Raw genomic sequence first — 57,671 nt, 5'->3', positions numbered from 1 at the left:
GATATACGAAAGGGAATCAGAAAAAAATTCGCAAAGTTGCCGTATGCGGCGGTTCCGGCTCGGAACTGCTCGGCAGAGCCGTCGCTTCCGGCGCCGATGCGTTTGTAACGGCCGATATAAAATATCATACTTTTCACGACGCTCTCGACAAAATCCATCTTATCGACGCAGGACACTACGAAACCGAGGTTGTCGTTCTCGACGAAGTTAAAAAGAGAATCGAAAAATTTATTAACGACAAAAAAATTAAAGTCTATAAATACTCGCGCAGTACAAACCCGGTAAAGTTTTATAAACATAAAGGAGATAAATAAATTGTTAGAACGATTAACAGTACTCTACGAATTACAGTTAATTGACGACCAACTCGACCAACTCGAAGAGTTGAGGGGGGATTTGCCCGCAGCCGTCAACGAACTTACTTCCCAAATCGATGCAATCCAGGAACAAATTCGTACTAAGGAGACCGAAAAAGAGGATTCCCTCAAAAAAAGAAGGGACAACGACGAGGAGATAGAGCGTCTCCAGACAAATCTGAAAAAATTCAAAAGCCAGCTTTATCAGGTGCGCAACAACAAAGAATACGACGCGCTAACAAAAGAGATCGATCACGCGGAGGAATTGATTAAAAAGCTCGAAGAAGAAAATACCGAGCTTGAAAATCTGATCGAAAAACTGAAGGGAGAAATAGAAGAAATTAGACCTCAGCTCGACACTCTAAACGAGGAACTCAAAGTTAAAGAAGCCGAATTAAAACAAATCATAAAAGCCAACGAAAGGGAAGAAGTTAAATTAAAGGAAATTCGGGAAAAGACAGCCGCCAAAGTCAGAAAACCCGACTACAACACGTACATGAGAATCCGAAAAGCTCTCGGCGGAAAAGCGATCGCGACGATCAACAGAGCGGCTTGCTCGGGGTGCCATAATATTGTTCCTCCCCAAAGGCAATTGGAAATAAAACAGAACAAACGACTCTATTCTTGCGAATCGTGCGGCAGGATTATTGTTTCGGCTGAAGTGGCTGAAGAAGCGCTGAAGAGAGTAAAAATATAAAAAGCTTAACGCCCCGCCTTTTAACGGCGGGGTCTCTTCTTAATTATTTATCAAATACGATTCGATGGCTTTGTAGATTTCGTCCTTTGGCATTTCTTCGCCCGTCCATAGTTCAAAAGATTTAGCTCCCTGCTCCACAAACATCCTCAATCCGGTAATTATACGGGCTCCCCTCGATTCGGCTAATTTTAACAACTTTGTTTTAATCGGCGTATAGACAACGTCGAATACAATTTGTTCTTTATTAAAAGATTCAGGAATCGTAGTCGCCGCGTCGTCGATATCGGGAAACATTCCCATCGATGTGGTATTAACAATCAGCTTGGAAGAATTGAAAGTATTGACCAAATCCGGCGGCATAAGCGGATAAGCTTTGATATTATTGAAGAGCATTTTAGTCGAGAAATATTCTTTCAACGACTCGGCTATTTGTTCAGTCCGGTTAACTATATTAATCCGCTCCACTTTGAAATGTCTAATCAAAGCGTAAATAACGCTGCGCGCCGCTCCGCCGGCGCCAATGACAGTAACCGCGGAATTTTGCAATTCTTCTTTATAAGGATTCAAAGATTCAATTACGCCAAGAACATCCGTATTGTATCCCCTGAGAACGCCTTCGTCGTTCACTATCGTATTAACGGCTCCGATAATATTAGCCTCTTCCGAAATATCCTTCAGCAGAGGAATAACTTTTTCTTTGAGCGGAATTGTAACGTTAAAACCTTTTATGCCGAGAGCAATCATGCCTTTGAGCGAATCTTTCAGAAGAGTGGGCGGCACGTCGAAAGGCAGATATATATAATTAAGTTTTGTCAATTCGAATGCGAGATTGTGCATCAAAGGCGAAAACGAATGTTTAATCGGGTGTCCGATAATTCCGATAATCTTTGTATTATGATTGAACTTATTTTGAGTTTGCATGTCGGAAGAAACTATTTATTGTCGTCGATCAGTTTATTGAACAATTTGGAAGATTTGATTTCGGGATAATCGTTCGTAAATTCGGTTTTGATATTCGGATCGAGCTCAAAAGCTTTTTTGAGGTATTCGATTCCCTCCTGAGTATGGCTGAGCAGAAAATTTATTTTGGCGATCGAATAATACGCGCGCGCATAATTTTTGTCGATTCTAATGCACTCTTTATAAGCTTTGAGCGACTCGAGCCAGTTTCCCACTTCGAAAAAAGCCTCTGCAAGTTTCAACCAGCCGTTAAAATTATCCGGGTCGATTTCGACCGCATTTTTGTAACTTTCGATCGATTCGTTCAATTTGCCGAGCGAATACTCGAGGTCTGCTTTTGCATACCAGGCGTCGACCGGCTCCGAGGCAATTGTAATTGCCTTATTGAAATCTCTCAGCGCCAGCTGGAATTTTCCGGAGGCGTCGTAACAATTTCCTCTGGCAAGATATGCCTCGTAATAATCGGGATCGAGATTGATGGCTTCCGTATAACATTTAATTGCGTTTGCAATCGAGCCCATCTCCTCGTAAGTCTGCCCGAGATTGTAATAAATGGTTTCGTCGTCGGGATCGATTTTAAGGGCTTTTTTGTAAGCCGTCATCGCCTGTTTGTATTTGCCGGTTTTATAGTAAGCGTAGCCGCAATTGAACCACGAACTCGAAAAATCGTCTTTAAGAGCGATCGAAAGTTCGAATGCATTGATTGCTTTTTCGAATTCTTCCAGACGGAGATGAACAATTCCTTTATTATACCAGCCGGCGTAATTTTCGGGATCGCCGTTTAGATACATTTCATAAGCGGCAAGGGCATCTTTGAGTTCGCCCATCGATTCATAACAATATCCCAATTCGTACCAGGCTTCCAGATAGTCGGGCGCTTTTTCAACCGCCATTCGGAAATACTCGACGGCTTCGTTATATTTTTCTTTCTTTTCGTAAAGCGCGCCGAGATTATAGAGAATTTCCTCGTTATGAGGTTCTATGGCGAGAGCCTTTTCGAGCGACTCCACCGCTTCTTCGAACATGCCGAGATTATCTTCCGCAATGGCAATATTGATATGAGTATCCACGTCGTTGGGATTGAGCGACAGCGCTTTACGGAAACAATTATAGGCTTCGGCAAATCTGAACATATTATTCAGAAAAATGCCCTTAAAATGCCAGATTTCATAATTATAAGGCGTTATCTGCAGCAATGCATTTGTGAGATATAATCCGTCTTCCACGAGATCGTAATCGATGCACAGTTGAATCGTATCTTCTATCAAATCGATACTGGTTAGAATTCGACCTTCGTTAATAATGTTTTTGCAGGCTTCAATCTTTTCTTTCAATTCTTCGTCGCTGTATTCGGATCCGAAACCGTCAAAGAAGTTATAATCCATTTACTCTCCATAAAATTCACGGGAAAATGTATAATTAAGGTTTATTAAAATCAAGTTGAATTTGTCGCCGAAATTTTGTTACCGGCGAGCGTCACACTTCAGATTTTTTCCAGATCTTTCGAAGTGTATTCCCTCATGCCTTCGGCCGGTTGAAACCGATAAGCAATCAACTCTTTTTTGAATTTTTCATAATATAGTTTTGTAATATGGTCGATATAATCGGCGGCGCATTCCTTTCTAACAAGTTGGAATGTACTTCTGTATTGAGAACAGCTAATCATTTTGGAGCCGTAAACGCAATCGATATTTTCGGAATTGCGCACTATAAAATCGCATGTGTCGTCGCTCAGCTCGTAATCAGCCGACAAACTCCAGTGCGATTGCGATACGATTTTGCCGAATGCTCTGTAATCTTTCTTTTTCAGAGCGTCAATCGCTTCCTCGACTCTTATTCTTTCCCTGACGTTGTAGAGAATTCTGTTGAATATTCTGCGCGGGAGCATATGAATATGTCTCAGTAAGAATTCCAAATTTACGTCCCGTAAATTTTTAATGCCCCAGATATAAAGTCTCAATCCTTTAACGCCGATTTCGCATTCTTCAATTCTTTCGTTGCAAATCGAGAGAGAATCGATAATTTTATTCCGCGTATCGAGTATAACCACGTCGTACTCGGAATTGTAGTTGTATTGTTTCTCCTGCAGCGTTCTCAAATCGATAAAATAGAATTTATTCTTTTTAGAATTACGGATGGTATAGTGTTGAGCTACATTGGAAATTTTGCCCAGCAATTCGAGTTCGTTTTTATGGACGTAATTCAATAATCCGTCGGTATTAAGGCGAAACGCCTTCCTGAACGCGCAGAGGAACGCTATTTGTATAGAAGAAAATTTGCCCAGACCGATACAATCGGGCGCGTCGTTTACAAAAAGCGCCTCGAAACCTCTGTTGATCAGATTGTCTGCCTTCAGAAGCCGCGTAATGCCAATCACGTATTTGAAATAGACGTCGGTCTCCGAGGGCATATCAAAAAAATTAAATTCTCTCGACGTCTCGTTAATCGCATTGTAAATTTTGATCTCGTAATCTTTTCTTTTTCGTAAAATTACCGTCGTATAAGAATTCAAAGTCGCCGACAATAATATACCGTCGTTATAATGAGTATGGTCGCCGAGGATCATCAATCCCGTAGGAGCGGTTATTCCGATTGCATTCCGGGAATCGCCGAATATTTCTTCAAACTTTTGTTTCGCTTTTTTCAACGATTCCAGAGTCTTCGGTTCGATATCTTTTTTTATCAGCACGTCCTCGGTCGTATTTCTCATAACTTCACCATCTTAGAGAAAAGAATATTATTGTCTTATTAAAAATACAAAATTATCTCTTTATTTCGCTTACCGAATTTAATAAAAATTTTTTCTCCATGAAGATATATTGTCCTGATAACTTATTATATTTGCATTTAAAATAAACAGCGGCAAAATATGAGCGGAAAGACAATACTTATTACGGGTTCAACCGACGGAATCGGAAAACAAACCGCCGACGAGTTGGCAAAAAGAGGTCATCATATAATTATTCACGGTCGCAACCGGAACCGTATCGACGCGACTGTCGGAGAACTTACGAGGAAATATTCAAAAGTTAATATCGACGGTATTGGAGCGGATTTCTCTTCCCTCCGTAACGTTGTAAAACTGAGCGACGAAATCAAACAAAACTATCCGCATATAAACGTATTGATCAATAATGCAGGGGTTTATTCTCAGAAAAAAACATTGACAGAGGACGGCTACGAATTAACTTTTGCGGTGAATCATCTGGCTCATATGTTATTGACCTGGCTGCTATTGGACGCCATCGCGGAACCGGGCAGAATAATCAACGTCAGTTCAATCGCTCATCAAAACGGAAAGCTCGATTGGAACAATCTCAATGCGGAAATCCTTTACGATCCGTACGGCGCTTACGCCCTGTCGAAGCTGGCGAATATCATTTTTACAATCGAACTTGCCAATCGCTTAAAGAACAAGAAACAAATTACGGTAAACGCGCTGCACCCCGGCGTAATCGACACCAAACTGTTGCGCGCTGGTTTCAGTATTAAAGGAGATACTCTCGAAAAAGGAGCTGAAACTTCGGTTTATCTTGCAGATTCTGAAGAAGTAGCAAATATATCCGGCGCTTATTTTATCGATAAAAAACAAGCGCGTCCCTCGTCGGTCTGCTACGACGAAAGCTTGAGAAAAAAATTATGGGACGTCAGCTGCGAGATGATTGAAAAGGCTACGGGCATTAAAATAGTCGTTTAATTCCAGGCTGTTTTCTCGGCTTTGAATTTGATTTCGTACTTTTTCGTATATGTATTATTAAACATGCTCAGTTCCATCCGGATACCTTTGCCCGTAATTTTATAATCCGCAGCGCTCAAAGTGTCGACCTCCAGGCTTTTCGTAGCGCACATGTCGAGGAATTCGCCGAGAGCCTTATCTGCCTGGGCTTTGTTGTTGTACATAAAATCGACCTGGATTTGAAATACTCCATCCTTATCGGAAATAAACGCCATCCGCGCTTTATTGTTCTGGTAGAAAATGCACTCCATTGCCGGATTGCTTTTGTCGTGGAATTTTGGTTTGCCGAATTTTTTAATGACTTCGCCGCTGCTCTTACCGATAAATTCGCAGAGCGAGAGATCCTGAGAATAGAAATTTGCCCCGAGCGGAAGAAGGAAAATCAACAGAAACCCGATTGACTTCCTCATATCCACCCCTTTCTTATTTATATATCGAAATTAATTTTCGATTTTCAGAAAGAGGTATTTACGCCACTAATATATCGTATAATAAATAACCGATAATATAAACTACGCTTACGCTCAGAATTCCCATCAGGAAATAGAATGCTACGTCGTTTAGTTTCTGATTATTTGCTTCCATTTGCCCTTTATCAATTTTATTTGCCATTACTAATTACGATTTTTTTCTTAAAAATTCAAACCTAACAATAATTTCTCCGAAGTTATTCAGGACATATTATCGTTTTATATTTATATCTATATTATTACTTTTTATTCAACGCCGTTAGTTCGATTTATTTTTTCTCGCCGTTTTTCAGAAATTCGTTAATTGCTTTCAGATTGTCGAGAATGTCTTCCGTCTTAAAAATAATATTAAGGAACAGAAGGTTTGTTCTTGCTTTCAATTTTCCCTGCTTGATGTATTTAATCTGATTTTTGTCGAGTTTGCGTATCAAATCCTTCGCTTTTTCATATCTGTCGTTAAAATTCTTCTTCTTTTCCAGGTCGAATGCTTTGACAACCGATTCGAGCGCGTCCTTTAACTCTTTCAAATCGTCTATTTGTTCTTTAATAAGACCCGAGTGATTGTTATCGATATGCTCGAAAGCTTCCTTGGCGATATCCCGCAAATTCTGGGCTGCGTCGCCAATTGCAGTTACTGTTTTTCCGAACTCGACATTATCTTCCAGCCCGTCGACAAACTGAGCGCTGTATAACAGTTTATTAATCAAAACCGCGCTTTCTTCTTCCAGCTCCTTGGTCTGCTTTTTCGATTTTTTCAATTTATTCCTTTTTTCAGCCGAGAGACCTGAGCAGATGTTGGAGTATATTTTATCGACATTTTTCAGATAGTTGCCGAGATCTTCTTTGAAGGAATTCGACAGGAAAGCCTTCTCTTCTTCGAGCAGCGATTCTTCAACTTTTTTGACTTTCTTTTCTCTCTTGCGATGGAGCAGATTTGTGCGCACAATCGAAACGGCTACAAGCGCAAAGATTATAATTACCGCCGCAACTCCGCCGTAATAAATCAATGTCGCAAGAGTGGCGCTTATTGCAACCGCAATAAATGCCGTAAAAATCCAGCCTGCAATAACGGTTAAAACGCCGTTAACGCGATAGACGGCGCTGTCGCGTCCCCAAGCTTTATCGGCAAAGGAAGTAGCCATTGCAACCATAAAAGTTACATAAGTGGTCGAAAGGGGAAGTTTATAAGAAGTGGCCACGGAAATAAGACTGCTAGCGACCATCAGATTTACGGTAGCGCGGATATAATCGAATGCGGGTCGCTCCTTCTTCTTCAACTTCATGTATTCGGCTTTGTTGACGTCGAACCGTTTATCCAGTGTTTTAAGGTATTTCTTCGGTATTATTTTTTTAATTGTATAACTCGCATTCAAACCGATCCTCACAATGTTTCTGGCGAGAGCCGACGATTCGAATTTTTCGTATCCTTCGAACTGTCTGCCCAGGTTAATCTCCGTTTTCGTAACAGAGCGGGCTTTTTTATTGAGCCACAACGTTCCAATCATAATAAAACCGGAAAGAATAAGAATGACCGTATTTGCTTTGACCGGCTCTTTCAAAGCTTCCATCGTCATACTCAAAGGGTTTTCGCTCATCGAAGCTATCTGATACGAATTCAAACCCGCCAGCGGCACGCCGATAAAATTAACAAGATCGTTTGCCGCAAACGCCAACGCCAGCGAAAATGTTCCGATTAACACAATCGGTTTGAGAATGTTAATCTTCGTAAACCAGAGAAGCAATTGAAAAACGACCGTCCAGAATATTACGCTTGTCAGCAATACGGTTTTGGTGTGGGATAAAATCCAATCGACGTCTTCTTTTGAGAGAAACGCTGTGCCTTTGGCTCCTTTGATAAAGATAAAATAAGTAATTGCGGTCAAAGCCAGAGCGCCCCAGATGGCGCCGTATTTTCTGAATCTTTCTTTATAGTCGAAAGTGAAAATCAAACGCGATATAAATTGTATTACGGAGCCGGCGATAAACGAAATTAGCACCGATAAAAATATTGCCGAAAAGATACCCGACACGCGCGCTGTATTTATATAATTTCCGATTTCATTTATGCTCTGTCCCGCCTCCGAAATTTTTATAAACGAGACGGCAAGACTTCCGCCCAAGAGACCCGATATGAGAGATACGGTTGTGGAAGTCGGTATTCCGAAAGTATTGTACATATCGAGCAAAATGACGTCGGTAAACATAACGGCTACGAAGATAGTCATAACGTCGCTGAAGTAGAACATTTCGGGGTGAAAGATAGCCTTACGGGCTACTTCCATCATGCCGCTGGAAAACAAAGTTCCCACTACGACGCCGAAACCCGCCACGATCAATATAATATGCCTGGGAGCGACTTTGGAACCGATGGCCGAATTAAGAAAATTAACGGCGTCGTTTGCTACGCCGACGATTAAATCGGATATTGCCAGCACAAAAAGTATTATTATAAATATCAGGTATGTTTCCACAGTAAATCTCCGTTTTGGTCTGTTTTCTCAAATATTTCGAGGATAATATCGGATTTTGAAAATTTTGGAGAGTAATCTAATAAATTATATCGATTAATCGAAAAGTTTTTCCTTTTGGATTTGAACTCTTATTTTATTTTTTTGAGTAATCAAAATTGGGAAAAATAGCATAGAATGAAACAGACCCGAACCGAGCTGATACGCGGACTTTCTCTAACTGCCGCCGTTATGATTGTAGCAGGCTCGATGATCGGTTCGGGAATTTTCCGAAAACCCTCCACAATGGCTCAGCAATTAGGCTCGCCCGAACTCCTGATTCTGGTCTGGATAGCTGCCGGATTGATAACTCTGATCGGAGCTTTTATCAATGCCGAGATGGCGGGAATGTTCGACGACACCGGCGGTCAGTATATTTATTTTAAAAAGATGTACGGCGATTTTACGTCGTATCTCTACGGCTGGTCGATTCTTTCCGTAATTCAAACCGGCAGCCAGGCTGCAATTGCTTACGTGTTTGCCGAGTATGTCGGATATTTCGTAAACTATTTCGAACTGCCGGCGGCATGGCAGCAATTTTATTTTACGATTCCGCTTGCCGGAAAAATTTATCCTTTTTTCGACTTCGGCACAAAATCGGTCGCCATTGCGGCAATTATATTTTTAACCGGAATCAACTACATCGGAGTTATAACCGGCGGCTCGTTGCAAACGGTCGTTACCTACATTAAAATCGGCATAATCGTCATATTCTCGCTCCTTTTAATTTTACTCGGAAACGGAAGCATATCGAATGTTTATTCGGGATTTCAGTTGCCGGAATCCACATCGCGCAATTTATTCAGCTTGATCGGTTTGTCTTTTGCCGGCGCTTTCTGGGCATACGACGCATGGAACAACATTACATTTGTTTCCGGCGAAGTAAAAAATGCAAACCGTAATGTGCCGCTCGGTTTGTTGTTCGGAGTGTTGATTGTAATAGGAGTTTACGTATTGATCAACATAGCATACCTCTATGTGATGCCGATATCGGAGATGGCAAATTCGCCTCTTGTAGCCGCGTCCGCAGCGGAAAAAGTGTTCGGTAATTTCGGAGGCAATTTGATTTCTCTTATCGTAATCATATCCACTTTCGGCGCTCTGAACGGCAGCATCCTCGCAACAGCGCGCGTGCCGTTTGCAATGTCGAAATCGAAACTTTTTTTCGACTCGCTCGGTAAAGTTCATCCCAGATTCGGCACGCCTCACGTATCTCTGATTGTTCAGGGAATCTGGTCGTGCGTTCTTGTTTTATCCGGAACTTTCGATACGATTACCGACTATGTTATGTTTGCCTCCTGGCTTTTCTATCTGCTGGGCGCCTACGGCGTCTTCGTAATGAGGAAAAAATTTCCCTACGTCAAAAGACCTTATAAAGTGTGGGGATATCCGTATACGCCGATAATCTTTCTACTTTTTGCCTCGTATTATCTTATTGCAACGCTGACTTCCGACACCGAGAATGCAATGCTCGGACTAATTCTAGTGTTCAGCGGGCTCCCCTTTTACTTCTATTCGAAATACAGAAGCAAAAAATTATAATTCGAATTCTTTCTTGTATTTTTTAATCGACTGTCTGATAATCTTATAGGCTTCCGATTTTCCGTAAAATCTTTCGACTACTACGTGTTTGTGTTCCAGCTTTTTGTAATCTTCGAAAAACCTCCTCAATTGAATAGTAGTATGGGGAGGCAGGTGTTTAATGTCGGTAATATGATTGAATGAAATATCGTTATTGGCAACGGCAATAATCTTATCGTCGATTTCATCCTCGTCGACCATTCGCATCATGCCGATAACTTTCGATTCGATTATACACATCGGGTCGACGTCGATCGAAGAGAGCACCAAAATATCGAGCGGGTCGCCGTCGTCGCTCAGTGTCTGAGGCAAAAAACCGTAATTTGCAGGATAGTAGACCGCCGAGAAAAGGACTCGGTCGAGTTTAAGAAGACCGCTATTTTTGTCGAGTTCGTATTTTGCCTTGGAACCCTGCGGAATTTCAATTATTGCGTTTACAACTGCAGGGGCGTTTTGTCCGTATTCCACATGATGCCACGGATTGAAATATTTAGGAATCTTTGCAACTGTTTCCGCAACTGTTTTTTTCTTGCTCATCTATTTCCCTTTTTTTTGATCAATAACTTACAAAATATCCTAATTAATGGTCAAACCTCTTTCCCTCAATTTGTATATAAACGATAATTTTTTATTTTATATTAACTTTTTTCAAAACAGGGCGCACAATGAACAGACCGGCGATTACGGCATTCGGCGAAATCTTATACGATATCTATCCCGACAGGAAACGGCTCGGCGGCGCGCCTTTCAATTTTATATTTCATGTGTGGAAACTTTCGGGCAAAGGAAATTTGATTTCGAGCCTCGGCAATGACGAAAACGGTAGAGAAATATTAAGTTATCTTAATTCCATCGGGTTCAATACCGATTATATTTATATCGACAAAGAGCATCCTACGGGAACGGTTAACGTTAAACTCGACGAAAACGGAATCCCCCGATTTACAATTTCACCTGAATGCAGTTACGATTTTTTGAAGCTTACGGAGAAATCAAAAAAAATGCTCGAAGAAGAAACGGAATTATTGTATTTCGGAACATTGGCTCAACGCAGCACCGCATCGCGAAACACTCTCGAAGAAATTTTCAAAATCGACTCGCTGAAATTCTTTTGCGATTTGAATCTGCGCCACGACTTCTTTTCCAAACCTCTCGTAGAAAAATCGCTGACGGTATCGAACGCAATCAAATTAAACGAAGAGGAACTATTGAAAGTAAAAAGTATGTTCGGATATAAAGGAAGCGAAAAAGAAGTTATCGAATTATTGAGTCGTGAATTCGACATCGATTTGATTTGCGTAACAAAAGGCGCCGAAGGGGCTCTGATATTCGACGGGGAAAATTTCGACTTTTATAAAAGCCCGCCGCGAAAAGTTGTCGATACCGTCGGAGCCGGCGACGCATTTTCGGCTATTCTTTGTATCGGTTATCTAAAAGGTGTCGATATCGGAAAAATCAACCGGATTGCAAACGAATTTGCGGCTGATATTTGCGGAATCGAAGGCGCCATTCCGACAGACGATAATCTCTACGACAAATACAAAAACAAATTATAGAAAAATGGCTAAAAAAAAGCTTTACGTACAACTATACAATATTCACGGATTAATAAGAGGGCACGACCTCGAATTGGGCCGCGACGCCGACACCGGCGGTCAAACCAAATATGTACTCGAATTGGCAAAATCGATCAGTCGACGCGATGAAATCGAAAGAGTCGAAATTGTTACACGCTTTATTAACGACAAAGAATTATCTCAGGACTACGCAGAAACAGAAGAAATTATAAACGATAAACTCAGTATAATCCGTATACGGTGCGGCGGGCAGAAATACCTTCGGAAAGAACAATTGTGGGAGCACCTCGAAGAATTCGTCGACAAGTCGATTAAATATATAAAATCAAGAGGCGTTTTACCCGATATAATACACAGCCATTATGCCGACGCGGGTTACGCATGCGCAGAATTGACCAAATTTTTCGGAATTCCGTTTATTCACACCGGTCACTCCCTCGGCATAAACAAATTGAACAATCTTCTGCAGGAAGGTATGACTTACGAAGAAATTAACAGAAGATATAAAATTCAAAGAAGAATAGAAGCCGAAGAACAGATTATTCTCTATGCCGATAAAATTATTACGAGCACCAATCAGGAAATCGAAGAACAATATAAACTCTACCATAATTTCAACAGAGAGAAGTTTGTTGTAATTCCGCCCAGCGTCGATTTGTCAAAATTTCATCCTTACAACGAAAAGCGCGAGTGGGACGAAGAATCCCAAAAAATCCGGGACGGTATAAGAAACGAGTTATGGAAATTTTTTACGAATATGAACAAACCGATTATACTTTCTCTTTGCCGACCGGAAAAAAGGAAAAACATAACAGGGTTAATCGAAGCTTACGGTCGTTCCGAAGAACTTCAGCATAAAGCCAATCTTGCCGTCTTTGCGGGCATCAGAAAGGACATTACTCAAATGCCCGACATCGAACGGGAAGTATTGACCGATATGCTCCTCCTGATGGATAAATACAATCTTTACGGCAAAATGGCGATTCCCAAAAAGCACGACTTTGAGCATGAGGTGCCGGAACTATACAGAATAGCAGCCGAAAGCAGAGGCGTCTTTGTCAATTCTGCATTCAACGAGCCTTTCGGACTTACGCTAATCGAAGCCGCCGCAAGCGGTTTGCCCGTAGTAGCCACAGACGACGGCGGACCTCGCGATATAATCCATAATCTTCAAAACGGCTTGCTGGTTGACGTCCATAATCCGGACAACATTTCAAACGCCCTTCTGACAATCCTTAACGACGAATCGAAATGGGAAACATTCTCCAACAACGGAATAAACCGAGTCAAACATTTTTACTCCTGGGACGCTCATACCGAAAAGTATTTGAACGTTATCAATGAACTGGTTCACAACGGCAATAATTTCAACAAAGTTATGTCGGAAACCGGAAAACGTCTCTTTAATTTCGACAAATTAATTATTCTCGATATCGACGATACATTATTGGGAGACGAAAAATCGACGCGCGAATTGAACGACCTGCTCAAATCCGTTCATTCTTATATCGGTTTCGGCGTCGCTACCGGTCGAAGCGTCGATTCGGCAGTCTCGATTCTGAAAGAAAACGATATTGTTATGCCCGACTTTATTATTTCGTCGGTCGGCTCCGAAATTCACTACAAAAGCGACGAAGGTTATACGTTCGGAACCGGTTGGGCGGCTCATATCGATTACCAGTGGAAAAGAGATAAAATAGTAGAAACGTTGAAAGATTTCGATTATCTGACATATCAGGAAGAAGAAAATCAAAGGAAATATAAAATCAGTTATTATATCGACACGACTAAATTTAATCCTGATGAAATCATGGAAGCGTTGACGAGCAATAAACTGAAAGCCAATATAATTGTAAGCCACGAACAATTTCTCGATATCCTTCCCGTCAGGGCGAGCAAAGGAAGAGCGGTAAGATACATCGGATACAGATGGAATATTCCCTACGACTCGATTCTTGTAGCGGGAGATTCTGGCAACGACGAGGATATGCTGCGAGGCGAACTACTCGGCGTGGTTGTGGCAAATTATTCGAAAGAACTCGAAAAACTCATAGGCAGAAGGCGCATTTACTTTGCAAGCAAACCGTATGCCGCCGGCGTAATTGAAGGAATACAATATTATAATTTTATAAGGTAATATAATGATCAAAGACATTTATAAAACGGCGGAAACTTTTCATAACGATTTTTACGACTTTCTAAAAGCCGTTTCCACGCAACCGAAGAAATTAATGATTACGGGCGAACTGATAAATCTCTACGTCGCCTCGGGATATGACAAGAATTCAGGGCTATATGAATTTATCGAAAAGATTCAGGAAACGATATCGCTCGACCATTCGGTTATTCTGGACGTAAGAATTAAAATAGCTTCTATCAAATTTTATCGCATCAGTCTTGAGGAATTCCTTATAGAAGAAATATCGTCAAAGGAATTTCTTATTTACAAAGAAACCGTAGCGAAACCCGACACTCTCAACACGACTTTAAATCTGAACTTCAAACCTTTCTACGACAAATCGCCGGCAGTACGAGACATAAAATACATCGGGTCGGGGGTCGAATATTTAAATCGTTTCCTTTCCAGCCAAATGTTTACGAACGAAGAAAGATGGAAAAAAAATCTTTTCGATTTTATACGTCTGCATAATTTTAACGGCGAACAGCTTATACTGAACGATCGGATAAAAGACACAAAACATCTCAACAACCAAATTAACGCCGCTCTCGCCAAACTCGGCAACCATCCGGCAAATACCCCTTACGAAAACATTAAGCATATTCTTCAGGAATTGGGTTTTGAAAAAGGTCTGGGCAAAGACGCAGGCACAATCACACATAATCTCAATTTACTCGACCAGCTGCTAAACTCGCCCGACCACAATGCGCTGGCGGAATTTATTTCTTCGATTCCGATGATTTTAAATATAGCGATAATTTCCCCGCACGGATTTTTCGGTCAGGAGGGAGTGCTGGGCTTGCCGGATACGGGCGGGCAGGTCGTTTATATACTCGACCAGGTAAAAGCGCTCGAAAAACAATTGATTGATTCTTTGAAAAAGTCGGGGCTTAATCTTTTGCCCAAGATTATAGTTCTTACGCGATTAATTCCAAATGCAAGAGGAACAACCTGCAACCAAAGATTGGAAAAAATTTACGGCGCTAAAAACTCGTGGATACTGCGAGTCCCCTTCAGGGAATACAACAAACGGGTGACCGACGAATGGATTTCTAGATTTGAAATATGGCCTTATCTCGAAGACTTCGCGGAAGATTCTTATACAGCCCTTCTGGCCGAATTCAAAAAAAGACCCGACTTGATAATCGGTAATTACTCGGACGGAAATCTTGTTGCCTATTTGTTGGCAAAGAAATTCAAAGTTACTCAATGCGGAATTGCTCATGCGCTCGAAAAGAGTAAATATCTCTACAGCGCTCTCTATTGGTACGACCTCGAAAAATATTACCATTTCTCCATGCAGTTTACCGCCGATTTATTGGCAATAAACTCGGCCGATTTTTTAATCACTTCGTCGTTCCAGGAAATAGCCGGCACGGAAAAATCGATCGGGCAATACGAATCGTATATGCATTTTACAATGCCGGGACTATACCGCGTCGAGAACGGAGTTAATCCTTTTCATGTTAAATTCAACATAGTGTCTCCGGGCGTCAACGAAAAAATTTATTTCCCTTATACCAAAACGAAATGGCGACTCAAAGAAACCAAGAGACGCATCGAAAATTTATTCTTTTCAAATTCAGAAGACCCGGATGTAATCGGGTGGCTCGACAATCCGGAGAAAACCCCTATTTTCACTATGTCCCGTCTCGACAGAATTAAAAATATCAGTTTCCTCGTGCGTTGCTTCGGCGAAAGCGAGGAACTTCAACAAACTTCGAATTTGATTGTCGTTGCAGGCAAAATAGACGAAACCATGACGGATGATTATGAAGAAAAAGAGCAAATCCGATTAATGCACGAGTTGATTACAAAATATAAACTTCACAATAAAATAAGATGGATTGGCAAGCTTCTTCCGAAAGACGAATCGGGAGAAGCCTACAGAATTATTGCAGAACGAAGAGGTATTTTTGTTCAACCGGCATTATTCGAAGGTTTCGGATTAACAGTTCTGGAAGCGATGACTTCGGGTTTGCCCGTATTTGCCACCAAATACGGAGGCCCCCTCGAAATAATTCAGAACGGAGTTAATGGTTTTCACATCGATCCTGTCAACCAGGAAGAAACTACCGAAAAAATCGTTCGATTCCTCAGCGACTCTTATATCGATTCATCTGTTTGGGACAAACTTTCAAAAGCGGCGATTAAAAGGGTAACCGAAAAATACAGCTGGAAGCTCTACTCAAAACGACTTTTGTCGCTTGCCAAGCTATACGGATTCTGGAAGTACGCAACAAATCTGGAACACGAGGATATAAACGCGTATCTCGATTTGATTTACCATACAATCTACAAATCGAGGGCGAAAATTTTACTCGAAGAGCATATGAAAAGATAAACGGATTATCTGCGTCTTCTGTTGCTATCGTCTTCTTTTGTTTTTTGCAATTCGACCGATATATTCTCGGGGAAAAGGTTATACATCGAGCCTGTAAACATGTCGATGGTCATGCCGGGAATAAAACCGTTGAGCGCATTGCCCCAAAACCAGAAGGAAATCTTTCTCGTAAGCTGTGTTTCGTACGGTTCGTATCCGTCGAGTTCGATTTTTAAAACGTGATTTCTCCCTCTGTCGATATTTACAATTTGGGGAGTTAATCCGAATTTTTTACCGTCTATTGTTATGCTTGCATTTTCCGGCGTCGATTTAATTTCAATTTCCTGAGTTGTGGAATTGATAAACGTAGCGCACGAATTTAATCCTGCAGCCAATACGAACGCCGCCAAATAGACCAAATGCTTCATAATTCCCCTTTTTGTTTTATTATCGATATTATCCGTCATAAAATTTAGTCGTTGAATACTACTTGTTCAAATCGTATATTGAGCCGATTCCCAAACAAAATATAAAAATAAAATGAAAAAATTAATAACTGCGGCGTTGTTTATAGCCGCGCTTGCCGCATTAAAGTCTCAAACCTTGGACGAGGCTTTAAAGCAGATCGACGAAACCTCGCTTATTGAAAGAGTTAAAATAATTTCTTCCGACGAATTCCTGGGAAGAGCTCCCGGTCACGAAGGCGAAGAAAAGACCATAGATTACCTTAAAAAGGAATTTGTAAAGCTCGGTTTGAAATCCCCTTCGGGAAATTACGAACAGCCGTTCGAACTGACGGAACTTACGCCGGAAGTCACTCCCGTTATTGATTTTATTAAAGACGGCAAAAAAGTAAGTCTTAAACACGCCGACGATTTTGTAGCCGTAACGCGTCAGGCGCGCGAGGAAATCGAGGTTCCGCCTACCGAAGTCATATTTGCCGGTTACGGTATCAATGCGCCCGAATACGGATGGAACGATTTCGAAGGCGTCGACGTAAAGAATAAAATTATCATAGTAATGGTCAACGACCCGGGCTTTGCCGCAAATGATACGTCTTTATTTACCGGCAGAGCGATGACTTATTACGGAAGATGGACATATAAATACGAAGAAGCAGCCAGACAAGGCGCCGCCGGTATTTTTATAATTCACGAAACCGAAGCTGCAAGCTATCCGTGGGAAGTTGTTCGCAACGGCAGAGTCGGACCGCAGTTTTTTATCGAAGACGGCGACAAGAATTCTTCCAGAGCAAAATTCGAAGGCTGGATAACATACGACAAAGCAAAAGAAATTTTTGAGCTGGCAGGTTTAGACCTGCAAAATGAACTTGAGAATGCCGCAAAGCCCGGATTCCGTTCCAAAAGCCTCGGTTTAAAAACTTCGCTGAAAATAAAGAATAAAATCAGCCGTATTAAAACGCGTAATTTAATCGGCATTCTGCCGGGCAGCCAAAAGCCAGACGAATACCTTCTTTATATGGCTCATTGGGACCATCTCGGATACGATCCGGACTTAAAAGGGGACAATATTTATAACGGCGCTAGAGACAACGCGCTCGGTGTGGCTTCGATACTCGAAATTGCCGAAGCGTTTTCGAAAGTCGATCATAAACGTTCAATAGCTTTTGTTGCACTGGCAGCGGAAGAACAGGGTTTGCTGGGTTCGGAATATTATGTAAAAAATCCCGTCCTCCCGCTCGAAAAGACAATTGCGGCGTTCAATATCGACGGCGGCAATATATTCGGTAAGACCAAAGACGTCGCAGTTTTGGGACTGGGTAATTCCGAGCTGGACGCTTACATTAAAAAAACTGGGGGAAAATACGGAAAAATGATTGTGCCCGACCCCTCGCCCGAAGCGGGCGGTTTTTACCGTTCCGACCATTATAATTTTGTCAAAGCCGGAATTCCTTCTCTCTATTTGAGACATGGCATTCTAGCCGAAGACGGGCAAACAAACATATCCGAACTTTCCCGCAGATGGACAAAAGAACATTATCATAAAGTAAGCGACGAGTACAACGACGATTGGAACCTTTCGGGCGCTATCGAAGATATCAAAATATTATTCGAAATCGGTTACACGCTTTCGAACGACGGGAACTATCCAAAAATTTTACGCAGGTAGAATTACTTCGGTCATTACTTTTTAAAATAAAAAACCCGGCAGTGAAAATTCACTTACCGGGTTTTTTTGAACTCTCTTTGAATTACTTGACAAGCACCATTTTCTTCGTAATGTTTACATTTTTACCCGTCAGTCTGTAGATATACATTCCCGAAGCTAACGAGCTTGCGTTGAATGTAATCTTCTGATAACCGGCGCTCATAAAGTCGTCGAACAGCGTGGCTACTTCCTGACCGAGAATGTTATAGACTTTGAGCGTATAATTTCCGCTTTCGGGAACTCCGAATCTGATAGTAGTAACGGGATTAAACGGATTAGGATAATTCTGGTTGAGCTCGAAATCCGTAGGTATGTCGTTCGATTCGACTGAAGTAACGCTGTTTTCTCTTCTGCTCAAAAGAATCTTACCTTCTTTGGTGCCTACGAAAACATCGTCTGAATTCCGAGTCACGATAAGAGAACTTACTCCCAAGCCGCCGAGACCCTGCGAAGTCCATGTGGCGCCGTTATCTTCCGAGCTGTATACGCCGCTTGTCCACGAAGCTACATATACTTTGCCGCTCAAATCGGAAACAACCGAATAGACAAACAATGCTGGCAGATTGTTAACTTTTTCCCAGGTAGCTCCGTCGTCCGCAGATTTATATAAACCGCTTCCGTAAGTTCCCGCAAAGAGAGCGTTCGAGTTCGACGAGAGCGACCATACGAAATCGTAACCGACGTTGAGTTTTATCCAGGCATTATTTTCGTACTTAAATACTCCGCCGCCGTAGCTTGCTGCATAAAGTTTGTTGTTATGAACAGTTACCGATTGAATAACCAAATTATATCCGAGACCCGTATTCATTTCATTCCAGGTCAAACCGTTGTCGTTCGATACATAAACGCCGTATCCCCATGTGCCTGCAATCAACTGTCCGTTGTTTGCGGCCAGATCGTGAACGTCGATACCGTTGAGTCCTGCTTCGTTCCAGGAAGCGCCGTCGTATTTGAATATGCCCTGTTCCGTAGCTGCGAATAAGACGCCGTCGTTCAAAATGAGCGCCCAGATATATCCAGCCTGCAAATTGGCTTTAATGTTCGTCCAGTTGCTTCCGCCGTCGTCGGAGCGGTATACGTTCCCGCCCCATGTTCCGGCATATATTGCGCCGGAATTATCATAAGCCATCGCATATACAATCTCGCCGTTCGAAAATCCGTTTACATACTGCCAGTTCTGATTATTATTCTCGCTGCCTTGCGACGAATTATTGTCTTCCGCATTCGATACTCTTATTACCGCGCTTGCGGAATTATTATCTGCGTTTGGATCGGTGGAAATTGTCGACGTAATCGTAGCTATGTTTGTTATTTCTTTTTCGAACGGGATGTTTCCTATAAACGGAGCGTAATTCATCTGACCGGCGCCGGAGAACGATTTACAAATCATTTGACCGTTGATTACTCCGGTAACAAATTCTACATGGGCAAAAGGAGCGAGAATCGAACCGCGCACATCGATTCCCTGTATTGTCAATTCCGTAGCTTCGTAGAAATTATAAAGTACGTTGGTCATACTTGTGCCGTTGACCGTAAGACCGCCCGTCCATGAAACATTAGCTCCGTCGATATTAACAAGGACTACCGAACCGTTGGGAGCGTTAATTGTAACGTTGTTTGCGGACGATAAATCGGCTCCGTTTACTTTGAATACATTCAGATAAGGGTCGTTGCCCGTTAATGTTAAGCCGCCGTATTGAAAATCGACGGTTCCCGTTACCGTATAACCGGAAAGCGTTGTCGACAGGTTTTCGAGGTACGTCTTAGCGGCGGCAAAGTTAATCGGATTATCCTGACGAAGAACGCCGCTGACGCTCACCGAATTCTGAGGCAGGTTTGTCGTATTACCGTATGCTACGCCGCCGTATACGGCTCCGCTGATGAAATTCAGGTCTCTACCCACAATCAGCACGTCGCCGATGCCTGCCGGCAATTGGTCGCCGATGCTGTAATTTGCAAAGTAAGCGTCGCGTCCTACGGCAACTTTACCCTGAGTATCCGAAGAAGGCTGTTCGACGTCGTATATAACGAACAGATTATAATCTTTAGCCGCTCCGAGGTCGAATATCGAATTATTAATCTGCTCGCAGCTTGCCGTTACATTTATTGTAAGCGTTGCAATGCTTGCAGAGTCGAGGTCGCCTACGTTCCAAAGCCCTGTAGTAGTATCGTATGCACCTTGAGAAGCGGAACTGTAATTGTATATCAAGCCCTGCGGAAGTATGTCGGTTACCTGTATTCCGGTGGCTCTGTTCGGACCGTCGTTTGTTACTTTTATTGTATAATTAATTGTTTCGTTGCATTCCGGCTCCGGATTGTCGACTGTTTTTTCAATTCTAACGTCGGCGGGTTTTTCCTGAGGCGGAGGGCATACCCAGGGATACCAGTACAAATCTCTGCCCGCGCCGTTTTTGATCGGATTGCCGTCGCAATCGAGAACGTTTACGCCGTAATGAATTTCGACCACCTGATCCTCAGGACGAACTCCGGGCCACTGCGCCGTAATCGAGAATGTAGTGTCCTGAGTAATTAAAATAGTTTCGTAATGAGTCGAATTGTCGACGCTGCCGTCATTCGGCTCGACAATCCGCCACGATAACTGTAAATAAGCTTTGGAAGGATTCGGCGTAAGCGAAACCGAACCGTTTATTGTAATCGGCATCGGGTCGAGTTCGCATATTGCGGAGTCGGGACCCAATTGAACGCTCCAGTCGGTTACGCACGAGAGTTCGCAGTCGATTTCCACCGTAGCGTCGTCTTCGTCTTCGGCCGAAGCCGAGCCGTCAACAGGATGTCCTACTGCTTTGACCACATTGACGAGCATTCCGCAATCGTCTTCCGTAACAGTATATGTCTTTGTGAATGTTTTGACTTCGCCAGGATGAACAGGCGAGATGTTTTTGATTTTATGATCGCCGTTCGGATTGATTAATTCGTCATAAAAATCGACTCCGCCGCTGAGAGTAACGTCGCCGCAATTTTCAACTGTAAACGTATAAGTAATAACGTCGCCCGGCTTTGCAGTCTGTTTGTCCGCCGTTTTCGTTACGCTGACGCATGTTTTATAGAATCCGAAATCGACGGATAAATCGTCGTTGCAATCGAGAGTTACGTTAACCGGTTGATTCATTCCGCCGTCGCTGTCCAATTCGTCGCTGCCGCCTTCGTTTAATTTTGTCGAATACCATTTAACCTGCGCGTCGCTTACCAGGACTCCGCCGCCGGTAAAATTGGAAGCGGCAAGTCTTACGGTATACGAACCGTTGAGTAAATTTTCGAAGAGGTAATAGCCGTTTGAATCCGTAGTATCGACCGCAACGAGCTGACCGTTTTGCATCAATTCGACAACAACGCCTTCGATTCCCTCTTCGTTTTGATTTTGAATGCCGTCGACATTTTTATCGTGCCATACGTAATTGCCGATTTTATTCATACATACCGTTTCCGCATAAATTCCGGCGTCCCACGACAAATCGTTTTCGCCCGATGTCAAAGTAGTGCAAACTGTTTTGCCGGTGTTGATATTTGCGTCCGAATCGATCTCGTCGTCGTTTCCGCCGTCCTGATTTGTAAAAACGTAGCCCTGTGGAAGGACGAATTTCACGTAATAATCGCCGGGTGTAAGATTGTCGAAGAGATATTCGCCCTGGGCGTTTGTGGTTGTAGCGGCAATCAGATTGTTGTCGCAGGAATAAAGTTCAACCGTTACATTTGGCACGCCGTTTTCGCCGTTATCCTGCAAACCGTTTTTGTTTGCATCTTCCCATACTTTGTTGCCCAACGAGGCAGGCAATTGACATGTTAAAAATCCGTTATCGACTGTGCCGTTGTCGAAATTTTCGTTTATAGCCGTTGCGGCTTCGTTAATTTCCGAATAAGTAAATCCGTTCAAATCGCCGCCGCCCAATGCCGATTCTGCAAATGCCAGAAACTGGTTAACCGAGTAGCCTGCAAAAGGTCCGCTTGTAATCACCAAATCGCCGAGAGGAGTGGAATTCGTTCCCAGATAGCCTGCAGCGCTGTAATATACATTTAATTTCAAAGCGGTTAATTGTCCTGCAAGAACATTAATTTTTGATGTAGGATTGGTATAGTTTTGATTCAACGCTTCTGCGGTTCCGCCGTCGGGCAAATAATTTCTAACAGCCGATGACGACGTAAGCGTAATTTTATAATTTCCGCCGATTGTCATTCCGTTCGGGAACACCGAACTGAAATGGGCGTCTCTCAAAGTGCCCGGAGCGCTGTTTGAAGGACTGCCCCATCCGCCTTGCGTATAAGTTACATAACCGTTCAAATCGCATCCGCTTGCCTGATACCATTCAACGGTAGCGTATTCTTCTTTTGTATCGACGGTCGGAGTAGCAAGTACGAGTTTTTGTTTTCCGCCCGGATTTGCCGAGTGGACATAGCGAGTGCCCTGAGGAATATCGACTTCGGCTCTAACGCTTAAATTTGCGACGCCGACTCCGTTATAAGTAAGAGTAAAAGGACCGGCATGGCCGTTATTGTCGGTTGTGCCCGTTGTAGCGTTCAAAGTTCCGAGTGATGCGCTGATTTGAATGTCCACATTAGCCGCCGGATTACCGTTCAAATCGTAAGCATAAACAGCGAATTGCGCGGGCGTATTAACCGCAAGCGATTGAGATGCGGGTAAAATAACCAGCGTCTGCAAAGGCGCCGTGTTGTTATGATTTGCCTGGGCGTCGGCAATAATCGCAAGGGCGCGCGTTTTTACCGTATTATTGTTCGATATTGTGCTTGCATTCACGCCGTCGCTGAAATGCCAGATGGCAAACTGAACGGCGGCTGCTTCCTTGCTGTTGTCGGACAATTTTCCGGGGTAATTTGTTTTGTAAGGATAATAATTGTTGAGAATATAAGTAATTTCGGAAGGAGTGTAATTTTCGTCCCAATAATCCTGATTATAAACCAGACTGTGTTGTAAATCGACGCAATAAAATTTCTCGTTTTGAGAATTAAGAGTACCCTTAAAAGTTCCCGCAAAATGCTTTGCCTGCTGGTTCGTGTAAGGGTTTGTATATGATATCGACTTTCCCTCGGCTGTGCCGGTAATCTTAGCTATACTTGTATAATTGGTCGTCTTTTTGATTCCTTTTGATTGAGCCTCGCTAAGCGAATTATCAATCAAAGTTATACTCAGCAATAAGATCAGACTTAATATTAAAGAGTTTTTCACTCCTACCTCCATAAGTTAACTATTTCAATTGTCGGGTAAGAGTCAACTATAATGCCATAAAAAACCTTCGATTACGAGCTGAAATCGAAGGCTTTAAATGATATTCGAAGGTAAGAGTGTATCAAAATGAAACGGCGGGAAAAAATTGATTCATTTGATCAGAGCCATAATCCGAGTATGAATCCGTTTATAATTAAGACTAGAAAATGGTATCCGCTGTCGATAAAAAATTGAGTCATCGATTTCCTCTGGAACTGAAGATTGATAATCATTGTGGTGGCAATAAATCCGAGCCAGATCATGAACGCAATACGGATACCCTCTTCGGGAGTGGCTGCGCCTGTATAACCGAGCAACCTGGCAAGCATGTATGCCATAACCAGATGCGACAGAAATGCAATTCCAAAAACTTTTACGGGACTGAAACCTTTTTTTAATTCCTCTTCCGGGGTATCAATTGTTGCAAGCCAAATTTTGCCCAGCAGCAAAGGGCTGTAATAAAGGGCGCCCATTCCCATTGCTATTATTCCGCAAATTAATACGGCCAGATAATTAATCGGATGTAACAACTCCATACAGCCTCCTATTTATAGATTTTAACCTCGTGTACGCCGTCGCTAATTTTAACTCCTCTGAACATGCCCGGCGTATTGAACGGCGTGGCATAATTTCCGAATCGGTCCATGGCTATAACTCCGCCGTCGGCATTAAACTCGACAAGTTTTTTGTTAATCACAATATCCGCCGCTTCATTTAGACTCATTTTTTTGTATTCCATTAAATCGGAGATATCTTTGGCAACGCCGAGCCTAATAAAGAATTCGCCGTGTCCGGTAGCCGAAACCGCGCAGGTATTGTTATTTGCATAAGTGCCGGCCCCGATAATCGGCGAATCGCCAACTCTTCCTAATTTCTTTAGCATCATTCCGCCCGTCGAAGTGCCCGCCGCCAGATTTCCGTTTTTATCGAGCGCAACCGCTCCTACAGTGCCTTTTAGCGCCTCCGCCGAATCCCGCTGTTTTTTCATTCTAAAGTATTGCCGGAACCGTAGTTCGGTAATAAAGTAAGTCGAATCGACGAATTGAAAACCGTTTTGAAATGCAAACTCCTCGGCTCCCCGACCGATTAACATCACATGCGGCGACTTTTCCATAACCAGACGTGCAAGATTAATCGGATTTTTTATATGCCTTATTCCGGCAACCGCTCCTGCGTTCAAGTTGCCCCCGTCCATTATCGAAGCGTCGAGTTCGGCAAAACCGAGGTCGTTCAATACCGCTCCTTTGCCAGCATTGAAAAGAGGCGAATCTTCCATTATATTAATTGCCTTTGTAACTGCGTCGAGCGAAGAGCCGCCCGATTCCAGAATTTTATATCCCGCTTCCAGCGCTTCGGAAAGTTTTGCTTTGTATTGATTCTCGAGGTCGGCGGGCAAGTCCTTAATTACTCCCGCCCCGCCGTGGATTACAATTCCGAATTTTTCCTGACCGTAATAATCGATATTAAAAGCAAGGCAGACAATCAAGCCGGTCAAAATGAATAATCTTTTCATCTGTTTATCCTGTTTGGAAAAATATCAAAGTGAATTTAACCCGCATATTTCTTAAATGCAACACGCAGGCAGCTTGTGACGCGCGTCATCATAAATCTTCTATGCAAAATCAAAAAAGTTTAAATTCCCGCAATAAATTGTCGATAATAAAATATTAACGGCATCTAAAGGGATACGCATGAAATACAAATTGTTACTCGTCGCATTGCCGATTGCCGTTTTGTCAAACGGATGCGACATAAACGAGCCCGCGGCTCCGGTATGGGATGTGTCGGTTACTGCGCCGATTGCAAACAAAGAATATCTGATAAGCGATGTGCTGGAAGGCGAATCGGATAATCTGTTTCATTACAACGACGGAACAAATAAAGGCGTCCTCTATTATACGGATTCATATAAAATCGATAAAATAACCTTCGGAGATAAACTGAAAATAGACGGATTTTCCGAGAGTATAATCGAGCGGATAGGGGGTCTTAAAATCGAATCGGATACGGTTCAGGGCAACGTCGGCTCAGCCGAGCTGGGTTTGAATCCCTCAGCCGGAATTGCCGTTCCGCCGGTGAAGGATAAAAAAGTTTCTTCCGATTTAAGCGAGCCCGGAAATTTCCTTCAGGCGCGTTTCCGGAGCGGCTCCTTCGATCTCGTTATAAGAAACAATTTTACGGACGATGTAGACATTACGGTTTCAAATATTTCGCTTGTCAATTCGGACGACGGAAACGTAATCGCTTCATATAACGGCAATGTAACAATACCCGCATCGCAATCTGTATCCGTGAGCGATCTAAAAATCAATACGGAAATCTATGTGAAAAACCGTTTGAAAATAGAAGCCGTACTTTCGACATCGGGCAGCGGGGGAAAAGTAGTCGCCGTTCCCGAATATTTTCTGACGCTGACCGCTATTACGAAAAACCTCGAAGTGTCCGAAGCCACAGCAAAATTTCCAGAACAGGATTTCCTTTCCCTCAACGGCTCGATTAAAATCGGCGATAACAACGAAAAGATTTCCAAAGCCGTTATTAAATTGGGCTCGCTCGATTTAAAATTAACAAACATCACCGAATTGAACGCCGAGATTCGATACAGATTCCCCGATATCAAAACAGCGGACGGCAAAGTATTCGAGGGCGCGGCTGTTATTGCGGGCGGTCAATCCCAAAAATTGTTAGACAATAAATCGCTTGCAGGCTTTTCGGTCGAAGCTGAAAACGCTCAACTCGAAGAATTAAATTATACTATCGATTACAAAATCGTAAGCGACAATCAGTACAAAACTATTAGAAGCGGCGACTACGCAAAAGCCGAATTCGAATTTTCCGAACTAACTTTCGAAGAATTCGAAGGATTTATACTTCCGTTCGAATTCGAACCCGAAAGAACTTCCTTTGCTTTCGACATCGAAAAAAACAAAATCGATTTCGAAAAATTGCTTCTCTCGAATCCGGCGCTTTCAATCAGACTTAACTCCACTGCGAATATAAAATTTTTGATAGCGGGCAAATTGAAATTGTACATGCCGGACGGAACGGTTAAGAATTTCAACCTCAACGACGCCACCCTCAGCTCGGTTTTGATTACTCCTTCGACCGAACGGATTTATTTAAATGGCGACAGCGTATCTGCATTCATTAAAAATCTTGACGATATACCCGACTCAGCGGCAATAGAATTATCGACTATGGTCAATCCGGATTTCGAATACGTATCCGTCAAATCGACGGACGATATAGATGGAGAGCTCGAAGCCGAAATTCCTCTCGACTTCGGAATTCAGTACGCCGAATATTCGGACTCGATCGATATCGAGCTCTCAAACGACGACCGGGATTTGTTGAGAGACATAAAATATCTCGAAGCAAATTTAAACGTGGAAAACGGACTGCCGATTAATATTTCGTTTACCGGCAGACTCTATGACGCGGCGGGCAATTTTCTGACTTATTTTCCGCCGGCTGAATTTCAGGACACCGTTATTACGATACAGCCCGCCGAAACGGATGGGAACGGATACGCTGTTTTGCCGGCTGAAACACACGTAAAAGTAATTGTAGACGGCGCGGCTTCGGCTAAAATTGCGGACGCCGCTTATATGAAAGTGCGATTGAGATTCGGTACGGCTTCGGCTGACAAACCCGTTAAAATTCGTTCGACCGATACGATACGCATCAAAGCCTTCGGCGTTTCGGAATACAAGATAGAACCCGGGAATAACTGAGTTATGAAAAACAATATCAAATATATTATTCCGATATTATTAATGGCGGCTCTTTCCATAAACGCGCAAATCGGCGGCAGTATCGGAATGCCGGACGCCAGGTCGTCTTCGATGGCGGGCGCATATACGGCGGTTTCGGAAGGACTCTATTCAATCGGCGTCAATCCGGCTAATTTATCGATGTCAAAAGGAATCGAATTGATTATACCGTTGCCGCTGCCCTCTTTCAGCGGTATTGCAGGTTCGAACTTTTTTTCGCTTTCGGATTACAATTACTACTTCGGCTCTTATACTATCGACGAGAACGGCAAGAAAAGAGGACGTTATTTAAACGATGCCGACAAAAAAAACTTTATTGACCTGTTCGGCAAAGGCGGCGGAATTCATATGAATTTATTCGTGCGCTATTTTGCTCTTTCAGCAACTCCTTGGGAATCATTCGGCTCGCTCGCGTTTTCAGTAACCGACCAGATTGCGGCGGACGGCACAATTCCGACCGGAATAGTGGAACTCCTCTTCAAAGGGAATCCGCCGAACTCCCGTTATAATTTTAACGATACGGAATTCAAATCGTGGTGGATTAGAAAATATTCGTTTTCTTTTTCGAAGGAATTCAAAATATCCTACGAAAAATCGATTAACGCGGGAATATCGCTGAATATTATTAGCGGACTGTTCTATGCGGGATTGGACGAAATCGATTCCGAGATTTTCACAGACAGTTTGGGAAACATTCACGGTAAAGCGAGCTATTCGGCAAAATCCGCTTTCTCGCCAAACTTCGGCGTCGAATACGACTTCGAAAATCAATCCGCTACCGAAGAGAGCGTCTCCGCATTTCCCGAGCCTGCAGGCGCGGGATTGGGGGCGGATATCGGAATTAGTTACAGGCACAACAGCGTTTTCAAATTTGCGCTTGCCGTAACGGACATCGGAAAGATCGAATGGAACAAACGCGCGGCGCAGTTCAATGTGAACAGGAGCGTCCGCATTGACGACCTTTCCGAAGAAGCGCAGAGGGATTCGTTGACAAATCTGTTTTCAACAGAAGGCGCCGGAAAATCCGTCGATAAATTTTCGACTCCTCTTGCGACTACGCTAAGATTCGGAGCTTCGATCGATCTGGCAAACCTTCTTGAATTAAAAAACAAACTGCAGATTGCCGCAGGTTACGTTCAGGGCTTGAACAAAATGCCCGGCAATACCACCTCGCCGAGATTTTCGATTGGAGTCGAGTGGAAGCCGTTCGAATCGGTACTCAGTTTGCGCAGCGGAGTCGCATTCGGAGGCTGGGCGAAATTCCGTTGGGGTTTGGGAATGGGACTCGATTTCGGATTGCTCGAATTAAACGCCGGCGCTTCGAATTTCCAGAACGTCGCCTCGCCTTCTTCGGGTAAAATGATTTCGATAGCCGTCGACTCGCGCTGGAAATTTTAAACTACTTTTTCTCTTTGATAATATATTCGTTATCGTTCTGAAAATTATGCACCATCAATTCGCCGATCAATCCGATGGCAAAAAACTGAACTCCCACGATAATCAAAAGAATTCCCAGAAAGAAGATCGGACGATTGTTTATTCCAACTCCCAGAAACAACTTTTCGTAAGTAAGCCAGAGACTTATCAGAATTCCCAATAATGTCGTCAGCAGACCGATGAATCCGAAGAGATGCATCGGACGCGTAACGTAGCGGGTGGTAAAGATGACCGTGATTAAATCGATAAATCCCTTGAAGAATCGCGATATGCCGAACTTCGTCCTGCCGTATCTGCGCGGATGATGTTTGACGGGAATTTCAGTAACAGAAAAACCTTTCCATCCCGCCAACACCGGAATATAACGGTGGAGTTCGCCGTATATGTTGACGTTCTTTACAACTTCCTTGCGATAGGCTTTCAAGCCGCAGTTGAAATCGTGTATTTTAACTTTCGAAAAAAGACGCGTGACGAAATTGAAAAACCGTGAAGAATATTTTTTAATAAACGGATCATATCGCTTTTTCTTCCAGCCGGAGACCAGGTCGTATCCTTCTTCGAGTTTGGCAAGCAGATTCGGAATTTCAGCCGGGTCGTCCTGAAGGTCGGCGTCCATTGTAATAACTGCGTCGCCCGTTGTGTTTTTGAATCCGATTTGAAGAGCCGCCGATTTGCCGTAATTCTTCTTGAAACTGAAATAAAAAATCTTATTGTCTTTGAGAGCCAGTTCTTTTATTACGTTCAGCGAATTGTCCGTGCTGCCGTCGTCCACAAAAATAATTTCGTAGTCGCACGAAATCGAGTTGACCGCTTTTTTAATTTCGTTGTAAAGAGGTCTCAGCGATTCCTCTTCGTTGTAAAGAGGCACCACAATCGACACTTTCTTAAACGAGAAACTTTTTACGCCGTTTTTCAGTTTCTTTTGATAGTAACGGAATTTTCTGCCGTAATAATGTCGTCTTTTTTTCTTTTCTCCCGATTGTTCGGGTTTCTTCTGTTCGCTCAAATTGAATCCCTTTTAAACAAAAATTGTTTGTATGTAAGTTAAATTATAGCGATACGAAAATCAATTCGAAAGAAGATTAATTGAAAATTGAGCGTTTTATAATTAAGTTTAGGTCAAAAAGAAACTCGATTAAATGGGCGGAATTATATTTTGGGCTATCGTAAGGACGGCGGTATTAATTCCTGCTCTCTGGCTCTTGTACGGCATGATGGAATACCGATACTGGTGGTGGCTCGGGATTATCTCGATTTACGGGATTATAATTTATCCCGCTACGATTCAGTACCGTATGTTCAGAGAAAAGAACCAAAAAATTATCGAAGACACGCTTTGCTCGAGCTGCAGGTATTTCGACGAATCGGCGGTTTTGTGCACTAAATACGACGAACATCCGACGCTCGAGTATCTGCCCTGCAACGGCATCGACTGGGAATTGAAAGAAATATCTTATGAAAAAACCAATTAAAAATATTGCGACAAGTCTCAAATACGATATTTTGTTTTGTACGGAATGCGGCGAGGATTTGAGCCAATTCGGAATCGATTCGGAAATCGACATCGAAAAAGTGCGGGAACGTCATGCGAGCTGCCGCGCAACGGGCAAATTCAAAGGCGACAAATGCGCCATGATTTTTATCGCTCAGGATATCGAAGACTTTCTTCCGGATGAAGAAGATTAAATAAATCCGCAGCCGCTTCGGCAAATCTCGGTCCCGGTCGCGAGTACAAATCCCTATCCGCAAAAATTACATTACCGTTCCGCACGGCTTTCAAATCTTTCCATTCCGGGTACAAATCGAGCAAATCTTCTGTTTTCAATTTGCCGTCGGAAAGAATTATAATATAGTCGGGATTCCGCACCAATATTTCTTCGCGGTTGAAAACGGGATAATTAATTAGCGGGTCGTCGGCAATATTCACAAGTCCGCAGAACTCCAGATATTCGTTCAAAAACGTATTTTTGCCGGCGAGCATCAGCGGTTTCAATTCAACGGGCAGCATTGCGGTTTTCGGTTTTTCGCCGCGTGATTTATTTCGAATCGAATCGAGCAGTCTGTCCCACATTTCGATTTTTTCCAGAGCGTATTTTTCTTTGCCGAGTATCCGCGCGATACCGAGGTACGATTTTTTGACGCCCTCGTAATTGCGCGGATTCGACACAAAGACTTTCAATCCAAGACTTTTGAATTTGTCGAAAGTTTCTTTCCGGTTGCCTTCGACGGTTATGAAAATAAGGTCGGGTTTGAGCGACAGTACTTTTTCGAAATCGACTGTAAGAAGGTCGCCTACTTTTTCGACATACCGCGCTTCGGGCGGGTAATTGCAATAGAGCGTATTGCCCGCCAGTTTATCGCCCGCGCCCAGATCGAAAATTATTTCCGTCAGATTCGGAGCCAACGAAATTATTCGTCGCGGAATCGAATCGATCAAAACGGGATTGCCGAGGTCGTCGATAACTTCAAGTCCGCCGGAAGGTTTTCTATGCTCTTTCCCGGCGCACGAAAGAATCAAAATAATCGACAGGACAAGAGCGGCATTCCCAAACAGGCTTTTCATATTAAATCTGATTTTTTTTGAACTATAAATTAAAAGAAGTTTTGAGTGGGAACCAAAAATTAATTATTTTTGTGACGCTTCCTTAGCTCAGTTGGTAGAGCAGTAGACTCTTAATCTATTGGTCGGGGGTTCGAGTCCCCCAGGAAGCACACGCTAAATATTTAAGCCGGAATCTGAATTACAGTTTCCGGCTTTTTTATTGACAGCCGTTTTCTCCGGAATCAATATTTACAGCAGCTTCCCTTTTCAAAATTGTAAATTAATATACGCCGTAATTACGGTGCAATCAATCGTTTCTTCTTTTCAAATTTCTATTGACAAAAAATCAGTATAAAGTTATTTTCGTTGAAGTTATAAAAAGAGAAGAGTTATCAAGGTGATCTATCCAATAAACCAGGCTCATCGCATAATAATCTTGTAAACAAGAGGTATGTTGTTATTCGACTAGGTATTCCTAGCAGAATAATTAGTTTGCAACAAATATCAGACGACATGAGATTTCGCTTGATCAAAAAAAGAAAAACCTTCTATTTCAGAATCTTAATACTGTTTCTCGTTGGGCTTGCTTTTTACACTTGGTTATTAGAAAACAAGATTGCGTATTTAATTATTCCTTTCATTCCTATAATTCCGCTTTTAATTTCTCCGTACTTTTTTTACAAATATATAGGTGAAGTTGAATTAGACGAAAATCAATTATCAGTTATTTCTAGAGGGAACGAACCACAAACCTTTTTACTAAACGACATCGTTAGAATTAATCTTATTTATGACAGACAGAAAACCAATGCGTTCTTTAATCGGTTTATCGTAAAAGGTTTTGTAATAAAACTAGAAGTGGAATCAAAAGAAAATACCGCGAGTGAATATAATATACTTCTAAAGAAAAATCAGCGGGAGCAATTTATAGAATTATTAGAGAAGCTTTATAAAAGCGGCGTCAGAATAAATGAAAGAGATGAACTGGGCGCAAAATGCTTTCTCCTGAAAGGAAATCTTTCCTATAAAGAAATTCAGGAAATAAAAAGCAAATATAATCTTTCATGGTAAACGCAAACCAACCATCTGCACAATGTAAACCTCTTTAAGGTGACTGCATTGCGGCTAAAGACATTCAAGACAAAAACAAGCATTCTTAAATTGACACTTAAAAATGTTTAAGAAAATTATTAAGCTGCCTCTCATTCCCTCTTAAACGCTGTCGGTATACCAATTTTTTATTGACAAAAAATCAGTATAAAGTTATTTTCGTTGAAGTTATAATAAGAGAGGGCTTGTTATAAAAAGCGGGGCTGAGAATAAGATTAATTGAATGATATACTGCAATCCTGAATGAACGGTAGGCAGGCGCCGTTAATAGTTATTTATAAAAATATAAATCTGAGGTAAAGATGGCAAATTTATTTTGGAGAAAGAAGAAAAGGGTAAGTAGTCTGCTTGAAACTCCCTTCAAATCAGAAGAGGAATTTGAGAAGACAGTATTTGGCACACCGGAACTATTAGGTGAAATTACATTGATTAAACGACAAGTACGCGGTGGTAATAAATCCGGGATACCAGATATTATTGGAATTGATGCCGATGGAGCAGTTTGCATCCTTGAAATGAAGAATAAAAAGGTCGATGCTTCAATAATACCTCAAGTCTTGGAATATGCAATTTGGGCGGAAACAAATCCCGATTCTATAAAATCACTTTGGCTTGAGTTAAATGAAAAACCCGAAGAAGTTGAAATTAACTGGGAAAATCTAGAAGTAAAAATATTTATAATAGCGCCTGCCATATCAAGATCGACTTTAGAATTTGTAGAACGTATCAATTATCCGGTTGATTTGGTAGAAATTAAAAGATGGATTGAAGGGGATAATGAAATATTAATGGTTAACAAATTGGAAACTGAAGAAAAGGGATACCGAATAAAGCCAGTTCAAGGATTGAGGAACTACGATGAGACCTATTATAAAAGCAAAAGAAATAAAAAGAGCGTTGATTATTTTTTGCAATATGTGTCTGAAGTTGAAAAAGTAATAAAATCAAAAGGGTGGAACTTAGACACAAAATTTAATGCTTATCAGTGCGCATTCAAATCCGGTTTTTTTAACGCGTTCAGAATCCAGTGGTTAGGCACAAAATCATTTGCTTTCTTATTTAAAGTTTCAAAGGCAGATTTACGCAGATTAAATTTCAAACCGACAAGGTATGATGAAGATAAAAAACGCGCAATATTTTTAATTGAGCCTGGCAAAACGAAAGTGAAAGACTTTATCCCATTATTCGAATATAGTTATAAAGCATTAGGAGGTAATTAAAAAACCCAAAACAAGCGTATTAATCCAACAGAATTATTTAAGAGATTGAGAGCTATATAAAAAATTGTAGCGCAAGTTTAAATACAAAACATGTATTTACCTCAAAGATTTATCCGTGGGCATATTAAAGGCGCAACGTACATGTCACACTTGCTAACTAAAATCTGGGTGAATTTAATTTTCGGCACAAAAATAGAATGCCATTGATAAATACATCTTTTGAGAAAAATTATACAAACACCTAAAACAAATTATTGAGAATGATTTTATGAATCTGTTATATGCTATAAACGGAACATCCGACCATATTCACATACTGACGATTCAAAACTCAAATTACTCATTAACCGACAATGCAAAGAATGTGAAATCGGGAAGATTAAATAATCCCAGAAAGGGATTTTATGAAATTAGCCCATCAATTTATTGATGGGAATATATGATCCGATTAAAGTTAAGTCCTGTAAGGACGATTGATACAACAGTCGTAATTGGAAAAACAATGGCGCATTCATACACCAACATTTTAATTCATTTCATTTTCAGCACAAAGAACCGGGAGAAAATTATTAGCGAAGAATTGCAAGAACGGTTATGGCCTTACATGGGAGGGATCGCCAGGGAAAATAATATGAAGGCGCTTGCCATCGGCGGCGTTGAAGACCACGTCCATCTTTTAATCTCATTACCGCCGACTTTGTCGATTGCCAAAGCCATCCAGTTGATCAAAGGGGGCTCGTCAAAATGGGTGCACGATACATTTCCAAAACACAAATATTTCAAGTGGCAGGAAGGCTATGGAGCGTTTAGCGTGAGTGCATCGCATATTGAAAATACTGTTGCCTATATTAAACGACAAAAAGAACATCATAAGATTAAAACATTTCAAGATGAATACATTGCTTTTTTGAAAAAACATGAAATTGAATACGATGAAAGATATATTTGGGGATAATTCCAATCGTCCCTACGGGACTATTCTGGTTTTGAGACTCGTATTTCCCGGCTATGAATTGCCGGGTTATTCTCGGATGCCCCTTCGGGACATTTCCATACTGAAATTAATGAGACGCACAAAAATAAAGAAAATTTTCGCAGCTACGTTAAACGAACTGGACTGAGAACGCATTATTCATCTTTTGAAAAAGGCGAAAATATATAAATAATTCATTCAAGACGTGAGGATTGATTTTGAATCAAAACGTATTCATAAATTCGAATATAATAAAATACTCGATGCCCCCGGATAAATACATTGAAAAGAGTTTTTAAGGCTATATAAATCTAATAATACGCCGTACTGACCGCCAATCCTACCTACAGAGAATTACACCCAGGAAACCTAAAAGCGCTTGGTCGAAAAGGAACCGAGAAATTGCCGAACGTTTAATTAACGAAAGTAGTATGAACGAGCCGGGACTCGCACAAGTTCGCGCAGCCAAAGCAGACGGTCGATGGGATAATGCATATACCGCAAGCGAATTGAATGTTCCCGAAGATTTTCTCGCGGCGCTCGAGGACAACCCGGAAGCCAAACGCTTTTTCGATACGCTCAACAAATCGAGTCGTTATGTAATTGCGCACGGACTGTCAAACGCAAAGAAAACCGTAACCAGAAAAAAACGATTCAATAAATTCCTTAATATGCTCCTGCGCGGAGCCAAGCCGTAAGCGACTAAGAATTTAACACACTCTACGACGCCAGCATTTTCACCGCAGTACGACTACGCGGATTTACCTGTCAGAGAGCCCCTCTATGCCCTTTCGAACAATCTCTAAGAAACGCCTTCGCTCATCTATATCGGCATAATTTTCATTGACTATAAAATCTCATTCCTTTAACTTTGGTTAAAACTATAACGGGCAAAGCTTACGTGCGCCGCATGAAACGACGAAGTTATTTTTTGGAAAATCATAAACCGGGAAAAACAATTACCCTCGCCGCTTTTAACGCAAATATATTTCTCTTATGAAAACGATAAATTTTAAGAAATATTTTATACGGTGGGAAAAGTTAACCGGGCATTATTTTAACAGAATTTATATTAACGATAAAGACAATAAGGAAAGCGAGCTTTCTAAAGTAAGGAATAAGCTGTTCATTTCCATATTACTTGTAGCCCTGATTTTCGGATTTATTTCTTATATCCCCAGCATCATTATATCGGTCCAGTCAAACGAACTTGTTATCGGAATATTCGATACCCTCGCCATTGCTATGCTCGTTTATATTTCTTTGAGCGATAAGTTAAATATAAATGCGAAAAAAACTTTGTTTTCGATTAACGTTTATGTTCTCTCCGTAATCTTATTTATCTATCTCGGAACCAAAGGCCCCGCAACGATTATCTTCTTGTCTCTTTCCATATTGATAACGCTCTTCTACAGCAGGCGGGCGGGTTTGATTGCGGTTGCATTAAACGCTGTCGTCTATTTTACTCTGCCCTTTTTCCTGGACGGAAAAATATTAAACCAACCGTTTTTCAAGGATATTTCCCCTGGCGCATGGATGGTTATCGGATTTAACCTGGTTGTTTTCAATCTGATTCTGGTATTATCCGTCTCATTCTTAATTGATTATTTACAAAAGTCGTTAGAACAAAAAAAACAAATTGCCGGAGAATGGGAAAAGACGTTTCATGCAATCGACACGCCTATTTTTTTAATCGACGCCGATTTCCAAATACTACGCTCAAATTATTCGGCAAAGAAATTTTACGGAAATAATTCCCAAATGGAATTTAACGGAAAATGCCACGACATAATTTGCAATAATTCTGTAGCTGAAGAGAACTGCCCGTTTTTTGTATCCCGGAAAAGCTTAAAAGGAGAAAGCAAAGTTTTCTTCCGCGATAATAAATGGATTGAAGAAATAGTCGATCCCTATTGGGACGAAAACAATAAATTTACAGGAGCCGTTCTCGTTTGCAGAGATATAACGGAGAGCAAACAAGCCGAGATATTATTACGTAAAGAAGAGGCAAAGTTTCGTTCCGTTTCGGAAACGGCTACCGACGCGATTATTATTGGCGACAGCGACGGTAAAATTATTTTTTGGAATGAAAGCGCGAAAAAAATATTCGGCTATTCCGAAGAAGAGTCGCTTAACAAACCAATTTCCATGATTATTCCGCCCGATTTGCAGAAAGATGATTCGGGCCTCCTTAAAAATATTTTCGATCCAAAACAGCCGATGACACAAGACAAAACCGTCGAAATGGAAGGGCTGACAAAAAACGGGGATAGAATTCCCTTAGAGATAGCAATATCGCATTGGGAAACCAATAATGAGTTTTTCTTTTCAGTAATAATTCGAGATATAACCGAGAAAAAAACTACAATCGATTCTTTGATAGCCGCTAAAGAAAAAGCCGAAGAAATGAATAAGGTTAAATCTTTTTTCTTCGCCAATATGAGTCACGAGCTGCGAACGCCCTTTGTGGGTATTATGGGATATGCCGAATTGCTCGCGGAAGTATTGGAAAACGAAGAACACAGAGAAATGGCAAACGGAATTATTTACGCCTCCAAACGAATGCTCGATACGTTAAATAACATTCTTATGCTGACAAAGATAGAGTTCGACGGCTTGACGGTCAAATACGAAACTGTCGATGTCAACGAAGAGATTCTTTCCTTAATTAAGGAATACAAACCTCTCGCCGAGGTAAAAAAAATAGAGTTGACTCATAATCTCAGGACGGGACAAGTACCGATCATTACGGACAAGCAATTATTCCAGGGAATACTTAGCAATCTTATCAGTAACGCCTTAAAATATACGGAAAGAGGCAGAGTTGAAGTATGCGCCGCTATTGAGAAAATTAATTCAACCGACTTTCTAAATATAAAAGTAATGGACACCGGCATAGGAATTCCCGAAGACAAACAAGATCTGATATGGCAGGAATTCAGACAAGTAAGCGAAGGCACAACCAGAAGCCATCAAGGTTCAGGACTTGGCCTGGCGATAACAAAAAAATATGTTGAAAAACTTGGCGGTAATATTAGAGTGGAAAGCAAAGTAGGCGAAGGTTCGACTTTTATTGTAAACCTGCCTTTCCCAAAAGAGTCGGCGCTACTCGACGGCTGGCTAAACAAAAACAAATAAAAACGCTAACAAGAAACTAAAATATTGTATATGCGGAAGAGCGCCCCTTTCACCCTAAAAACTACAGACAAGGAATTATAGATAACTAAATATTTGCGATTGTTTTTACTCATTCTCACTCAAAAAATTAGAGACAGTTATGTATTTGACTATAATCGGAGCAACCGGAGCCACAGGCAAAAATCTGCTCGAGATGGCTCTCAAAGACGACTACTTTACTAAAGTGGATGTTTTCGTAAGACGGAATGTAAGTCTTTCAAACGAAAAACTGACAGTTCACGTGATTGATTTCGATAAGCCGGACGAGTGGGAAAAGAATGTTACGGGCGACGTACTATTTTCTTGTCTGGGAACGACTCGTAGAGACGCAGGCGGCAAAAAATCGCAATGGAAAGTCGACTACGACTACCAGTACCGGTTTGCAAAAGCCGCCTCAGAAAAAGGCGTTCAGAATTACGTTCTGGTTTCTTCCGATTTCGCATCGTCGAAATCAATTTTCTTCTACACAAAAATGAAGGGCAAATTGGAAGATGAGATTATAAAACTCGGCTTCAGAAAAATAATCATTTTCAGACCGCCCGCTATGGAAAGAGAAAACAGCGACAGACCCGCGGAAGCGCTGGGTATTAAAATTATTAGATTCCTCAATTCGATCGGAATCTTAAAATCATTCGCACCTCTCCGCACCGATAAATTGGCGGAAGCTATGATAAACGCTCTGAAAAGACTTCCTGACGGCGTTCACATAATCAGTAGAAACGAAATATCAAATTATACAAATAAATAACAGGCTCTTCGCAGGCATAAAAAGAATTTAATTAACTGGCGCGCCTGGCGACGCGCCGGATTTGACGCTATTTCACGTATGCTATCTTCAAAGTTTCAATCCGTTCGTTCGTATTCAAAACCACATAATAAATACCCGAGGTCAATCCGAACGAGAAGGCGTCGAGTTTGAAAAAATGCTCGCCGGCGTTATACGCTTTTCCTTTCAGCAAATCCGCAACTTTTCTTCCGAGCGCGTCGTAAAGAATTACCGAGACGCTCGATGGTTTTGCCAGCCTCCAGTGGATTATTGTAGACGGATTAAATGGATTGGGATAGTTCCCCAAAAGATTGTTTTCGTTCGGAAGCGGATTTTCTTCCACGCCCGCCAAAACATTTCCGTTGTTCCGGGTTTTAAACACGACCCCGTTATCGCACAGTATCCAGCCGAGCTCAGCGGTAGCAAATTCGATGTCGCGCGCTTTTAAAGTAGTGTCGGATATCTTTTCCTCATACCACGTAATTCCTCCGTCGTCGCTGTAATAAAGCTCCCGGTAATTCGTATAACGAATAAACAAAGGATTCTCCGGCAGATATTCTAAATCGTTGGGGAATCCTTTTTGAATGCCGGTATTGATTTTAGTCCAGTTTACTCCTCCGTCGCCGGTTAGATTAATAAAGTTTTCGTCGTTCACTATATGAACGGTCATTCCTCTTTCGGTATCGTAAAATTTTAAAAGTTGCACCGGGTCTTCATGCGGCAATTCATTCCAACTGTTGCCGGTGTCGGTAGTTTTGTAAGTCCTTTGCGGCATTAAACCGGACGAATAGAAAAAGCCGGTTGATTTATCGACAAAATCGATACGACGCCAGATATCGCCTGAGAAGCCGCCGATGCCGCCCGCAGCGTGATATTCCCAATTCTCGCCGCCGTCGTTGGTTACGAATATAACTGGATTAACATTGCCCGAAGCGGCGTCGCCCATTGCAACGCCTTCGAGTTCGTTAAAGAATTCCACATAATTAATAAATTCCGTAACGTTCGTGTCTTCGAAGCAAAGTTTCAATTCCCCGCCGGGAATGTCGTACTTATAGAGTTTGCCTCTATCGGTCGCCAGGGCCACCGTCGCCGCGTCAATAAACGATAAATCGATGATTGTTTCGTCAACGCTCAAAACCGCCCGCCAGTTATCTCCTCCGTCCTCCGAATAATAAACGGCGCTTTCTCTTTTGTGAAACGTAATTGCCGCATGATTTTGATCGTATGCGTCGATAGCAAATGCGAGGGAACCTTTTTGTTCGGGGATTTCGTATTTAATCCATTGTCCGTAAACGGAAGAAAATGCGAGAATAACAAAAAGCGTAAATGCGGTTTTCATTATTCCTCCGGAATCCGTAATGCGTAATTTATTTGGCGATATATAAATTCCCCTGAAGGATATAACAGTAATTGCAATTTATAAAATAATTCTCAGTTATCATTAAAATATCTTGACTATTTTGCACCGGCAAATAATTTCTTTTGCAGCTGGCGCCGTTTTCCCAATTGACATTTGGGGGACAAAGATACTTACATTTTTTCGAGACGTTGTTCAATTGCTTCCTAATTTGCTACTTAAGAAAAATATCTGTAATGTAGATTTTGGATTCGGCCGGGTGCAACAATCAGTCGGCGCGTTTATATTCCATCACACACTCAAGAAGGAAAAATGGCGGAACTTTTAATTTATCTGACCCTTGCGCTTGTGGTATCGTTTTTATGTTCGATAGCGGAAGCGGTAATATTATCTGTTTCAGTCCCGTTCATCAAAACCAAAGAGACGGAAGGGAAGAAAACCGCAGTTTATCTGAAAAATCTGAAAAGCCAAATCGACAGACCGTTATCGGCAATATTAACAGTCAACACAATCGCTCACACCGTAGGAGCCGCAGGCGTGGGAGCTCAGGCTGTCTATCTCTTCGGCGAAGTTTATTTCGGTCTTATATCGGCAATACTCACCATAATGATTTTATTCTTTTCGGAAATTATTCCAAAAACAATCGGCGCGGTCTATTGGAGAAAACTCGCATTGCCATCGGCTGTTATTATTATGGCGATGATCTATATAGCGTACCCGTTTGTAATAGTATCCGAATTCATTACGCGTTTGATTTCGAAAAACAAGAGAGCGCAAACAATGAGCAGGGACGAAGTCGTAGCGCTGGCGCATCTGGGCAAAAAAGAAGGAGTGCTGAAAGAAAACGAGAGCAAGATAATCGACAATTTACTGAAGCTCAATGATCTGAGCGTAAGCGCAATCACGACGCCGCGCACCGTGCTTGTAACAGCTCCCGAAGAAACTTTGCTGAGCGAGTTCGTAAAACGAAAAGAATATCTGGGATTTTCCAGAATTCCGGTTTATTCGGAAAATATCGACAATATTACCGGCTATATTCTCAATTCCGACGTACTGGTAAAACTTGCCGCCAAAAGCGACAATATAAAACTCAAAGAAATAAAACGGCCGATATTAACTTTTTACGAGAATTATTCGATACCGAAAGCGTTCGAAGAATTAATTCTTAAAAAGGAACACATAGCTCTGATAGTAGACGAGCACGGCGGCACGCGCGGCATTATCACTCTCGAAGACATAATCGAAGCTATGCTCGGATTGGAAATAATGGACGAGAAAGACATCGAAGCCAACTTACAATTGCTTGCAAAAAAGAAGTGGGAGGCGCGCAAAAAAAATCTAAATATAGGGGACGAATAAACAACGCGGCGTAACAGAAACGCTATCGAAATAAAACCCGTAAATATGAAATCGACAATGATAAATAGCGGGAGGACGACATTATTTAAAAAACCAATTACCGACGCCTCAAATTGCATTCTTTCCAAAGCATAAAAAATCAAACCTGCTTTGAATTAAAAATCTCAAATGATATTTTGCAAAAATTAATTTTGGGGTTAGTTTTATGAATCTTCACATTGTGGATGTATCGATAATTGTTGTGTATCTGATCGCCATGGTGATAGCCGGTTCATATATGAACCGAAGAGCCTCGAAAGACCTCGACGCATATTTCCTCGGAGGTAAAACAATACCGTGGTACTATCTTAGTTTATCGAATGCCGGAGGTATGTTCGATGTATCGGGCACCATGTGGCTGGTTTATATAATGTTCGTTTACGGTATGAAGAGCGTCTTCATTCCCTGGATTTGGCCGCTGTTCAATCAAATTTTTATGATGGTTTATCTTGCAATTTGGCTGCGCAGGTCAAACGTTCTGACAGGAGCCGAATGGATTACAACTCGCTTCGACCAGGATACAACAGGCGGCAAACTGGCTCATTCGGTTATTGTGATTTTTTCGATCGTCTCTGTAATCGGATTCCTGAGCTACGGTTTTGTGGGCGTAGGAAAATTCGCCAAGATATTTCTGCCGTGGGATTGGCATCCGCATGTTTATGCCATAATCATAACTCTCCTGACCGGAATTTATGTTGTAAACGGCGGTATGTTCGGAGTTGTGGTTACGGACGTCATGCAATATGTTCTTATGACCGTCGCTTCGGTTATTATTGCTATAATAGCTATGAATCAGGTTACTCCGGAAATGATAGCCGCCGTAACTCCCAAGGGCTGGGATAATATATTATTCGGCTGGAAACTCGACCTCGATTGGAGCGGCATACTCGATTCGGTAAACGACCGAATTGCGAGCGACGGATATCAACTTTTTACGATATTCATAATGATGGCTCTATTCAAAGGACTATTTGTAAGTATGGCAGGACCGGTGGCGACTCAGAGTCTTCAGAGAATTCTTGCGTCGCGTAATGCCAAAGAAGCGGCAATTATGAATGGATTTGCCGCGCTGGTTGTTTCCGTACCCCGATACTTAATGGTTGGCGGTTTAACCGTTCTGGCTCTGGTCTTTTTCCGTCCGCAATTGATTGCAATGGGCGCCGATATTGATTTCGAGCTTATACTTCCCCTTGCTATTCAAAACTTCGTGCCTGTTGGATTAATGGGTATTATGCTGGCGGGAATGTTTTCGGCTCACATGTCAACTACTTCTTCGTTTCTTAATCTTGGTCCGGCATATTTTGTAAACGATATTTATAAAAAATACTTTCGCCCGAATGCGTCGGACAAAACTCTGGTCAGAGCCAGCTATATTGTTTCCGCGGTTGTAACAGTAGCAAGCATACTTTTCGGATTAATGATTGAATCGGTCGATTCGGCTACGCAATGGATAGTATCGGCCTTGTGGGCTGGCTCGGCGGCTTCGAATGTGCTTAAATGGCACTGGTGGCGTTTTAACGGGTACGGGTATTTTTACGGAATGCTCGCCGGGCTTTTGATCGCTCTTATTATGCCGGTCGCCTTCCCGGACATTAACGGACTTTATGCCTATCCTTATATACTTCTTATTTCCGGATTGGGAAGCGTTGCAGGCGCTCTCCTTACTAAACCGGAGAACGAAAAACTTCTTATAAAATTCTATTCGTCGGTTAGACCCTGGGGATTCTGGGAACCTATTAAAAACAAGGTTAAAGAAATCGATCCCTCCTTTGAAGAAAACAAAAACTTCGGAAGGGATATGTTAAACGTTGCAGTCGGCACAGTCTGGCAGGTCGCAATCATGGCGGCGCCGCTTGCGCTTGTCATTAAGAACTGGGACACTCTCTTCTGGATGATCCTTATAATTATCGCAACCACGGTAGCGCTAAAGAAAAATTGGTACGATAAACTGGAGTTGAATTGAAAAGGATCGAATTGAACGGCAACTGGAAATTCAGGCAGGCAAAAGGAGAAGACGCCTGGAAAAACGCAATCGTACCCGGCTGCGTTCAGCTCGATTTATTGAACGGAGGATTTATTCCCGACCCTTACTATCGCACTAACGAGCGTGAAATACAATGGATAGAAAAAGAAGATTGGGAATATAAAACCAAGTTCGTTGCCGATTCGGAAATGTTAAACGCTTCTAATGCGGAAATTGTTTTTGACGGACTCGACACTTATGCAGACGTATACCTTAACGGAAATTTGATTTTAACTGCGGATAATTTTTACTGCGGATGGAGATGCAATATTGGCAAATATTTGAAACCGGGCAAAAACGAACTCAGAATTTATTTTCACTCTCCGATTAAAAAAACTCTCCCTCTGTTTGAAAAAAACGGATTCGAATACGGCGCCAATAATTCGCAGCCGGAGCCGAAGTTGAGCGTTTATTCGCGCAAACCCGGTTATCATTTCGGATGGGATTGGGGACCAAGAATTTTAACAACGGGCATATGGCGCCCTGTCTATATTGAATTATGGAATAATGCCAGAATTGACAACGTACGATTCGTCCAAAAAAGTTTAAATAGCGGAAGGGCGCATTTGCAGATTGTAGCCGAGATAATATCTTCCGGCAAATTCTTAAAGGAGTTAAAATTATCTTCTTCGCAAAAATCTTTTGCAGACGTTTCTGTCGGTAAACAGCTAAATCCGGGTATTAACAGAGTGAAAATCGATTTTACTATCGAAGCTCCGAAATTATGGTGGTGCCGGGGTTTGGGAAAACAACATCTTTATGAACTAAATCTTGAATTGATTTCAGACGGAGAGGTTGAAGACAACTGGCGGGGAAGAGTCGGCTTGAGAACATTGGAACTTGTTGAAGAAGACGACGATTACGGCAAGAGCTTTTATTTCAAAATTAACGGCAAACCCGTATTTATTAAAGGGGCAAATATACTTCCACCCGACTATTTTCCTCAAAGAGTAAGCAAAAACGATTATTTAAAATTACTCGACGACGTTGCGTCTGCCGGCATGAATATGGTCAGATTATGGGGCGGCGCTATCTACGAAGACGACCTCTTTTATGATTTGTGCGACGAGATGGGAGTTATGGTATGGCAGGATTTTATGTTTGCTTGCGCAATGTATCCGGCGGACGAGGTTATGCAAAAAAGAATTCGCGCTGAAGCCGAATACAATATAATTCGTTTAAGGAATCATCCCTCTCTTGCAATATGGTGCGGAAACAACGAAATAGACGAAGGCTGGCATACATGGGGATGGCAGGAAAGATATAATTATTCCGAAGACACATGCAATCTGCTGTGGGGATATTACAAAAAAATTTTTCATGAAATACTTCCCGAATCGGTCGATAAACTCGACAAAGGCAGACCCTATTGGCAGTCGTCGCCCAAATACGGTTTTGTTGACGACCGCAGTAGATACGAAGGCGATATGCACTACTGGGGAGTTTGGTTCCTTAATCACCCGCGTGAAAAATTTAATGAATTCCTGCCGCGTTTTATGAACGAGTACGGTCTTCAGTCGATGCCCGAATTAAAAACTTTCATGCAATTTTCCCAACCGCAGGATTGGAATCTCGATTCCGATGTTCTTAAAGCTCATCAACGACAATATCCCAATCCCAAGAAAAATCAATTCCTGGGCGGATACGACATGTTGTTAAAATACCTGGAAAGAGAATACGTCGTACCCGGGAACTTCGAGCATCTTACTTACGTAAGCCAGCTCCTACAGGCGGATTATTTGAAATATGCAATCGAACTTCATCGAAGAAGCAAACCTTATTGTATGGGAACAATGTATTGGCAACTGAACGACGTCTGGCCTGTAGTTTCATGGTCGACCGTCGATTATTACGGCAGATGGAAAGCTGCGCATTATGCGGTTAAAAAAGCTTATACGCCCGTCCTCGCGTCCGCCGCCGATGAAAATGATTTTATAAATGTTTATGTCATAAACGATTTGACAGAGAAACTCGAGGCAACGCTTAGCGCAAGACTTATGAATTTTTACGGAAAGGTATTTTACGAAGACGAAATACGGGTCGTTATAGACGACGACTCGAGCACGGTTGCGCTGAAACTCGACAAGAGCAGGATTCTTAATGGAATCCGGAAAGAAGAAGCGCTATTAAATTTAATGCTTATAAAAAACAATACCGTAATAGCAGACAACAATTTTTTCTTCGCATATACCAACCGGCTTTTGCTGCCCCCGCCGAAAATAGAACTTGAAACCGCACAAGCAGGCACGCGCCGGTTTATAAAAATCGCATCTGACGTTTTTGTAAAGAATTTATTCATTAAATGCGAAAACACAGACGGTAAATATTCGGATAATTATTTTGATCTTTTGCCGAACACGGAAAAAACAATAGAATTCGAGCCGGAGAAGGAATTTGCCGGCGCTCCAAAGTTTTCGTTGATTCACTATCAAAAAATATCCGTCGATTGAGAACAATTTTACGCAAGAAAAAATTTTTTATTACCGTCTTTTTTCTCTTATTTATTTTTTGGTATTAGGCGGGAAGAGAAAACTCTTTTTAAAAAATCAAGTTGAAAAGAAATTATAATTCTTCTTGTTTTACGTTTCTAATTTTCGGAGGTATTGATGGATTATTTTCTTCTAATTGCGCGTGAAATCGGAATCAATAAAGAGCAGGTCGTATCGGCGGTAGATCTTTTCAACGAAGGAGCCACCGTGCCCTTTATTGCGCGATACCGTAAAGAGAAAACCGGCGGCTTGGACGAAACTCAACTTCGATCAATTGAAGAAAAATATAATTATTATAACCTGCTCGATGAACGGAAACAAACCGTTCTTAAAAGCATTGAAGAACAGGGGAAATTAACTCCCGAACTGGAAGAAAAAATCCGTAATGCAACCAAACTGCAAACCGTAGAAGACCTATATCTTCCGTATAAACCCAAACGTAAAACCCGCGCCACTATTGCAATTGCAAAAGGACTGGAGCCGCTTGCGGATTTCATACTCGACAATCCTCTCTTCGACGGCAGTCTCGAAGAAGAAGCTTCGAAGTATATCGATCCGGAAAAAGGAGTCGAGACAGCCGAAGACGCCATTAAAGGCGCAGGCGACATTATTGCCGAACGGATATCGGATACCGCCGAAGTACGCGCCGCAGTAAGGGAATACCTGCTCGAAAACTCTTTTATAGTTTCCGAAAAAGCTCAATTAAAACCCGAGGAAAGGGATAAAAACAAAAAGGACGTCTACGAAGTTTATCATCGGTTTTCGATACCGGTAAAAAAAATAAAACCGTATCAAACGCTTGCCGTTAACAGGGGCGAACGCGAAAAATTTCTTAAAGTGTCGATATCGTACGAACGCGAAGAAGTAGAAAAAATCATTTACGAGAAATTTTTTCCCTACGAGAGAACGGTATTCGAAGATTTTTTGAAAGAGACGGTAAGAGATTCGCTATTGAGGCTCATTTCACCTTCAATCGAAAGAGAAATTCGAAATCATCTTACCGAAGAAGCAGACAATCACGCCATCGAAGTATTTGCCGCCAATCTACGGCAGCTTCTGCTGCAGCCGCCCATCTCCGGAAAAATTATTATGGGAATAGATCCCGGATACGTTTCCGGCTGTAAAGTGGCGGTTATCGACACGACGGGTAAATATCTCGAAGGTACGACGATTTATCCGCACGAGCCTCAGAAGAAGACCGAAGCGGCAAAGAAAACAACGCTCGAATTGATTAAAAAATACGCGGTCGATTTAATAGCAATCGGAAACGGAACGGCAAGCAGGGAAACCGAATTGTTAATCGCCGAAATAATAAAAGAAAACAATCTCGACACTAAATATCTGATAGTAAGCGAAGCGGGAGCTTCGGTCTATTCGGCGTCCGTTCTTGCCAAATCCGAATTTCCCGATCTTGAAGCCGCTCAAAGAGGCAACATTTCGATAGCCCGCAGGGTTCTCGATCCGCTGGCTGAACTCGTTAAAATAGATCCGAAATCGATCGGAGTCGGTCTGTATCAGCACGATGTGGATCAGAAGAAATTGAGCAAAAAACTCGACGACGTTGTAGTAAGCTGCGTCAACTATGTGGGCGTAGATCTGAATACGGCGAGCCTTTCGCTGCTTTCGTACGTTTCCGGATTAACTAAACCGATAGCCAAACGAATAGTCGATTACCGCGAAAAAAACGGAAGATTCAAAACCCGCGAGGAATTAAAAGAAATCCGCGGCATCGGCGAAAAAGTATTCGAGCAATCCGCCGGATTCCTTAAAATACCGGGCGGAGAAAATCCTTTGGACAATACATTCATTCACCCCGAGTCGTACGGCGCAGTCCGAAAATTGCTCGATCTTGCAGGCGTAAGCCCCGCCGAAATAAACAAGAAAGGGAATTTGATTGAGCTTTACGTAAAATCGAAAGGAATCGATAAAGTCGCAGAACAAGTCGGAACGGGAGTACCTACATTAAAAGACATAATAGAAAATCTAAAAAAACCGGGCAGAGACCCGCGCGAGGATTTACCGAAACCGATTCTGCGAAGCGACGTGCTTAAAATGGAAGACCTGAAAATCGGTATGCGCCTGAAAGGCACCGTGCGAAATATTGTCGACTTCGGCGCGTTTGTCGATATCGGAGTCAAGCACGACGGATTGATTCATATCTCCCAGATGTCGAACCGGTTTGTGAAAAATCCCTTCGATATTATAAACGTTAGCGATATTGTGGAAGTGGAAATCCTGAATGTCGACATCGAAAAAGAAAGGATAAGTCTCAAACTGATTGGCAGCGCAGCGGAAATTTGAAAGTTACGAGTTAATATTTTAACCGTCCCTGCAGCAGGGACGGTTAATTAAATTATCTTTATTTTCAGTCCTTCAAATCGTTATAAATCGATTCTAATTTTTCGAGAGCAGTTTCCCAATCTTTTTGTTTAGCCTTTTCCCTTTCGACAACATCGGCGGGCGCTTTCGAAACGAAATTTTCGTTGGACAATTTTTTCTTAACGCCTTCGAGCGATTTTGAAATCCTTTCGATTTCCTTTTCGATGCGGGTTCTTTCTTTGTCCAGATCGATCAATCCTTCAAGCGGAACGAAAATTTCGCATTCTTTAACTACCGAAGACGCGCTGGCTTTCGGTTTAACCAGGTTGGCGCCGGCTTCGATTTTATCGGCTTTAACAAGCGCTTTGATATATCTTATCTGTCCTTCTGTTACCTCGCCGCTCTTCAACAAAAGATTAATGTTTTTGGAAGGAGGAATGTTCAATTCGCCCCGTATATTTCTGATTGCGGTTATAATGCCCTGCAAAAATTCGGTTTCCTTTTCGGCTGCCGAATCGATTTTTTGTTCGTCGTATTTCGGAAATTCTTCAATCGAAATACTTTCGCCTTCTTTTCTGGAATCGAGCAGTTGCCATATTTCTTCCGTAATGAACGGCATAAAAGGATGAACCATTTTGAGCATCTCTTCGTATAGTTTGAGAGCCCGGGTAAGTACGGCGGATTTTTCTTCGTCGGAGCCTTTGTAGAGCCGTTCTTTCGAAAGCTCGACGTACCAGTCACAGAAATCATTCCATACGTATGAATACAAAATTTTCGACGCCGCATTTACTTCGAAATTGTCGATTGCTTCTGCAAATTCTTTCAGCGTACGGTTGAATCTCGAAAAAATCCATCTGTCGGTAAAGTCGATGTGTTTATCCGCCAGATCCGGCTTAATTTCGATATTCTGAGCGTTCATCAAAAGGAATCTGCCGGCGTTCCAGATTTTATTAGCAAAGTTTCTGCCGATTTCGACCATTTCGTTGCTGAAGTGGACGTCCTGTCCGAGCGGAGAAATGTAAGTCATGGTAAATCTGAGTGCGTCGGCGCCGTATTCTTCGATCAAATCGAGAGGGTCGGGCGAATTGCCGAGCGATTTACTCATTTTACGACCTTGAGTGTCGCGCACGGTGCTCGTAAAATAGACGTCTTTAAACGGAATCTCTTTCATAAAATGCATACCGGCAATAATCATACGAGCCACCCAGAAAAAGATTATATCGGGAGCGGTAACCAGCAAGTCGGTCGGATAATAATATCTCTGGTCGCGTTCGTTGGTAAACACGTCCTGAGCCCACAGCCAGCTCGACGCCCATGTGTCGAGTACGTCCTCGTCCTGAGTCCAGTTTTCGATGTCCGCAGGCGGATCTACTTCGCAATAGATCTCGCCCGTTTCTTTGTGATACCAAACAGGAATACGGTGACCCCACCACAATTGACGCGAGATACACCAGTCGCGGATGTTTGTCATCCAATGTTCGTAAGTTTTTATCCAATGTTCGGGATGAAATTTAATTTTGCCGTCGAGCACTACTTCCAGTGCGGGCTTTGCCAATTCGTCCATTTTCATAAACCACTGTTCCGAAAGATAAGGTTCGATAGGAACGTTTCCGCGCTGGGAGTAGCCGACTTTGTGAGTATAATCTTCCGTCTTCAGAAGAAATCCGAGCTCTTCCAGTTTTTTTACTACTTTTTTGCGCGCTTCGTATCTGTCGAGGTTTCTGAATTCTTCCGGCGCGTTTTCGTTTATCGATGCGTCTTCGTTGAATATATTTATCATTTCGAGATTGTGTCGCAGTCCCATTTCGTAGTCGTTTACGTCGTGCGCCGGAGTGACTTTAACTGCCCCGGTTCCGAATTCCATATCGACGTACTCGTCTGCGATAACGGGAATTTCCCTGCCGACAATCGGAAGCGTTACCGTTTTGCCGATTAAATGTTTGTAACGTTCGTCGTTAGGATTGACCGCAACAGCGGTATCGCCCAGCATTGTTTCGGGACGAGTCGTTGCTACCACGAGAAATTCATTCGTACCCTTTACCGGATACTTAATATGCCATAGATGCCCTTTTACTTCTTTGTAGAATACTTCCTCGTCGGAAATAGCCGATTTGGACGCCGGATCCCAATTGACCATTCTATAACCGCGGTATATATAACCTTCTTTATAAAGTTTGACGAACGCTTCGATTACTTTGCGGTAATAATGTTCGTCCATCGTAAAACGTTCGCGCTGCCAGTCGCAGCTCACTCCGAGTTTACGCAGCTGTTGAAAAATTATACCGCCGTATTTTTCTTTCCATTCGTAGCAATACTTTAAGAACTCTTCTCTTGTCAAGTCTTTCTTGTCGATTCCCTTTTCTTTCAGCATAGCCACAACTTTGGCTTCTGTGGCAATCGAGGCATGGTCGATGCCGGGAACCCAACATGCGTTAAAACCCATCATCCTTTTGTATCTGATGTAAATGTCCTGCAACGTATTATTGAGAATGTGTCCGATATGAAGAATGCCGGTAATATTTGGCGGCGGAATTACAATTGTGTAGGGAACTTTTGTTTCGTCGACTTCCGAATGATAGAGATTGTGGTCGTACCAGTACTTATACCATTTGCCTTCGGCATCCGAAGGATTGTAGGCTTTGGGAATTTCGGACAAATTTTTGGGTTTCATTTTTCGCTCTTAATTTCCTTGAAAAAATTAAACGCAAATATAAAGAAAATGAAGCTAAGATAGGACTTTGACCAACGGGAGAAAGCCACGAATGCACGAATTCGATACCGAATACGCGAATGACTACAGGAGAATTCTTTTATACTGCAAGGATAATTTACCGAAGTTTACTAATAAGCCCAACTTGCACCCCGATACTTTTAGATAATTCAGGGTTTGAGCTATATGCTCGTTTGCAATTTCGCTAATACTTTTTATTTCGAGAATTATTTTATTGTATACTACAAAATCGGCGTAAAATTTATGGGGCAGAATTATGCCTTTGTAATTTACTTCGTATTCTTTTTCTCTTTCGAAGGGAACGTTGCAACGGCTGAATTCGAGTTCGAGCGCGTCTTTGTAGACAATTTCTAAAAATCCTTTCCCGAGATTATTGTGCACTTCCATACACAATCCGATAATTTTGTACGATTCGTCTTTGTATAAAATATCAACCATTGTTTGACGCGCCTTATTCATTCGTGAATTCGTGGCAAAAAATAGCCACGAATGCACGAATTAAACACGAATAGCCCCCTAATCCCGAATCCGGAAATAAAATTAATAACGCGAAGATTGAATATCAAGGATTCAACGCCAATGGTTATTTTATTCGTTATTTGAGCAATCGGCTCAATATGTATTCAACGTCGCCAATTGCCTTTGCCATCGGAGAATTTTTTACATTCCCGAAAGATGCGGCTAAAAATTCCGGATTGATACGGGAAATGTACGTCTTGCCGTCCGACTTTTCATATACGGAAATTCGGCAAGGCATTAAAGCCGAAACTGCTTTGTAATTGTCTTCCTTTAAAACCTCGTAAGAATATTCGGGATTGCAAAATTCAATTATATTGACCGGCAAAACCTCCTTGCCGTTTTTCTTAAGCGATTTTTGAAGATCGTGTATCGCAACAATCTTCCATCCGTTCCGGTTTCCCAGCCTGCTCAGACTATCGACTGTCTCCGAGAAAGTATATTTACTTTCGTTTTCTATCAGAAATTGCGGGGTGTTTTTTTCTTGCGCAAATAAATTTAGAGTAAACAAAACAATGATTGCTAAGAGCAATTTATTCATGATTTTACCTTTCTTTTATATTAAAAACTTCGGGATAATATTACTCATAGTAAACAGTTAGATGAAACGCGGCTGAATTCGATTCAAAACGGGAGCGGGAAACGTCCCTATTTCCCAAAACCGGTATGATTGATTAACGACCATTCATCGAAGACAACATTTTTATAAATGCATTATTATACATAATCACGTATATTTATACATAAAAAATTCGTGAGTTATGTCTAAATTGAAACTAAGCGGCTGGAAGAGGGCGGTAATAAAAGTAGGAAGCGGCATAATAGCGCCCGAAGGAAAATGTTCGACGCGTTATTTGCTGCCGATTGCGGGATTCATTTCCGAATCGATTAACTCGGGCAAGGAAATTATTTTGGTTTCGTCGGGAGCCGTTGCGGCGGGTTTAACGACTCAGCCGGCATTGTCTAAAAAAAATCATCGTTCCATTCCCGAAAAGCAGGCGCTTGCCGCCATCGGGCAGTCGATATTGATTTCATTGTGGAGCCGTTTTTTCGACTTTCCGTGTTCCCAAATTTTGTTGACTTACGACGACATTCACAATCGCCGCCGGTTTGTAAACGCAAAAAACACATTAAATAAACTGATCGAACTGGGCACGCTTCCGATTATCAACGAAAACGATTCCGTAGCTACGGAAGAATTAAAAGTCGGGGACAACGACAATCTCGCCGCTTACGTGGCAATGCTGACCGAAGCCGATTTATTAATAATCTGCACGGATATCGACGGATTATACGACGCGGATCCGAAAAGGAAAAACGACGTAAAATTGATTCCCGTAGTAAATAAAATTACGGACGATATTTTCAGTCTCGCCGGAAAATCGAAAAATCCTGTTGCCACAGGCGGAATGAGAACCAAAATCGAAGCCGCTCAGAAAGCTACGAATATCGGAATCGATACGATTATAATTAACGCCACGAAAAAAGAAGTGTTCGACGACCTTGCCAAAGGCAAAGTGAGGGGCACGCTGTTTAAAAAGGCAACTTCGCCTGTTAATGCGCGCAAACACTGGCTGCTTCACGCATTAGAATCGAAAGGAAAAATTTATATCGACAAAGGCGCCGAGAACGCTATACTGAAAAAAGGCGCTTCGCTTTTGCCTTCCGGCGTTACGAGAATTGAAGGAGAATTCAAACAGGGCGACGCCGTCGATATTTACAAAGACGGAAGCAATTTATTAAAGCCGATTGCCAAAGGAATTACGCAGTACAATTCATCCGACCTGTCGAAAATCAAAGGACGCAAAAGCGTTGAAATAGAAAGGATACTCGGTTTTGTAATTACGGAAGAAGTAATTCACCGCGACGAATTAATAATAACGGAAACTAAATAGGGGTATTCAAATTGGAGAACGAATTAATAAAACTCGCTCAAAAATGTAAAATCGCTTCCCGTAAACTTGCCGCTTTAGATACGAATTCAAAAAATAAATTATTAACCTCAATGGCCGAGAGTTTAGACAATTCGAGGAATAAAATAATTGCGGCAAACGAAACCGACCTGAAAGCCGCAGAAGAAAAAGGATTGAGCGGCGCGCTCGTCGACCGCCTCAGATTGAACGACGATCGAATCGACTCGATGATAAATGCAATAAAGGAGATCGTACAACTTAACGACCCTGTCGGTGAAATCGAAAACGTAAAGACCCGACCCAACGGAATACAAGTGGGCACAATGCGCATACCGCTTGGAGTTATTGCAATCATCTACGAAGCGCGTCCCAACGTAACATCCGACGCAGCGGCGCTTTGCATCAAAAGCGGCAACGGAGTAATATTGCGCGGAGGTTCGGAAGCTTTTAATTCCAATGCAGCGATTGTCGAAGCGCTCAAATCGGGCGTCGAAAAATCGGGCGTTAGCCCCGACATCCTTACTTTCATTCCCACGACAGACCGCGAAGCAATGGTCGAACTTTTAAAACTCGAAGAATACATCGACCTCGTAATTCCGCGAGGAGGGGAGGGTTTAATAAGATTCGTCACACAAAACAGCAGAATACCAGTCATCAAGCATTACAAAGGCGTTTGTCATCTTTATGTCGACAAAGACGCCGACTTGGATCTCGCATTAAATTTATTGATAGACGGAAAAACGTCCAGACCGGCGGTTTGCAATGCGCTCGAAACTCTTCTGGTTCATAAAGATATAGCCGATAAATTTTTGCCCGCTGCCTCTTCCGCTTTGAAAAAGAAGAAAGTAGAAATACGCGGATGCGGCAGAACAATTGAATTTATTCCCGACGCAAAAACCGCCACGGAAGAAGACTATTATGCCGAATATCTCGATTTGATTATAGCCGTAAAAGTCGTCGAAGATTACGACGAGGCTGTGGAACACATTGCGAAATACGGCTCAAACCATACCGACGTAATTGCGACGCGAAATATTTTTACCGCTCGAAAATTCATTAAAGACGTCGACTCTTCGTCGGTAATGGTCAATGCCTCCTCTCGTTTTGCCGACGGCGGGGAATTGGGACTCGGAGCTGAAATAGGGATATCCACTTCCAAGCTTCACGCATACGGACCGATGGGATTGGAAGCGTTGACCACAAAAAAATTCATAGTTTTCGGCGAAGGTCAAACGCGTCATAATGTCGAATTATGATTTTTTCTCATTCATCTTATTAAGTAGTTTACCGGAGCCGCCGCCGAGGCTCAGAACCGTTCGCATTGCCTCTTCCACCGGGTAATCGAGTTTTATTACGAATTCGTTTTTGATATGATAAATATATCCTCCCGTCGGAGCGGGCGCCGAAGGAATAAAGACGGTTGTGTATCCTTCGAAGCTTTCGTCCGTAATAAAAGCGGTAACCAGCGTATCGTTGCCAAACGGTTTTACCAGCGCCACTCCTTTGAAAATCAATTTCTCGTCGCCGAACAGATGTATAACCGTATCTTTTATGATTTTATAAAGCGGCACGCGTTTTAAAATTTTTTCTTCCAGAAATCCGATTATATAACTGCCAAGACTTGTTCTCACTATCAATCCGACAATAAAAAAGAGGAGCAGAATTATAATTACGGCGGCTACCGAAGCGACCAGTTCGTTCAACCGGGCGGTTTCCACCAGGATATTCGTAACCGGTCTTATTTTGTCCGTCAAAAAGTTGAAGAACCAATCGAGCACGAATATCAAAAGGATAATCGGCAGCACAATCAAAAATCCGCCGAGGAATGTGGTTCTTAAAAAGGCTTTTAATCTTTCCATAATCGCTCCGTTTACAAAATATTATTTCCATTGTGTTACTGTTATTAACGAATCCGTTTCGATTAATCCAGCTCCTTCGTGCAGCAAATTTTGTCCGAAAAATATTTTATTTCCCTCCTTCCGATAAAGAGAAAGAGTTTTGAGGGGCTCTTCGCTTTTACGGGCGTTTGTCTGATCGACAGTCGTTATCACGCAACGCGCGCACGGTTTTACTACTCGAAATTTAATTCCGTTCAATACGAAAGATTCCCATTTATCCTCGTCGAAGGGACGACCTCCCTTAAAAACAAGATTGGGACGAAAGCGATTCATTGGAATTTTTACATTCAGACGGGAATAAGGTCGTTGAGCGACTCTTCGCCGATAATCAAAAAAGGAAACCCGTCGGCAAAACTTACCAGCTCATTATTTAACGCGTATTTCTTATCTGCGTATCTCTTAACTTCGTCGTCCATAAATACGAGACGGCATTTTATTTTCAATATCTCTTCGAACCATTTATCGGCTTCTTCGGAAACGAGCATGGCTTCGACTTCGTCGTCCCATATTTTAACTTTTGCTCTGACGTCGGATTCCGATCTAAACGGTATTTCAATTATCCTGTTGTCTTTTGAATATCGGAGGCGAAAACCTTCGTCCGTTATTTCCGGTTTTATTAAAGCCATAACGGGAAACTTCCTTTGCGTCAGGAAATTGCCTTGGCCGTCTACAAGCATGAATCGCCTGTCGTACTTAAGTCCGCGGTCTGTTGCCTCGGCGCGCTTTAACGATATCCCTCCTAAAGATTTGAAAGGATAGATATATATTTCGCTCAGTCTGTATTCCATAATCGTTTAACCCCTTGATATAATATATAATTTTAGAAACAGATAATCATTAAGGCTATTCATGTTGAATCGTTCGAATCAGTTCAATCATTTTTTTGTAATGCGTTCCTTTCCAATAGACTTTTTTACAATTTGGGCATCTGTAAAATTCAGTATTTATTTTTTTTACTTTCGGAGGCAAAAGGTTTTCCACTTTCTCTTTCTCGGTTTTATTTAGTTTTACATTGCATTCGATGCAAAGAGAAAACGGTTTTACGGCGCCGACGAGATCGAATCTGCCGACAACTTCTCTAAGCTGTTTTACAGGCGCTTGATTTCTGATCCAGTAGCCTCTGACTACTTTGTTATTTTTCAAGATGCCGACGTCGCGCGTAAGAATGCATCTTTTTTCATTTACAGAAATATCGATAATTTCTTCGTCGGAAAAATCGTTTCTGTAGAGCGAATCGAAACCGCAGATTCTCAAATAGCGCGCAAGCCTTCCCAGGTGGACGTCGAGAATGAAACGCGGATTTCTGAGCGGCGAGGGTCTTAATTTCTGTACGGGAGTTATATCGATCGACTCGAATTCCGGATAAACCGAAATATAATCGCCATCTTTTATTTGATAATCGAATCCGACGGAACTGCCGTTTACAATTATCAGGTCTACTTCCGTATGCGTTGCTCCGCATGACTCGATTACGTCTTTAACCGAAGGACTGCCGTAAAAACGGTATTGAAACGGGACTTTTCTTTTTGAAGGAGGGAGAAAATCGTTCAGTTCCTCGTAGAAACGAAGAGTGGCGAATTTCATTTTATTTTCCGTTGAGACTCAATCTCAATTCATCGAGCGACCCTACAATCAGATCGGGCTCGAGCTTTATTAAATCATTGGCGGTTCGATATCCGTACGTTACTGCGCACGATTTTGCGTTTGCATTTTTGGCGCAAAGAACGTCGAGTTCGGTATCGCCGACCATTAAAGTATCGCTCGGAATTACATTCAAACTTTCACAAATAAAAAGGAGCGGTTGAGGCGAAGGTTTATGCTCGAAACCCGGTCGCCGTCCCATAATAAAATCGAATTCGGAATCGATCCCGAAATATTTCAAAATCAATTCAGCCTGCTCCTGCGACTTGGTTGTCAAAAGAGCGCGCTTGATTTTATTCCTCTTTAATTCCGTTAATATATCTTTGACGCCTTCGTATAGTTCGGAGTATTTAATAAAGTCGAAATAAATCGACTTATACAACTCGATAAATTCTTTAAAGTCCGGGACGTTGATTCCGAATTCTTCGAAAATATCTTCGAAATGAAGACCGATCCGGGAATAGAATTCATCTTCCGTCAAATTATGCTCAATGCCGAGACGGTTAAAAGTTTCTATTGTAGCCGCGTAAATTGTTTTGTGCGAACTTACAAGCGTACCGTCCAGGTCGAATACTACCAGTTTCAAATCCATGG

At 42.1% G+C, this 57,671-nt stretch carries 48 protein-coding genes and 1 tRNA gene (2 of these 49 cut by a window edge); 27 read left to right on the top strand and 22 right to left on the bottom strand.

Annotated features, from left to right (window positions below; translation table 11 throughout):
• Both ACOYVE_RS13620 and ACOYVE_RS13615 read left to right on the top strand, forming a co-directional pair.
• A protein-coding gene (locus ACOYVE_RS13620; RefSeq protein ID WP_422882414.1) for a Nif3-like dinuclear metal center hexameric protein crosses the window boundary here: on the top strand, positions 1 to 314 show its 3' portion. It extends 799 nt beyond the left edge of the window; only the last 314 of its 1,113 coding nucleotides appear in the window; the start codon falls outside the window, past its left edge; it ends in the stop codon at positions 312 to 314.
• Between the two features lies 1 nt (position 315).
• Positions 316 to 1,053, top strand: coding sequence for a zinc ribbon domain-containing protein (locus ACOYVE_RS13615; protein ID WP_014855997.1), 738 nt, complete (start codon positions 316 to 318; stop codon positions 1,051 to 1,053).
• A 39-nt stretch (positions 1,054 to 1,092) separates the two neighbouring features.
• Here ACOYVE_RS13615 and ACOYVE_RS13610 read toward each other — a convergent pair whose 3' ends face one another.
• The 3 genes from ACOYVE_RS13610 to ACOYVE_RS13600 form a co-directional block, all read right to left on the bottom strand.
• On the bottom strand, positions 1,093 to 1,974 hold the full coding sequence (locus tag ACOYVE_RS13610) for a shikimate dehydrogenase (protein ID WP_014855996.1): 882 nt from the start codon (positions 1,972 to 1,974) through the stop codon (positions 1,093 to 1,095).
• A gap of 11 nt (positions 1,975 to 1,985) precedes the next feature.
• Positions 1,986 to 3,398: a tetratricopeptide repeat protein gene (locus tag ACOYVE_RS13605; protein WP_014855995.1), complete on the bottom strand. Its 1,413-nt coding sequence runs from the start codon at positions 3,396 to 3,398 to the stop codon at positions 1,986 to 1,988.
• Between the two features lie 98 nt (positions 3,399 to 3,496).
• Positions 3,497 to 4,723, bottom strand: a complete 1,227-nt coding sequence (locus ACOYVE_RS13600) for a galactokinase (protein ID WP_014855994.1) — start codon at positions 4,721 to 4,723, stop codon at positions 3,497 to 3,499.
• A gap of 159 nt (positions 4,724 to 4,882) precedes the next feature.
• Here ACOYVE_RS13600 and ACOYVE_RS13595 point away from each other — a divergent pair, with 159 nt between their 5' ends.
• On the top strand, positions 4,883 to 5,710 hold the full coding sequence (locus ACOYVE_RS13595) for an SDR family oxidoreductase (RefSeq protein ID WP_014855993.1): 828 nt from the start codon (positions 4,883 to 4,885) through the stop codon (positions 5,708 to 5,710).
• Here the strand turns inward: ACOYVE_RS13595 and ACOYVE_RS13590 are convergent.
• The 3 genes from ACOYVE_RS13590 to ACOYVE_RS13580 all read right to left on the bottom strand — a co-directional run bounded on the left by ACOYVE_RS13590 (position 5,707) and on the right by ACOYVE_RS13580 (position 8,690).
• Positions 5,707 to 6,159 (bottom strand): hypothetical protein, encoded by a 453-nt coding sequence (locus tag ACOYVE_RS13590; RefSeq protein ID WP_014855992.1) that lies wholly within the window; start codon positions 6,157 to 6,159, stop codon positions 5,707 to 5,709. The genes ACOYVE_RS13595 and ACOYVE_RS13590 overlap by 4 nt on opposite strands.
• Before the next feature lie 58 nt (positions 6,160 to 6,217).
• Positions 6,218 to 6,361, bottom strand: coding sequence for a hypothetical protein (locus tag ACOYVE_RS13585; RefSeq protein ID WP_157867324.1), 144 nt, complete (start codon positions 6,359 to 6,361; stop codon positions 6,218 to 6,220).
• A gap of 127 nt (positions 6,362 to 6,488) precedes the next feature.
• Positions 6,489 to 8,690 carry an inorganic phosphate transporter gene (locus ACOYVE_RS13580; protein WP_422882412.1) on the bottom strand — a complete coding sequence of 734 codons (2,202 nt, stop codon included), beginning with the start codon at positions 8,688 to 8,690 and terminating at the stop codon, positions 6,489 to 6,491.
• 174 nt (positions 8,691 to 8,864) lie between these two features.
• Here ACOYVE_RS13580 and ACOYVE_RS13575 point away from each other — a divergent pair, with 174 nt between their 5' ends.
• On the top strand, positions 8,865 to 10,268 hold the full coding sequence (locus tag ACOYVE_RS13575; protein WP_422882410.1) for an APC family permease: 1,404 nt from the start codon (positions 8,865 to 8,867) through the stop codon (positions 10,266 to 10,268).
• Here the strand turns inward: ACOYVE_RS13575 and ACOYVE_RS13570 are convergent.
• Positions 10,263 to 10,844 carry an inorganic diphosphatase gene (locus tag ACOYVE_RS13570; protein WP_422882408.1) on the bottom strand — a complete coding sequence of 194 codons (582 nt, stop codon included), beginning with the start codon at positions 10,842 to 10,844 and terminating at the stop codon, positions 10,263 to 10,265. The genes ACOYVE_RS13575 and ACOYVE_RS13570 overlap by 6 nt on opposite strands.
• Before the next feature lie 128 nt (positions 10,845 to 10,972).
• Between ACOYVE_RS13570 and ACOYVE_RS13565 the strand changes: the two genes are divergently transcribed.
• Genes ACOYVE_RS13565 through ACOYVE_RS13555 form a run of 3 tightly spaced genes read left to right on the top strand, consistent with a single transcriptional unit; the run spans position 10,973 to position 16,407 of the window.
• Entirely contained in the window at positions 10,973 to 11,863 is an 891-nt protein-coding gene (locus ACOYVE_RS13565) for a carbohydrate kinase family protein (protein ID WP_422882407.1), read from the top strand.
• A gap of 4 nt (positions 11,864 to 11,867) precedes the next feature.
• Positions 11,868 to 14,021: an HAD-IIB family hydrolase gene (locus ACOYVE_RS13560; protein ID WP_422882405.1), complete on the top strand. Its 2,154-nt coding sequence runs from the start codon at positions 11,868 to 11,870 to the stop codon at positions 14,019 to 14,021.
• Positions 14,022 to 14,025: 4 nt separating this feature from the next.
• Positions 14,026 to 16,407: a sucrose synthase gene (locus ACOYVE_RS13555; protein ID WP_422882403.1), complete on the top strand. Its 2,382-nt coding sequence runs from the start codon at positions 14,026 to 14,028 to the stop codon at positions 16,405 to 16,407.
• Positions 16,408 to 16,412: 5 nt separating this feature from the next.
• On the opposite strand, the gene ACOYVE_RS13550 is transcribed toward ACOYVE_RS13555, so the two are convergent.
• Positions 16,413 to 16,814, bottom strand: coding sequence for a PEGA domain-containing protein (locus ACOYVE_RS13550; RefSeq protein ID WP_157867322.1), 402 nt, complete (start codon positions 16,812 to 16,814; stop codon positions 16,413 to 16,415).
• 112 nt (positions 16,815 to 16,926) lie between these two features.
• Between ACOYVE_RS13550 and ACOYVE_RS13545 the strand changes: the two genes are divergently transcribed.
• Positions 16,927 to 18,516, top strand: coding sequence for a M28 family metallopeptidase (locus ACOYVE_RS13545; RefSeq protein ID WP_014855984.1), 1,590 nt, complete (start codon positions 16,927 to 16,929; stop codon positions 18,514 to 18,516).
• Positions 18,517 to 18,598: 82 nt separating this feature from the next.
• Here ACOYVE_RS13545 and ACOYVE_RS13540 read toward each other — a convergent pair whose 3' ends face one another.
• The 3 genes from ACOYVE_RS13540 to ACOYVE_RS13530 form a co-directional block, all read right to left on the bottom strand.
• Positions 18,599 to 23,755 carry an SdrD B-like domain-containing protein gene (locus ACOYVE_RS13540; protein WP_014855983.1) on the bottom strand — a complete coding sequence of 1,719 codons (5,157 nt, stop codon included), beginning with the start codon at positions 23,753 to 23,755 and terminating at the stop codon, positions 18,599 to 18,601.
• A 158-nt stretch (positions 23,756 to 23,913) separates the two neighbouring features.
• On the bottom strand, positions 23,914 to 24,330 hold the full coding sequence (locus ACOYVE_RS13535; protein WP_014855982.1) for a DUF1761 domain-containing protein: 417 nt from the start codon (positions 24,328 to 24,330) through the stop codon (positions 23,914 to 23,916).
• A gap of 8 nt (positions 24,331 to 24,338) precedes the next feature.
• On the bottom strand, positions 24,339 to 25,307 hold the full coding sequence (locus ACOYVE_RS13530; RefSeq protein WP_014855981.1) for an isoaspartyl peptidase/L-asparaginase family protein: 969 nt from the start codon (positions 25,305 to 25,307) through the stop codon (positions 24,339 to 24,341).
• A gap of 178 nt (positions 25,308 to 25,485) precedes the next feature.
• Between ACOYVE_RS13530 and ACOYVE_RS13525 the strand changes: the two genes are divergently transcribed.
• Positions 25,486 to 27,528, top strand: a complete 2,043-nt coding sequence (locus tag ACOYVE_RS13525; protein WP_014855980.1) for a hypothetical protein — start codon at positions 25,486 to 25,488, stop codon at positions 27,526 to 27,528.
• Between the two features lie 3 nt (positions 27,529 to 27,531).
• Positions 27,532 to 28,965, top strand: a complete 1,434-nt coding sequence (locus ACOYVE_RS13520) for a DUF5723 family protein (protein WP_422882400.1) — start codon at positions 27,532 to 27,534, stop codon at positions 28,963 to 28,965.
• Position 28,966: 1 nt separating this feature from the next.
• Here the strand turns inward: ACOYVE_RS13520 and ACOYVE_RS13515 are convergent, their stop codons facing one another.
• Positions 28,967 to 30,010 carry a glycosyltransferase family 2 protein gene (locus ACOYVE_RS13515; protein WP_014855978.1) on the bottom strand — a complete coding sequence of 348 codons (1,044 nt, stop codon included), beginning with the start codon at positions 30,008 to 30,010 and terminating at the stop codon, positions 28,967 to 28,969.
• Between the two features lie 133 nt (positions 30,011 to 30,143).
• Here ACOYVE_RS13515 and ACOYVE_RS13510 point away from each other — a divergent pair, with 133 nt between their 5' ends.
• Both ACOYVE_RS13510 and ACOYVE_RS13505 read left to right on the top strand, forming a co-directional pair.
• On the top strand, positions 30,144 to 30,476 hold the full coding sequence (locus ACOYVE_RS13510; protein WP_014855977.1) for a hypothetical protein: 333 nt from the start codon (positions 30,144 to 30,146) through the stop codon (positions 30,474 to 30,476).
• A complete protein-coding gene (locus ACOYVE_RS13505) occupies positions 30,460 to 30,690 on the top strand; it encodes a hypothetical protein (protein ID WP_041355959.1) in 231 nt (76 codons plus the stop codon). The genes ACOYVE_RS13510 and ACOYVE_RS13505 overlap by 17 nt, the downstream gene beginning before the upstream one ends.
• Here ACOYVE_RS13505 and ACOYVE_RS13500 read toward each other — a convergent pair.
• The gene (locus ACOYVE_RS13500) at positions 30,644 to 31,567 is read right to left on the bottom strand and encodes an ABC transporter substrate-binding protein (protein WP_014855976.1); all 924 of its coding nucleotides are present in this window, start codon (positions 31,565 to 31,567) and stop codon (positions 30,644 to 30,646) included. The genes ACOYVE_RS13505 and ACOYVE_RS13500 overlap by 47 nt on opposite strands.
• Positions 31,568 to 31,643: 76 nt before the next feature.
• On the opposite strand from ACOYVE_RS13500, the gene ACOYVE_RS13495 reads away from it, so the two are divergent.
• From ACOYVE_RS13495 to ACOYVE_RS13455, 9 genes are all read left to right on the top strand, one after another.
• Positions 31,644 to 31,716 (top strand) — tRNA-Lys (locus tag ACOYVE_RS13495).
• Between the two features lie 355 nt (positions 31,717 to 32,071).
• Entirely contained in the window at positions 32,072 to 32,617 is a 546-nt protein-coding gene (locus tag ACOYVE_RS13490) for a hypothetical protein (protein ID WP_157867320.1), read from the top strand.
• Between the two features lie 341 nt (positions 32,618 to 32,958).
• Positions 32,959 to 33,876 (top strand): hypothetical protein, encoded by a 918-nt coding sequence (locus tag ACOYVE_RS13485; RefSeq protein WP_014855974.1) that lies wholly within the window; start codon positions 32,959 to 32,961, stop codon positions 33,874 to 33,876.
• Positions 33,877 to 34,144: 268 nt separating this feature from the next.
• The gene (locus ACOYVE_RS13480) at positions 34,145 to 34,306 is read left to right on the top strand and encodes a hypothetical protein (protein WP_157867318.1); all 162 of its coding nucleotides are present in this window, start codon (positions 34,145 to 34,147) and stop codon (positions 34,304 to 34,306) included.
• Between the two features lie 72 nt (positions 34,307 to 34,378).
• Entirely contained in the window at positions 34,379 to 34,831 is a 453-nt protein-coding gene (tnpA, locus tag ACOYVE_RS13475) for an IS200/IS605 family transposase (protein WP_014855973.1), read from the top strand.
• The gene (locus ACOYVE_RS13470; RefSeq protein WP_422882398.1) at positions 34,809 to 34,997 is read left to right on the top strand and encodes a hypothetical protein; all 189 of its coding nucleotides are present in this window, start codon (positions 34,809 to 34,811) and stop codon (positions 34,995 to 34,997) included. The genes tnpA and ACOYVE_RS13470 overlap by 23 nt, the downstream gene beginning before the upstream one ends.
• A gap of 157 nt (positions 34,998 to 35,154) precedes the next feature.
• A complete protein-coding gene (locus ACOYVE_RS13465; RefSeq protein ID WP_422882434.1) occupies positions 35,155 to 35,547 on the top strand; it encodes a YdeI/OmpD-associated family protein in 393 nt (130 codons plus the stop codon).
• 298 nt (positions 35,548 to 35,845) lie between these two features.
• A complete protein-coding gene (locus tag ACOYVE_RS13460) occupies positions 35,846 to 37,987 on the top strand; it encodes a PAS domain-containing sensor histidine kinase (protein ID WP_422882396.1) in 2,142 nt (713 codons plus the stop codon).
• 139 nt (positions 37,988 to 38,126) lie between these two features.
• Positions 38,127 to 38,774, top strand: a complete 648-nt coding sequence (locus ACOYVE_RS13455; protein ID WP_422882395.1) for an NAD(P)H-binding protein — start codon at positions 38,127 to 38,129, stop codon at positions 38,772 to 38,774.
• Positions 38,775 to 38,841: 67 nt separating this feature from the next.
• Here ACOYVE_RS13455 and ACOYVE_RS13450 read toward each other — a convergent pair whose 3' ends face one another.
• A complete protein-coding gene (locus tag ACOYVE_RS13450; RefSeq protein ID WP_422882394.1) occupies positions 38,842 to 40,131 on the bottom strand; it encodes a T9SS type A sorting domain-containing protein in 1,290 nt (429 codons plus the stop codon).
• A gap of 330 nt (positions 40,132 to 40,461) precedes the next feature.
• Here ACOYVE_RS13450 and ACOYVE_RS13445 point away from each other — a divergent pair, with 330 nt between their 5' ends.
• The 4 genes from ACOYVE_RS13445 (at position 40,462) to ACOYVE_RS13430 (ending at position 48,360) form a co-directional block, all read left to right on the top strand.
• Entirely contained in the window at positions 40,462 to 41,508 is a 1,047-nt protein-coding gene (locus ACOYVE_RS13445) for a CNNM domain-containing protein (RefSeq protein WP_422882392.1), read from the top strand.
• A gap of 205 nt (positions 41,509 to 41,713) precedes the next feature.
• Complete coding sequence (locus ACOYVE_RS13440) at positions 41,714 to 43,510, top strand: sodium:solute symporter family protein (protein WP_014855967.1); 1,797 nt, start codon at positions 41,714 to 41,716, stop codon at positions 43,508 to 43,510.
• On the top strand, positions 43,507 to 46,020 hold the full coding sequence (locus tag ACOYVE_RS13435; RefSeq protein ID WP_422882389.1) for a beta-mannosidase: 2,514 nt from the start codon (positions 43,507 to 43,509) through the stop codon (positions 46,018 to 46,020). Before ACOYVE_RS13440 ends, ACOYVE_RS13435 begins: the two co-directional genes overlap by 4 nt.
• Before the next feature lie 156 nt (positions 46,021 to 46,176).
• Positions 46,177 to 48,360, top strand: a complete 2,184-nt coding sequence (locus tag ACOYVE_RS13430) for a Tex family protein (RefSeq protein WP_422882388.1) — start codon at positions 46,177 to 46,179, stop codon at positions 48,358 to 48,360.
• 64 nt (positions 48,361 to 48,424) lie between these two features.
• On the opposite strand, the gene ACOYVE_RS13425 is transcribed toward ACOYVE_RS13430, so the two are convergent.
• From ACOYVE_RS13425 to ACOYVE_RS13415, 3 genes are all read right to left on the bottom strand, one after another.
• Positions 48,425 to 51,049, bottom strand: a complete 2,625-nt coding sequence (locus tag ACOYVE_RS13425) for a valine--tRNA ligase (protein WP_422882387.1) — start codon at positions 51,047 to 51,049, stop codon at positions 48,425 to 48,427.
• Positions 51,050 to 51,172: 123 nt separating this feature from the next.
• Complete coding sequence (locus ACOYVE_RS13420; protein ID WP_422882385.1) at positions 51,173 to 51,547, bottom strand: GxxExxY protein; 375 nt, start codon at positions 51,545 to 51,547, stop codon at positions 51,173 to 51,175.
• A 157-nt stretch (positions 51,548 to 51,704) separates the two neighbouring features.
• The gene (locus ACOYVE_RS13415; protein ID WP_422882384.1) at positions 51,705 to 52,166 is read right to left on the bottom strand and encodes a DUF302 domain-containing protein; all 462 of its coding nucleotides are present in this window, start codon (positions 52,164 to 52,166) and stop codon (positions 51,705 to 51,707) included.
• A gap of 220 nt (positions 52,167 to 52,386) precedes the next feature.
• Here ACOYVE_RS13415 and proB point away from each other — a divergent pair, with 220 nt between their 5' ends.
• Positions 52,387 to 53,520 carry a glutamate 5-kinase gene (gene proB, locus ACOYVE_RS13410; RefSeq protein ID WP_422882382.1) on the top strand — a complete coding sequence of 378 codons (1,134 nt, stop codon included), beginning with the start codon at positions 52,387 to 52,389 and terminating at the stop codon, positions 53,518 to 53,520.
• A gap of 11 nt (positions 53,521 to 53,531) precedes the next feature.
• Complete coding sequence (locus ACOYVE_RS13405) at positions 53,532 to 54,794, top strand: glutamate-5-semialdehyde dehydrogenase (protein ID WP_422882381.1); 1,263 nt, start codon at positions 53,532 to 53,534, stop codon at positions 54,792 to 54,794.
• Here the strand turns inward: ACOYVE_RS13405 and ACOYVE_RS13400 are convergent.
• The 5 genes in view from ACOYVE_RS13400 to ACOYVE_RS13380 are tightly spaced (at most 55 nt apart) and all read right to left on the bottom strand, a layout consistent with a single transcriptional unit that may run on beyond the window.
• A complete protein-coding gene (locus tag ACOYVE_RS13400; protein WP_422882379.1) occupies positions 54,789 to 55,397 on the bottom strand; it encodes a DUF502 domain-containing protein in 609 nt (202 codons plus the stop codon). The genes ACOYVE_RS13405 and ACOYVE_RS13400 overlap by 6 nt on opposite strands.
• A 21-nt stretch (positions 55,398 to 55,418) precedes the next feature.
• Positions 55,419 to 55,709 carry an MOSC domain-containing protein gene (locus tag ACOYVE_RS13395; RefSeq protein WP_422882377.1) on the bottom strand — a complete coding sequence of 97 codons (291 nt, stop codon included), beginning with the start codon at positions 55,707 to 55,709 and terminating at the stop codon, positions 55,419 to 55,421.
• A gap of 14 nt (positions 55,710 to 55,723) precedes the next feature.
• Positions 55,724 to 56,224, bottom strand: a complete 501-nt coding sequence (locus tag ACOYVE_RS13390) for an MOSC domain-containing protein (protein WP_422882376.1) — start codon at positions 56,222 to 56,224, stop codon at positions 55,724 to 55,726.
• Between the two features lie 55 nt (positions 56,225 to 56,279).
• On the bottom strand, positions 56,280 to 57,020 hold the full coding sequence (locus ACOYVE_RS13385; protein WP_422882374.1) for a Mut7-C RNAse domain-containing protein: 741 nt from the start codon (positions 57,018 to 57,020) through the stop codon (positions 56,280 to 56,282).
• 1 nt (position 57,021) lies between these two features.
• Positions 57,022 to 57,671: the 3' portion of an HAD family hydrolase gene (locus ACOYVE_RS13380; RefSeq protein WP_422882372.1), read on the bottom strand. 4 nt of this gene lie beyond the right edge of the window; the window shows 650 of its 654 coding nt (coding positions 5-654); its start codon lies off the right edge, out of view; the stop codon is at positions 57,022 to 57,024.

Source organism: Melioribacter sp. (assembly GCF_049325435.1).
Classification (GTDB): domain Bacteria; phylum Bacteroidota; class Ignavibacteria; order Ignavibacteriales; family Melioribacteraceae; genus Melioribacter; species Melioribacter roseus.
This window is presented reverse-complemented; position numbering and strand designations above follow the sequence as displayed.

Coding starts and splice junctions, on each gene's coding strand:
- ACOYVE_RS13610 (WP_014855996.1), bottom strand. CDS start 1,974: ATGCAAACTCAAAATAAGTTCAATCATAATACAAAGATTATCGGAATT.
- ACOYVE_RS13605 (WP_014855995.1), bottom strand. CDS start 3,398: ATGGATTATAACTTCTTTGACGGTTTCGGATCCGAATACAGCGACGAA.
- ACOYVE_RS13600 (WP_014855994.1), bottom strand. CDS start 4,723: ATGAGAAATACGACCGAGGACGTGCTGATAAAAAAAGATATCGAACCG.
- ACOYVE_RS13595 (WP_014855993.1), top strand. CDS start 4,883: ATGAGCGGAAAGACAATACTTATTACGGGTTCAACCGACGGAATCGGA.
- ACOYVE_RS13590 (WP_014855992.1), bottom strand. CDS start 6,159: ATGAGGAAGTCAATCGGGTTTCTGTTGATTTTCCTTCTTCCGCTCGGG.
- ACOYVE_RS13585 (WP_157867324.1), bottom strand. CDS start 6,361: ATGGCAAATAAAATTGATAAAGGGCAAATGGAAGCAAATAATCAGAAA.
- ACOYVE_RS13575 (WP_422882410.1), top strand. CDS start 8,865: ATGAAACAGACCCGAACCGAGCTGATACGCGGACTTTCTCTAACTGCC.
- ACOYVE_RS13570 (WP_422882408.1), bottom strand. CDS start 10,844: ATGAGCAAGAAAAAAACAGTTGCGGAAACAGTTGCAAAGATTCCTAAA.
- ACOYVE_RS13565 (WP_422882407.1), top strand. CDS start 10,973: ATGAACAGACCGGCGATTACGGCATTCGGCGAAATCTTATACGATATC.
- ACOYVE_RS13560 (WP_422882405.1), top strand. CDS start 11,868: ATGGCTAAAAAAAAGCTTTACGTACAACTATACAATATTCACGGATTA.
- ACOYVE_RS13555 (WP_422882403.1), top strand. CDS start 14,026: ATGATCAAAGACATTTATAAAACGGCGGAAACTTTTCATAACGATTTT.
- ACOYVE_RS13550 (WP_157867322.1), bottom strand. CDS start 16,814: ATGAAGCATTTGGTCTATTTGGCGGCGTTCGTATTGGCTGCAGGATTA.
- ACOYVE_RS13545 (WP_014855984.1), top strand. CDS start 16,927: ATGAAAAAATTAATAACTGCGGCGTTGTTTATAGCCGCGCTTGCCGCA.
- ACOYVE_RS13535 (WP_014855982.1), bottom strand. CDS start 24,330: ATGGAGTTGTTACATCCGATTAATTATCTGGCCGTATTAATTTGCGGA.
- ACOYVE_RS13530 (WP_014855981.1), bottom strand. CDS start 25,307: ATGAAAAGATTATTCATTTTGACCGGCTTGATTGTCTGCCTTGCTTTT.
- ACOYVE_RS13525 (WP_014855980.1), top strand. CDS start 25,486: ATGAAATACAAATTGTTACTCGTCGCATTGCCGATTGCCGTTTTGTCA.
- ACOYVE_RS13520 (WP_422882400.1), top strand. CDS start 27,532: ATGAAAAACAATATCAAATATATTATTCCGATATTATTAATGGCGGCT.
- ACOYVE_RS13510 (WP_014855977.1), top strand. CDS start 30,144: ATGGGCGGAATTATATTTTGGGCTATCGTAAGGACGGCGGTATTAATT.
- ACOYVE_RS13505 (WP_041355959.1), top strand. CDS start 30,460: ATGAAAAAACCAATTAAAAATATTGCGACAAGTCTCAAATACGATATT.
- ACOYVE_RS13500 (WP_014855976.1), bottom strand. CDS start 31,567: ATGAAAAGCCTGTTTGGGAATGCCGCTCTTGTCCTGTCGATTATTTTG.
- ACOYVE_RS13485 (WP_014855974.1), top strand. CDS start 32,959: ATGGCAAATTTATTTTGGAGAAAGAAGAAAAGGGTAAGTAGTCTGCTT.
- ACOYVE_RS13480 (WP_157867318.1), top strand. CDS start 34,145: ATGAATCTGTTATATGCTATAAACGGAACATCCGACCATATTCACATA.
- tnpA (WP_014855973.1), top strand. CDS start 34,379: ATGGCGCATTCATACACCAACATTTTAATTCATTTCATTTTCAGCACA.
- ACOYVE_RS13470 (WP_422882398.1), top strand. CDS start 34,809: ATGAAAGATATATTTGGGGATAATTCCAATCGTCCCTACGGGACTATT.
- ACOYVE_RS13460 (WP_422882396.1), top strand. CDS start 35,846: ATGAAAACGATAAATTTTAAGAAATATTTTATACGGTGGGAAAAGTTA.
- ACOYVE_RS13455 (WP_422882395.1), top strand. CDS start 38,127: ATGTATTTGACTATAATCGGAGCAACCGGAGCCACAGGCAAAAATCTG.
- ACOYVE_RS13450 (WP_422882394.1), bottom strand. CDS start 40,131: ATGAAAACCGCATTTACGCTTTTTGTTATTCTCGCATTTTCTTCCGTT.
- ACOYVE_RS13445 (WP_422882392.1), top strand. CDS start 40,462: ATGGCGGAACTTTTAATTTATCTGACCCTTGCGCTTGTGGTATCGTTT.
- ACOYVE_RS13440 (WP_014855967.1), top strand. CDS start 41,714: ATGAATCTTCACATTGTGGATGTATCGATAATTGTTGTGTATCTGATC.
- ACOYVE_RS13430 (WP_422882388.1), top strand. CDS start 46,177: ATGGATTATTTTCTTCTAATTGCGCGTGAAATCGGAATCAATAAAGAG.
- ACOYVE_RS13425 (WP_422882387.1), bottom strand. CDS start 51,049: ATGAAACCCAAAAATTTGTCCGAAATTCCCAAAGCCTACAATCCTTCG.
- ACOYVE_RS13420 (WP_422882385.1), bottom strand. CDS start 51,547: ATGGTTGATATTTTATACAAAGACGAATCGTACAAAATTATCGGATTG.
- ACOYVE_RS13415 (WP_422882384.1), bottom strand. CDS start 52,166: ATGAATAAATTGCTCTTAGCAATCATTGTTTTGTTTACTCTAAATTTA.
- proB (WP_422882382.1), top strand. CDS start 52,387: ATGTCTAAATTGAAACTAAGCGGCTGGAAGAGGGCGGTAATAAAAGTA.
- ACOYVE_RS13400 (WP_422882379.1), bottom strand. CDS start 55,397: ATGGAAAGATTAAAAGCCTTTTTAAGAACCACATTCCTCGGCGGATTT.
- ACOYVE_RS13395 (WP_422882377.1), bottom strand. CDS start 55,709: ATGAATCGCTTTCGTCCCAATCTTGTTTTTAAGGGAGGTCGTCCCTTC.
- ACOYVE_RS13390 (WP_422882376.1), bottom strand. CDS start 56,224: ATGGAATACAGACTGAGCGAAATATATATCTATCCTTTCAAATCTTTA.
- ACOYVE_RS13385 (WP_422882374.1), bottom strand. CDS start 57,020: ATGAAATTCGCCACTCTTCGTTTCTACGAGGAACTGAACGATTTTCTC.